Consider the following 56,668-nt stretch of genomic DNA (forward strand, 5'->3'; position numbering starts at 1 on the left):
ACTGAGCGCTCACGATCCCGTGGACTGAGCGCTCATGATCGTCTGGAATCAGTGCTCACGATCGCGTGGATTACGCAACCGTGCCAGTCATAATGGCTCGTATCGTGCCAATCGTAGTGGTCGTCATGGCGGTCCCAATGTCCACTGGGATGATAGTCCCAATGGCCATGATGGCGGCCTCTCCAATGGCCATAGCCCCAACCACCATGATCACCCCAACCGCCATCGCCATAGCCGTCCCAGGCCATAGCCGCAGTTGGGAGAGCCAAAGCAGCGGTCAAAGCCGTAACGAGAGATAGTTTGCGCAACATGCAAATCTCCTTCTGCCCCCAACGATCCATTTCCAGTCGGGGAAGCTGAACCCTCACTGAACGAGCAAGCTGACGATTGCCGTCGCCAAGGCGCGTCATGCGACTCTGGATGTTTCGGTGGGCGTTTTCGTTCTTTACGCTCCACTTGAGCCTGTGCGGCGCAGGTGCAATCTTCTTTTAGGGGTTGCAGGACGCCTGGGGCGTTTTTCATCACTGCTGTTCTCCTGCCCGGGCTGTACTGCCGCAACGGGCTGTACTGCACGGGTAACGCAAAGGGTCGCGTGGTTTCCGAACCGGGAGAACACTTTACGCAGGGGCCGCATCGGCGGCGGTCGTAGTTCCGCTGCGCTGGCTGATCTCGCACGTTGGTTGGCGCGTTGCTGGCCGGGCATTTTTTGCTTGCGATCCCATTCTTTCCGAGATGCCGAAAGCGTCGGCCGTTCGCGTCATTGCGCACGGTTGTCGACGCCCTAATTGTCGGCAAACGATGGGAGCTAAACAACTCCACGGAGGTGCATCATGAACCATAATATTGCTCCGATGGCGGCGACCGCGGTGGCGATCTTCGGCTCGACCGCCCTGGCGCAACAAGCGCCTATGACTCATCCCACCACAATGGCCGCCGGCATGCATGACGCGAAAACGGATGCGGCCACCGCTGTGAAGATGGCGATGCGGAAGCTGTGGGAAGATCACATCACCTATACCCGCGGTTATATCGTCAGCGCCCTGGCCGATCTTCCGGACACCAACGCCGTCGCCACGCGACTCCTCAAGAATCAGGATGACATCGGCGACGCGATTAAGCCTTATTATGGCGAGAACGCAGGAAAGAAATTGTCTACTCTCTTGCGCGACCACATCCTTATCGCAACGGAAGTCGTCAAGGCCGCCAAGACCGGCGACAAGTCGGGGCTGGGCAGTGCGCAGAAGAAGTGGTCGGACAACGGCAAGGACATTGCGGCGTTCTTGAGCGGCGCAAATCCAAACTGGGCCAAGAAAGATGTGGAAGAGATGCTGCAAAAGCATCTGGACTTGACGACAGGAGAGGTGGTCGGCCGACTCAATAAGGATTGGGCAGCTGACATCAAGGCATATGATGACGGTCACGTCCACATGCTGAAATTTGCCGACACGCTCACTGACGGGATCGCCAAGCAATTCCCCGATAAGTTCAAGAAAGAACCGGTCCTGTGATCGTTTAGCGGTTCGAGCTTTTCCCTCTCCCGCCTATCGGGAGAGGGTCGCCGCGCGCGGATCCACCGGCTGCGATGCGCGCAGGCAGCGTAGGCCTATCGCTAGCGCCGCGATTGAAGCCTCCTAATAGCGTTCTTGACCTTCTCCCAATGTCCGGGCGGTCGGTTGCCATCCCACGCGCATCATCGTCATGTTGCCGCAGTCGCGCTTCCAAATAGGCGCTCCCGCCGAAGCGTTCGATCAAAGCGCGCGCGTCGGATTCGACAAGTGGATCTAATTTGCGTCGACGAAGCCATTTGAACATGGAGCAGTTCCGCGTCATCTTCGGCTCCATCTGGCTCCGGAATCATTTCCAAAGCGATGGTCATCTTTACACCTAGCGCTTTCATGAAGAGAGTTGGAAATTAGCATGCTGGCGCGTCCGCTCATCATTGCATTCCGGTAGTGTTCTCTGGCGCCTGCCTCGCCGACATCGTGGGGCGAGCCTCGGTCGTCGACGGCGATGCGATCGAGATCCATGGATAGGCGCATCCGCCTCCATGGGGTCGACGCGCCTGAAAAGGGGCAGCCGTGTTTTGATGCCGCAAACCCGACCTATCGCTGTGGACAAAAAGCTGCGATGGCCTTGGACGAGTTTATCGGACAGTCGCCGGTATCGTGTCGAGAGAGGGACGTTGACCGCTACGGAAGAACCGTCGCGGACTGTAGGGTTCGGGGCGAAGATATTGAGCTCTGGTTGGTCAGAAGCGGCCATGCTTTCGCGTATCGACGCTATTCGTCGGACTACATTGGCGCGGAGCAGGAGGCCGGAACAATCGTCGCGGTATATGGGCAGGACATATGCAGGCGCCTTGGGAATGGCGCAAAGAGCAACGCGACGCCATTCGATAGCTTGGGCTGCGGCTTCACTTCCTCCAGCGCCGCTGCAAGAGAACCTCCCCACCGTGGATTAACGGCGGCGCGTTTTGCCGATGTGGGGAAGCTCGCCGATGCGCGATGCGCAGAAGCTTCGCCAGCTGAAAGATCGGCGTTCGTTCGTCAGATTTACTTTCTCGAGACGTTCGTCTTGTCGAGCGCTGCCCGCAGGGCTACAGCGAGTTTGACTGCGTCATCATGCGCCCAGAAATGCACGTAAAACGTCCGCGGTTCTTCGTTCAGCATGTGATTGTGAATAGCGGCGACTTCTATTCCATTGGCGCGCAGCGCGGTTGTCAGCTCGACGACTTCGCTACCCAGCGCCGCGATATCGCCCGCGATCGCAGCTTTGCCGTCGCCCGTTGGCTGAAAATTGATCACATTCGCTGATCCCATTGACGCAGGCACGACCATGTCACCCTCAGCCACTCTGTCCGCGCGAGGGATGCTGAACTGATAGACGCCGCCATTCACCTTGCCCTTTGTGCCGAGAGCTTCGTCGATCTTGGCGGCGTCGAGATCGAGTGGCGGCAGGTCGCGCGAGAGCGCGGCGCTTGGCGCTGGCGGCGTCTTGGTAAGGGCGAGCGCGGCGCGAATTGTTTCGGCCAATTTGCTCGCCTCGCCATGGCCCGCGACGTGCATGTAGAAAATCGGCGGCGACGCTCGCAGAAGATGATTGTGAAGCGCCGTGACCTGGATACCTCCCCACAGAAGTGTCGTCATGACGGGGTTCGCCTCCGATTCCGTCACGACGAGATCGCCCATGATCGCTGCTTGGCCGTGCGCAGGCCTGAACGCCACCCAGCCGCCGAGCGCAAGGGCGGACTTGATCGTCACGCCATCGACAACGACGTTCAGGTCTGAGCGAGGGAAGTTATAGCGATAAACGCCATCCGCCTGCGCAGACGTTCTGGCGAAAATGGCGTCGACCTGCTTGGCGTCGAATTCGCCGGCCGCTGCCACAGAAGCGAGAAGAGAGCAGCCGAGCGCCGCTACTTTGAGAACTACCTTGATCTGCATGTCACATCCTCCCAGCGATGGATTTTGATTGAGAAGGCGGCCGTCCAAACGCCGAAGGGCTACGCACCGAATAGATAGAGCAGCACGCCCGCCGCCATGCAGGCGGCGAGCGTCTGTAACATCCCGACGTTGAAGCGGAACACTGCGATCATCGCGCCAGCTGTAAGAAGTAGCGCCCAAGGATTGACGCTCGCGAGCATGGGAGCCGCAAATGAAAGCCCAAACCCGTGCACCGCTACGACTTCGCCAAACAGAACATGGATTGCGAACCAGATCGCAAGATTGAGGATAACGCCGACGACTGCCGCCGTGATCGCTACGAGCGCGCCGGCGAGCGCCTTGTCGCCGCGCATCTTCTCGACAAAGGGCGCTCCAAGGAAAATCCACAAGAAGCACGGTGCAAAGGTCACCCATGTCGTAAGCAGCCCGCCGAGCGCGCCGGCGATTGACGGCGGCAATGCGCCTGGTTGGCGATAGGCCGCCAGAAATCCCACGAATTGCAGCACCATAATCAGGGGCCCAGGCGTGGTTTCCGCCATCCCAAGACCATCGAGCATTTCGCGCGACTGCAGCCAATGGAGATTGTCGACCGCCTGCTGCGCCACATAAGCGAGCACCGCATAGGCGCCGCCGAAAGTCACCATGGCCATCTTGCTAAAGAAGACCGCGATCTGGCTAAAGACGTTGGCCGGCCCGAGCAATGCGAGCAAGGCCGCGACGGGCGCAAGCCAGAGAATGAGCCAAATCGCTGCGACCTTTAGCGCGCTCACGGCCGAAGGCGTGGCAAGCGCGGAAAACCCGTCCCCAAACAGACTGCCGCCGTCAGCCGATGCGTTCGCGCCGCCGTGTCCGCCGCCGGCGAATTGTGAGAGCTTCGCCCTACCGCCGAAATATCCAATCAGACCCGCGCTCAGGATGATCAGCGGGAACGAAACGTCGAAAAAGAAAATCCCCACGAAGGCGGCGACGGCGAGCCCTTGCATGATGCGGTTCCTGAGAGCCCGCTTACCGACGCGCAGCACCGCCTGCAGAACGATCGCCAACACGGCGGCCTTCAGTCCGAAGAACGCGGCCGCGACGAAACCGAGCTTGCCAAGGAGCGCATAGATGATGCTTAGCGCCATGATCGCGACAGCGCCCGGCAGGACAAACAACCCTCCCGCCATCACGCCGCCGCGCGTCCCATGCATCAGCCAACCCACGTAAGTAGCGAGTTGCTGCGCCTCAGGGCCAGGAAGGAGCATGCAGTAGTTGAGCGCATGCAGGAAGCGCGTTTCGGAGAGCCAACGCTTCTCTTCAACCAGAACCCTGTGCATCAGCGCGATCTGGCCGGCGGGACCGCCAAAGCTCAGCAGAGCGATACGCGCCCAGACGCCCAACGCCTCCCGCAACGAGACGCCGTGATCCGCCGCCTGAATTTTCGTCGGCGCGTTCATGTGGTTTTCCCGGATTTGGTCGCAGGCCAGTTGTGCGGCTCGTCTGTCGCATCGCGACACCATCGATAGAAGGCGTCATAAAGCGCCAGTCCGGCATCAAGCTGGTCGAGATCGTCGGGATACATGCGCGATAGTCCGAGCGAGGCGGCAAGAAGTCCCGCCGCCTCTGGCGCGAGATCAGGCCGCGCCGTATCCGCGCCGCGCACGATGACCGAGAGCCTTTGCAGCGGCTCCAGGGCGAGCCCCCACTCGTCCAGCATCGTATCGAAGGTGCAGCACTCGCCGCGATGACTCCAGAAGGCGCCATCGATATCGAAGGGAGCGGCGGAAAAACGTTCGGCGACGCCTTGAACCTCCGCCGCCGAGACGAACAGAAAGACGGCGGCCGGATCGACGAAACGACGGATCAGCCAGGGACAGGCGATCCGATCAACCTTTGGGCGCGCGCGCGTGACCCATACGGTGCGCCCCAGTGCGTCGCGCGGCGGCAAATTAGCCTCTGGCACGAGCGGCCCGTTCGATTGCGCCCAGGCGACATGTCCTCCGATCAGCACCTCGGCTGAATCGGCGCCGGCATGCCGCAGCCAGGCGGCGATACCTTCGCCGAGATCGTCGCCTTTCTGATCAATGATGATGGCAGCGCGGCCGGCAATTTCGCCGGCCCATTCGGTAACAGAAGCGTGAGGGCGTCGCGCTGCCCCAGGAACGAAGCGTGGATCGCTTTCCCATTCCCCGTCGGTCCGCACATCGATGAGCGCAGGACAATGTGGAACGCCGATGAGGCGCGCGAGCTTATCGGAAGAGATGGCGTTGATTAACGACATGGCGCGCCCCTGGTGAAAAACCGGACGCGATTCTTGGGCATGTCGCCTCGTGGGGAGATCGCTTCCCCATGCGGTGAAGTTACATCAGACCCTGCCGCTAGTGTCAATAAGGTCTCAATGTCTCGCCGGGCTTGGATCATCGTCGCCGACGTCAGACCTGTTGACGTGCGGACACATTCTGCAACGGATCTTCGGGCGGCCCTGACCGTGGATCTATTGGCGGGGCGTTTTTCGCACCAGATTGACGGCAAGCGCTCATGCAGAGCATGTCGCCTTGACTCATTCTCCAGTTTACCTTTTTATCGGCGGTGATGGTTCCCTTCGGGGATCAAAAGGGAATGCGGTGAGTACGCGCATGCGTGCGATTCCGCGGCTGCCCCCGCAACTGTAAGCGGCGAGCTTTAGGACCAAAAAGCCACTGGGGAACAAACGCTCCCTGGGAAGGCGGTCCAAAGCGATGACCCGTGAGCCAGGAGACCTGCCGTCATTCGTGGTCACGCGCGAAAGCGTCGGGCGGGGTGCACCGAGGCGGTCGAATTCTGTCGCAAGGCGCGTTGAACGCCGATTGACGGCATAGACCTTTCGCAGTGACGGCCCACGTTGCTGCGAGTCCATGCTCACATGTTCCGCCCTTCCGCTATCGGCGTGTCCGCCGGCGTGTTCACTCTTTTTGTCTCCTCCACATCTGCTCTGGCGCAACAGGCCTTGCCTACGATCGATGTTGGCGCGGGCGCCAGGCGCGGCGCAGTTCGCGCCTCCGCGCCTCGCCCCGTGAATCCCGCGCCAGCCCTTTCGCCCGTCGCGGCCGCGACGGCGCTCGTCCAGCAGGTGCGCCCGCCCGAGAAGCCGTTCGCGAAGGCCATTCCCGACAATATTCCAGCCGTCGTCCAGACCATCACCGCGAAGCAAATCACCGAGCAGGTCAACGCCTCCAACGCCGTGGAAACGCTTCGATATCTTCCCAGCATCGAAATCGTCGAAAAATTCCCCGGCGATCGTTTTCAGGACATCCAGGGCCGCACGACCGGGCCCTTCCAGCCCATGCACAATCTGGTTTACGCGGACGGAATCCTGCTGTCGGCTTTGCTCGGCAACAGTTCGTTTACACCGCGATTTCAGATGGTCATGCCGGAAGAGATTAGCCGAGTCGACGTCATCTACGGTCCTTACTCCGCGCTCTATCCCGGCAATGCGATCGGGGGCGTCGTGACCTTCACCACCAAGACGCCCGAAAAATTTGAACTCCACGCCAAGCTGCAAGGGCTTCTTTCGCCCTACGATCAATACGACACGCATCAGACGAATCCCGGTTATACGGGGAGCATTTCGATCGGCGATCGAATCAACGATTTTTCCTGGCGCGCCGGTTACGATCGTCTGCTTACGCACGCTCAGCCGATTTTCTTTTCGAGCGCCGTCACGCCGCGCGCCACAGCGGGAACGCCGGTTTTCGGCGGGTTCTTCGACCGCGACCGCCAAGGCTTACTGCGCGGGGTGTTCGGCGCTGGGCCAATTCAGGTCACCGAGCAAAACACCGGCAAACTGAAACTCGCCTATGATTTCGGGCCGCGCGCCCGCGCATCGTACACCCTCGGCCTGCTGCATCTTGCGGACGATTTTACCGCGCAGAGCTATATCAACAACGTTGCGGGAGTCCCCGTCTTCAATACGCGCAATGGCGTGATCAATTTTCATGGGATCAACTACCCTCTTTCAGGCCTCAATCCAGGCAGCGTTGAGTATTTGCACCTGATGCAAGGAGCCGAGCTGAAGACCGAGACCGGCGGCGTTTTCGACTTCGATATTGTCGGAAGCTCTTATGACATTCTCAGAGACGTGGGCGTCACCGCGCAGAGGTTCGGGGTCAATACGTCAGGCCAGACGCGGGAGATCAGTGGGACCGGCTGGAAAACAATGGATATGCGGGCGATTTGGCGTCCGGAACAGAATGTCCTTGGTCTCCATGAAATCTCTTTCGGGGGCCACTTCGATCAGTATGCTTTAAAGCAATATCAGCAAAATACTCCCGTGTGGTGGTCGTCATGGTCATACGAGCAGGCCTCAAGATCAGTCGGCAAGACACAAACCGAGGGCATCTACGTTCAGGATGTCTGGTCATTGTTTCCAGATTGGAAACTCACCGTCGGGGGGCGCCAAGAGTTTTGGCGCGCCTTCGAGGGCGCCAACGAAAACAAGCTCGGCACAACCAAGAATTATGACGAACGGGTGGCTTCCGCCTTTTCACCCAAGGCCTCACTGGCCTATCAGGCAACGCGCGAATTACTTTTGCGCGCCTCCTACGGCAATGCCCATCGTTTTCCGGGCGTGACCGAATTGTTTCAGCGGATCACCAGCCCGACTGGCATTCTCATCAACAATCCAGACCTAAAGCCCGAGCAAGTCGATTCCTACGAACTCTCGGCCGAATACAACTTTGGCAAGCACGCTGCGCATCTCGCCTTGTTCCACGAGGACAGGTGGGACGCGATCACTTTCCAGACCGATGTCACAGTTGTGCCCAATGTCTCCAGCTCTCAGAACGTACAGAAAATGCGCTTCAATGGCGTCGAAGGCGCCATCGGTTTGAAGGACGTGCTGTTCGATGGCTTCGACATCGACGCAAACGCGACATACATCGATACGCAGATCGTGGCGAATTCCAAGTTCCCTTTGTCTGTAAACAAAGATGTTCCGCTGATGCCGAGATGGCGGGCCAAGATCGTCGGAACCTATCATCCGACCGACACGCTGACCTTATCGGCAGGGCTGAGGTACCGATCGTCATCCTATTTTCAGCTCGATAATTTCGACGTCAATCATGAAACCTGGGGCGGTGCGAGCCGATATCTCATCCTCGACGCCCGAGTCACCTACAAATTCGCGCCGAATTGGACCGGAGTCGTCGGCATCAACAACATCGGCCGTTACAAACAATGGCTCTTTTCCCCTTATCCGCAGCGGACCTTCTTCGCCGAGCTGCGGTACGACTATTGAGCGCAGCAGATGCCCGACGCGGCCTCCATAACGGGAAATCCCCGGAAGGTCCTTCTTCGATGCTGAAGAGTATGGAGAGAACACGATGACCCGAAGCTTCTGGGTGTCGCTGCATCGGTGGGCTGGTCTGAGCATGGCGGGGTTTCTGATCCTCGTCGGACTAACCGGTAGCCTGCTCGCTTTTGGTCACGAGTTGAATCATTGGCTGACGCCAAATCTCTACCCGGGTCCACATGCAGGGATACAACTCGCCCCTGCGGCGCTCCTGCGGAGCGCCGAGGCTCTGGTTCCAGATGCCCTCGCCACCTCTGTCGATCTGAGCGTTGACGGCACGGCGATAATCCGCATGGAGGCGCGACCCGGCGCGCCCGCCTTCGATTTCAATCGACTCCTGCTCGACCCCGTCACCGGCCAGGAATTGGGGCGCTTTGATCGAGACGGGCTGCCGACGACGCTGGCGAACGTTATGCCCTTTATCGACCGCCTGCATTATTCCCTCGCCATGGGCGAAGTAGGCGCGTGGATTCTTGGAATCGTCGCGCTCGTATGGACGATCGATTGCTTCGTTGGCGTTTATCTCACGCTGCCTCTTCCCAGTCCGCCGAATAGGCGCGGCTATCTTTCGCGATGGCGACCCGCTTGGCTGATCAAGTTTCGGAGCTCATTCTATCGCGTCAACTTCGATCTGCATCGCGCCTTCGGACTTTGGCTCTTTGCAATATTGCTGCTCTTCGCCTGGTCCAGCGTCCATTTTAATTTGAACGGCTTCTACACGCGCACGATGCAGCTCGTCTTCGATTATGAGCCGCCTCACTCTGGGACCACAAAGGGCGGCAACCCAGCCGGGGGTCGAGCGCCGGTTGGTTGGGAGGAAGCGCAGGCCATTGGCGAAAGAATCATGGGGGAGCAAGCGCTCGCACATGGCTTTTCGGTCGAGCGACCGATGAGGCTGAGCATCCAGCGCAAAAGCGATCTCTATTTCTACGGCGTACGCTCAAGCCGCGACATCGGCGACAATTCTGGCCGCACGTCGATCGCATTCGACGCCTATTCCAGCGAATTGCGCGCGGTTCGTCTGCCAACTGGCCGGCACGCCGGCAATACGATCACGACCTGGCTCGTGGAACTGCACATGGCCAATGTGTTCGGCCTGCCCTATCGCATTTTCGTTTGCGCGCTCGGCCTCGTCATTGTGATGCTATCCGTCACCGGCGTTTATATCTGGTGGAAGAAATGTGTGGCTCGGCGCGACGCCGCGTCATCGCGGGCGACGATTGACGAAAATCGGATCGGCGCGGCCGTCTTAACCAGCAGCGCTTCGCTCCTTTTTCGTGACGAACGTTCTTCGCCGAACTGCACAACGACGCGCCGACCGCGCTCGGCGTAAGAAGGTCACAAGGTGAGAGACGTGAGGCCTGCAATGAAGAAAGATATGTCAGTCATCACTGAAATGCGGCCACGACGGATCCTGGACGCAGACGGAACGCCGCTCGACATATTTCCCTTGCCGGTGGATGAGAAGAGCCTTGAGGAGCTTTTCCGCGATCTGTTCGAAAATCACTGGCGGGAAATCACTTTCGGCCCTCTCATCCAAGGGGCCGCCTTCGAACTCAAGGCCGACGGGCCGCCGACGCGTATTTCCATGTTCGACGGTTATCTGACGATCACTTTCGGCGTTCCGCATTTTCATATCTGCATCGGCGAGCACAAGGGTCCGCCGCGCGCGCCGACGCCGCCGGAACTCGCCCGCCATCGGCGCACCGCGCGGGCCGAACTTTACCGCCGCTTCGGCCGCACATGCGTTCCGATGTCCTGGGGGTTGCGCTTGTTCAACGGCGCGGGCGATCAGCAGATCACCGTGCTGCTGCCCAATCCCTTCCTCCATCCCGAAAGCGACAGGCGCGTCAAGGAACCAGATTGGTCGCGTCTCTCGCTGTGGGACAAATTGCGAGCGCGATGGCTCGATCTCCACGACCCCGATCCCATGGATCGTTCAGCGGACTGGGGCCGTCCGTCCTGACCGCTTCACGTTCGACCCAGCGGTCGCAGAGACGATCGCCAATGCCCTTTCGTCCTCGCGCGCAACACGAAGGCGAAAAAATCAGCGGGCAAGCGCCGCTCCCCACTGGCTTCACATAGAGGAGACTTGTCATGACAACCGCATCGTTTTTCACCTCATCTCCCCGGCCTCGTTCGCTATGGATTCGCTCGCTGATCGTCGCCAGCGTCCTTTTGAGTCCCGCGTTCCATTGCGGCTTTCCGTTGGCGGCGTTCGCGGCCGTTGCCGCTTTGACTCTCGGTCGGCGTGACGCCCTCCTTCTGAGCGGCAGCGTTTGGCTGGCGAGCCAGACCATCGCCTTCGCGTCCCTACATCACCATATGACCGACGCCGCCCTGGCTTGGAGCGTTGCGATGGGCGTTATCGCCTTGCTTTCTTGCGAAGCTGCCGGGCTAACCGCGCGGCGCATGAAGGGGCTTGTGAGCGTGGCCGCGGCCTTCGTGGCCGCCTTCGTCGTCTACAAGGGCTTGATCTTCGGCTTTGGCGTGGCGATGGTCTCGAGCGTTGGCCATTTCGACTCGCTACTTGCGACGCTCCCGCGAATCTTCCTCATAAACGCCTGCGTTTTCGCTGGCCTCGGGGCGCTGTATGCGTTGGGCTCCGCGGCACGCCGCAATGGCGAAGCGGTTGCGCTCGCTCCGCGTCACGTTTGAATGCGAGCGCAACAGGCGGCGCTGAGCGCCGGGTTGACTAGGGCCGGCGCTCATTGCGCCGGTCTAAGCCGACTTATGGCAAGGACGTAGTCCTCCTTACGCCGCCTCCAAGACTGAGCCGGGCTTGGTCGCCTGACACGACGATAAAGGCCAAAAGTCGTTCCCTGCCCCTGACCACGGACCGACTGGCGCAAGCAGTCGCGCGACCGCCTCGCATGGCGGATAATAGACGGCGCCGCCCATCTCGACGACATCGAGCGGCTCCGCTTGAGTAGGCAGAAATCGTTGGCAGCGAACGCCGAGGTTATTTTTGCGCGTGGGGATGGCGGTCTCCGCATACCGCAATGCCGAAAAATCAAATGGGGATACGTCGAGCGGACACCTGAGGCGACTGAGGCGCTCCGGCGAAGTGACGCCGCGCGCGATTATGCGCGCGGCGTGACGCGCTAGAGCGTCCTGCGTTTGATTGGAATCGATTTGGGGTTCCCCAAATCAGCGGATTTTTGATTCACCATGCTGACTGGGCTGGAGGCCAGCATGGATGGGAAAATCCTATTCGCAGGACTTGCGGGACTAGGTGATGGACGCGTCGAGCGCGAGGGGATCACAAAAAAACGCTGATCGCGCGCGAGCAGGATCGCCCCAACATAAGCCGCCACCGCATGCGATGGCGCAAATATCAGGGGCGGATTGATCCCGCCCGCCTCGTCTTCATCGACCAGACATGGGCCAAGACCAACATGATGCGACGTTGCGGCTGGGCGCAGCGCGGTACGTCAAAGCCGCCGGATATGCGTCAACCTGAACGCAGAAGGCTCTAGTGAAATCTAAAGCTCTGCACGCCCTGATAGGAGCCGCCGGGCGGCGGCGGCGCGCGCAGACCCGAGACGATCGAACGCGCCAACTCGCCGTGACGCGGCGTCGTCGCCGAAATGACGCTGACGCTATCCGTCGCGCCGGAAGCCCCAAGGTGAAAATGCACGACCGCTTTCCCCTCGCCGAGATTGGTCATCCCCGGCGAGCGCGCCCGGATCAACTGTCCGAGCTTGCGCAGATAGGCGCCGTGATCGGCCGTTTGTTTCGCGGTCGGCTTTTCGGCGCGTTTCTCCTTCTTTTCCTCGTGTTTCGCATCCGTCTTCTCTGCTGGCTTAGCTTCGGTCGTCTCCGCGGGTTTCGCTTCAGTTTTTTCTTCGCGCGCCGCTTCCGGCTTGTCGTCCTGCGCCAGCGCCGGCAAGCAGAGTCCGCTGGCGCTGACAAGCACCGCAAGAGTCCATGTCAGTCGAAAAATGTGCGGCATATTCTCCTCCTTTTAAAAAATGCGCGGGCCTTACGCGCATAAATCGTTTGGCGATGGACCGGAAGCCGGAACGCCGCAACGTTCGGTCTCATTTCGGCGTCCCGCGGAACTTGAAAGTTTGTCCCACATCCATCGATCCGCCCGGCGGCGACGGCGCTTCGACGCTCGACAGGATCTTCTTCACCGTTTCTGAAAGCGCTGGACTTGTAGTTTTGTCGATCGTCACCTTGTCGATCTTGCCTTGCGCGTTGACGTGAAAGCTGGCCGTCACTTCGCCGTCGCCGGCAGGACTTTCCGAAGGGGTTTGCTTGGCGATCGCCGTGTAGAGCGCGCCAAGGAACTTGCTCTCCGACATCACCGGAGCGGCGGCTGGCGCGGCTGCGCTCCCCATCGCGGCAGGCGCGGCGGCGTTTGGCGCAGCGGCGCGGGCCGGCGTAGCGCTCTGCGTTGGCGCTGCGGGTCGCGCTGGCGCGGGCGCCAAGGGCGCGGGTTTGGCGTCCTCTGCGTGCGCGCCGCAAGCGGCGAGCGCCGCGGCGATGGTAAGCAATCGCGCGAGCTTCATCAGGCCCCCAATATCCGGAACGATCTCAGGCGGCGGGCGCGAGCGTCCGCCGCCGTTCGCGTCAATGGAAGGCGAAAGCCTGGCTCACGAAGGCCGAGCTGCACATGCCTGGGCCGCGCGCGGAGGACACGATCCGCCGCGCGAGCGCCGCATGCGCCGGAGTCGATCCGGACGCCGAGATGCCCGACAAACCGCCGCCCGGATTGACGTGGAACGTCACGCTCGCATGGCCGGGACCAAGGCTGGTGTTGCCTGGCGTATGCCGGCGAAGCGCTGCGGCGATATGGGCAAGACACGTCGCCTGCGATGCGCCCGAATTCCCGGCCTGTCCCTCAGGCGCGCCGTAGCGTCGACGCGCCTGCGCCTCCTGACGTTGCTGCGCGCGCTGGACCTGTTGCTCCTCGACCTTCTTCTTGACCTTGTCGACGTCTTCCTTCTTGGCCGGCAAGGGCACGGCGTCGGGCGCCATCACCACCGGCGGCGGAAGCGCGATGTCAGGCTCCTCGACCGCTTCGGGCGGCGGCGTGTCGTCGGCCTCGGCGACTTCCTCCTGCTCGAAGAAGTCGCCTTCCGGCACGAGGTCCATGCTGACAGAGTCGAGCGATACGGCCGTTGGCTTCGCCGAATAGGCAAGTATGCCGAAGACCATGACATGCGCCGCGATGACGAGGACGGTCGTCACCGAGCGCAGCCAGGAGGGCTTGACCGGCTCCGGACCCGAAGGCGGGTGGTGGTCGCCCTCTCGCGCCATGCCTTGCGGACTGAGCGCGAGGTCGGTCATTTCAGCGCTCCCGCGGGCGCCGCCGGGGCTTGCGCGGGCAGAGCGCCGGCGGTGGGCGCGGCGCGGCCGGGCGCGCCCTTCGTGGCCGGGCCGGTCTTGCTGCGCGAGTTGGTCATGATCGCGATATGGGTGATGCCGTTCGTCGCAAGCTTATCCATCACCGCGACAACCTCGCCATAGACCGCCTCCGTGTCGCCGCGAATGTGCACGACGCGGGCATGGTCGTCGCCCATCATCACCTTGATGCCGTCGATGAGCGCCTCCGCTGAGAGCTCGTCCGCGCCAAGCGCGATCTTGCCGTCCTTGCCCACTGTCACGACGATCGGGTCTTTTTGGTTGATCGGCATCGCGGCGCTCGCCTGCGGCAAGTTCACCTTGACGCCCTTGGCGAGCAATGGCGCCGTGATCATGAAAATGATCAGCAGCACCAGCATGACGTCGACGAGCGGCGTCACATTGATATCGGCGAGCGGCTGATAAAGGCCTTCGGTTGCGCTCTGGCGCTGGCGTGAGGGCATGCCCATTATGCAGCCTCCCGATCGCGACGCGGACGCGACTGATGGCCGCTGCACATCAGGAGAGACTCGTCTTCGATGTAATGTGCGACCTGCTGGCCGACGCGCGCGAAGGCCGCGCCGATGCGGTTGTAGCCGACTGACGCGGGGATGGCGGCGGCAAGTCCGTAGGCCGTGGCCGCAAGCGCCTCGGCGATGCCGGGCGCGACGACCGCGAGGCTCGTGTCCTGCGACTGAGCGATGCTGGCGAAGCTCGTCATGATTCCCCACACCGTGCCGAACAGGCCGACGAAGGGCGCGACCGACGAGATGACGGCGAGATTCGGCAGGCCGCCTTCCGCCTTGGTCAGGAACTCGCGCGCGGCGCGGCTCATATGGTCGGCGATGCGGGCGCGCTTGTCGCCGATCGTTTCGTCGGGAAGGTCGAGGGCAAAACCTTCGCGGCCGGCTTCTGCGACGGGCGCGAGAACGCCGACGTCTCCGCCCTGACGCGCCGAGCGCGCGGATTTGGCGATGCGGGTGACGGCCACCACGCCTTCGACGATAAGCACCCACGTCCAGATCGACGCGAGCAGCAGCAGCGCCATGACGGCCTTTCCGACAGGACCGGCGTTAAGGAACATGGCGAGAGGGGAAAGCGTGTTGTAATCCATTTTCACTCACTCGTTTCATTAGGACGCTTGTGGCGATCGCGCAGGCGAAGCGTCAGTTTTTGTTTTGTTATGTCTTCGCGAGACGAGAGGCCGCAAAGCGGCGAAAGTCCGCAATCAGACTCCGGCGCCGCGCGCATCGGGAGCCTTGACGGGCAATCCGGAGATCGGAAGGACGGGAGGCGCGCGCGCCATTTGCGGCGCTAAACGACAGGCTTTCTGGCTGGCGCGCCGAGCCTGCATAATAATGAACGGTCGCCGCAGTTTCGGTGGGGGGCCGCGTCAGGACCGCGCTTCGTTCCGGCAGCACGGCCGCGCCAGAATGGGCCGCAAGGCAGCAATCCGGGCATTTATATGCAAGCGTTCCGTCCGGCGCGGGCGCGTTGTCCCTCTGCGGTGACCATTCCGCGGTTCGCTTCACAGACGACGATCGGCAACTTGAATCCATTCGCTCCGTGCGCTCGAATCTCGGGGGCTTCCAATGCGCTGGGCGCAGGATGGCTAGGCTGCGAAAGCGAAAGCTAGCAAGGCTCCGCCCCAAGTCGCCTTGTAGGACAAGCGACACATGAGACACATCCGACTCCAGTTCCCAGCCTGTTTTATTGCTAGCTGGCTCGGCGCGAATTGGCCTAGCTGGCTTGCTGTGTTTCGACGCCTCCATTTGGAGTGTGCTGATGACTCCTAATGGCGTCGAGTTCGTCGATCAACGCCAAATCTAAATATTCACTTTGAAATATTTCCAGGGTCGTCAGTTTGTAAACCTTACAGGTTGCCTTATTGCAAATTACGATGAACACTACTTTGTTGACTCATTGCCTCGAAAGAGAGTCGACGCGATCGTAAGACTCCGCAGTCTTCCGATCGGGCGGTTGCCCTCCAACAAGGACCGGGCGCTCGTTGAAAAGGACCCAGCGCCCGTCGAAAATCGATGCGCGCGTGCTCCTGGGCGCGAAAGAATGATCTTTCATGCGGGCAGCGAGCAACAAACTCACCAGTCATTGCTTCGCCTTGGCGAGGTCGGGCCGCTGACAGAAGGCCATGCGGCTCTTGAGAACTTTCCGCGCGGGCGGCGCCATCAAGCTTCCCCGCGGCTGCCGTTTGTTTCGCCAGATCGCAAAACCAGTGACGAGCAGAGCAAGAGGCGCGAATCCAGATGCGAATACGAGCAGACGACCGGCGAAGCCGAGTGTCGCACCGTTGTGTAACCAGAGCTGTTCGGTGACGTAGCGATCGCCCATCGACATCACGTTGGGCGTGCGGTCATGCACGAGCGCGCCCGTCCACCGGTCGAGCCAGATCGCGCCGCGCGAGCGCAGGGCGGGATCGGCCCCCTGAGGGTGGAACAGCACGCGCCAGGTATTGCGCGCTTCGACCGGAGGGTTTAGCAGCGCGATGTCTAAGCCCGGCTTAGCCGCTCGCGCCAGTTCGACGATCCGGTCCGCTGAGAGCGTCGGCGCCCCCTTCACGGGCGGCGCCGCGACGGTGGGAGAAGGATAGGGTGTTGCCACCGAGAATAGGCTTACGATCGGGCGCACAGCGTTCGGAAAAACGATCCCTACGCCAGTGGCTGCGACCACAATGAGTGCAAGCAGCATCCAAGAACCCGCCGAATTGTGAAGGTCGATCATCAAGCGCTGGGGCGAAACGCCCTTGCGCACCGAGATTGACCGCCAGATGCGGCCCGGCGGCGGCCACCACAAATACAAGCCCGACAGGGCCGAACCGAGAAGCCCGAGCCCCATTACGCCGACGAGTTCCTTGCCCCACCACTCTTGGAGCAAAAGCGTGGAGTGCAGGCGATAGATCGTGAACGCGAACGAGTGTGTGTAGTCGCGTCGCCCCAGCACTCTGCCGGTCGAAGGGTCGACCATCGTAGTCCAGAAGTCCGGATGGTGACCTTTGCCGTTCGAATAAGCATGGATTGCAATCCAAACGGGCCAAGTCCGATCGGGAGCGATGAGTGCCGTGATCGGCGCTGGATCGGCCATTGACGCCGCCTGCATCGCCTCGGCGACCGTGACTCTCCGCTCCGGACCAGTTGGCGCGTAGAGAGCCGGGTTCAAAGCAGCGTCGAACTCACGATAGAAAACGTTGAAGCTGCCAGTGAGACCAATGAGAGTCAGGATCGCGCCGGCAGTCAGCCCAAGCCACCGGTGAACCCACATAAATGCCCTGCGCAGGCGGATCGTCCATGCGGTCGCGGGGCCGGTGGCCAAGGCCCGTTTCCTTTTCAGAAATCGACGCTGGTCGAGACCAGGAACGTGCGCGGGGCACCGGCGGTCAGGAGCCCGCGCCCGGTCGTCGCCCAGAAGTTGGCGTCGAGCAAGTTCTCGACGCTGATGCGCATTGTCACCGGCCGGCCTTCGAGCTCGACGGTATACCTTGCGCCGAGGTCGAGACGCGTCCAGTCCGGAATTTGCTGCGTGTTCGCCTGATCGTAGAACTGTGGCGAAGTATAGATGACCCGGCCTGTTAGCGTCGCCGTCCCAGGAATGAACCAGAATGGCAGGTCATATTCGCCGTAGAAGTTGAGCTGCACGTCCGGGACGCCGGCGGCGGTCTTGCCGTCGTTGACCCCATTGGCTGTCTTGGTCAGGACTCCGTCGAGTAAAGTGACGCCGCCGAGGACGCGCAGCCCGAGCGCGGGCTCGCCAAAGACGTTAAACTCCACGCCACGGTTGCGCTGCTCGCCGTTAACAGAGAAACGCCGTGTCGTGGGATCAGTAAAGCTGCTCGGCTGCGTGATCTGGAAGGCCGCGACGGTCACTCCGAGAGCGTCAAAGAAGTCGTATTTGGCCCCGACCTCGATTTGTCGGGACACGAAGGCCGGAAACGCTTCGCCGGCGTTGACCGCATTTACCGGGGCAATCCCGCCGGAGGTCAGTCCCTCGATATAATTGCCATAGAGCGACAGGCTTTCGATCGGCTTCACCACCAACCCGGCGGCCGGCGAGAAGGCCTGATTATTCGAGCCTCTACTGCGGCCGGTCTTGGGGTCGAAGTTGAGACCCGTATTCGGGTCGAAGTTCTCGACGTCGATCTCTTGCCAGCGTCCGCCCGCCGTCAGGAGCAAACGATCGTTGAAGACGGACAAAGTGTCAGCGATCGCCGCGCCGCGGTTCCTGCGGCTGGCTGTTCGAGGCGCATCATTGCGCAAGCCGAAATCACTTCGCGGCAAGACATAGACGGGAAAAAAGAGGTTCGAGGTGATCGCCTTTCCGACTGCCGTATTGATGATTCCAGTATCCTGCCAGAGGCCGACGGCTGACAATGCGATCTGGTGGTTGATCGGACCGGTTTCGAAGCGAGCGCGCAGTCCCACCTCCGCAGTATTGCTTTGCACGTCCTGCGGAGTCAGAGTGGGCGTCGACCGAAAATCGCCCCGGCCGTTGAAGACCTGAAGCACTCCGCCGAAGAAGTGCTCATCGAAACGAGCGTGGCCGTAGGCGGCATATGCGGTGACGTTTTCGAGAATGTCGTACTCGGCGCGAAAAGCGCCATGCCAGTGATGGGCGTTGTAATATTCCCATGGCTGTTGAGGGTTGATCCGCAAGGAGGGCGATGGCGGAATCGGAAAGCCGGGCAGCACGGTCTTTACGCGCGTCGGCGCATCGAGATCGCGTCCCTGGATTCCGAGGTCAGTGGTAAGACGCAGCCTCTCGCCGCGATAGTCGAGAGCGAGCGCGCCGACGCCGAACTCTTCATTTTGGGAGTTGATGGGGGTTCCGCCATTTCGATAGGCGCCATTGAATCGGACGCCCCATTCGTTGTTGGCGCCGAAGCGGCGACCGACGTCGATATGCGTGCCGGGTTGCCCACGCGAGACGAAGCCTGTCGTGACGCGCGTAATCGGCGCGTCCGTCGCCCGTTTCGGGATGAGGTTGACGGCGCCGCCGACAGTCCCCAGCGGCGGAACGCCATTCAGGAGCGCATTAGGACCCTTTAGAATCTCTACGCGCTCGATTGGCTCGATAGCCGGGCTGCGCCAGTCAACGACGCCATACAGGCCATCGAACGCGAAGTCGCCGGCGAACACGGGGAAGCCTCGGATAAGAAATCCGTCGATTCCGCTATAACGAGGCGAGTTGGTGCGTACCGACGGGTCGTTATCGGCGACATCCGCTACGGTTCGGGCCTGTTGGTCTCGAATGAGCTTGTCCGTATAGCTCGTTATGTTGAAGGGCGTATTGAAGACGCTGCGGTTGCCGAGGAATCCGACACGCGCGCCGCTGGCGACCTGTCCGCCGGCAAAGGGCGCAGGAAGCTGGCCAATGACGCCGGTCGGCGGCGTTCCATTGGCGGGGCTCGGCGCGGGAGTCACAGCCGGCGCGTCGACGCGCTGGACCGGCCGCCGGACGACCGGACGCGCGCCGCCCACATCGATCGTGGGCAATGCCTGCTGGGCGCGAGATGGCGCGACCGGTAAAGCCGTGAAGACAGCGGACATCGTGGCTGCGGTCAATTTTGGAACAACTCCGCGCGGAATCGTGCGACGCATGAAACTTGAGCCCCCAGCCTCTTGTGTTGCTGGCTGGCTCGGCGCGGATCGGCCTGGCTGGCTCGCTGTGTTCGACGCCTCGATTTGAAGCGCGCCTGCGATTCCTACCGGCGTCAACTTGATCGTTCAAGGCCAAAGAAAGAATATTAATTTTGAAATATTTCCAACATAGTCAGTTTGTAAGCCTTCCAGATTGGCTCACTGTAAGTATTCCAACCACGCATAAGTCTTATTGACGAGGAAACCTACTTTGTTGACTCTGAGTTCGAAAGAGAGTCGACACAGATGAGTGGTCACAAAGCCGAACCGCCTTCCGATCGGGGGCTTTCCTCGAACGGGGATCAAGCGCGCGCCGAAATCGACGCGCGCGCGCTCTTGGGCGAGAGGCGCGAAGTGACGATCATTCATGCTGGCGAGCGTTATCGGTTGCGCATCACAGCGAACAACAAACTCATTTTGACAAAGTGAGGATCGCATGAATAATCGACAATAATCGATGCCACGTCCGCAACTCCATCGATGGTCCGGCGTTTTTTTCGCGGCCACGCCGCCGCGATCTGGTCGCGACGCTCGAATTGGCGATTGTCATCGCCAGTGGTCTCACGAACGGTTCATCGGGCCGCGCGGAACAACCCGATCGACAAACGGAACGGCAACCGAACCGCATTGTCGCGATTGGCGGCGCCGTGACTGAGATTCTCTATGCGCTGGGACAGCAGAACCGCATCGCAGCCATCGACGCCACGAGTCAGTTTCCGCCCGAGGCGCTGAAGAAAAAACCGAACGTCGGCTATTTCCGGGCGCTGTCGGCCGAGGGAGTTCTCTCCATATAGCCATCGCTTGTCATCGTGTTCGAAGGCGCCGGGCCGCCCGCGATCAAAGCTCTGAGGGGAAGCCGGCGTTTGGATGGAATCCGTGCCGGACATCCCGACGGCGTCGTCGCCAAGACGGAAACGCCGCGCCGCGTCCTTTTCGAGCTCTCGCTGCAGAACCAACGGCCCGTGATCGGCGGGCGCGGCACTTCCGCCGAAGCGATCATCGAATTGGGGCAGGAGTCAACGCGGCGGGGGCGATCGAGGGTTGCAAGCCGATGGCGGACGAGGCCATCATCGCGGCGGTGCCTGACATGGTCGTGATGATGCGTCGCGACGGCACGGCCTCGGAGGAGATCTTCGCCATGCCGGCCTTCGCGGCGATGCCCGCGGCTAGGAAGCAGGCGCTGCTCGCAATGGACGGACTGTATTTTGTCGGCTTCGGGACACACACGCGCCCGCAGCCGCGCGGGATCTAATGGCCGACGCTCAATCCGGCGGCGAATCTGCCGCGCTTGTCCGCGCAAGAGAGCCGTGCCTCCGTGGCGCGTCCGCTGACCGACGACGATCGCCGCCAGCACCACGATCAGCACCGAGTCGCCGCTCCTCGCACTTCTGATCGAAGGCCGCCGTCGCCAGGCCGTGATCGCGACCGGCCTGCTGGTCGTCCTTTGCGCAGTCTTGTTCGTTCTCGTGCTCGGTTGCGGAGCCGTAACGGTTGCTCCCGCGCGCGTCGTCGAAGTTTTGGTGATGGGGCGCTCGATCCGGGCGCCCGGCTCGCATTCCCTTTTTCCGTCTATGAGGTGGCGCGCATTGGACTCGACTTCATCGCCCGTACCCTGGCGCGGGGAATCAGCAGCCGACACCGGCAATTCCCGAGAGCCGCAGGAGCACCCGTCGGTGGCCTGGGTTCGCCGAGACGAAGTAGGCCGAGGAAACACGCAATCTCGCGCTCATGCGGGAGTAAGCTTTCTCCGTCAGCATCAAGGCTGGCCAGGCTGATCACAGGCTAAACCCGAGGCGGAGCCTCGAGAAGCTCGGCGAGCGGAATAGCAGTCGCTTTGAATGGTGGAAATACATGGCGCGTGGATCTGGGAGGAAATAGCGCTCCCGACATTGCGCGAGCAATCAGCTCCTCCGCTTCGACCTCCATCCCCGCCCGGTGACTTCCGACTCGAACCTCGTCATAGGTGAAGCCGATCACTGGAACGGCGGCAAGCCCTAGATGAATTGCGGCAAGCCGGCGATGGTGGCCATCCATGACGCAAAGGCTTTTCTCCTCTACGCAAATAGGCCGCGTCCATGCCTGCTCGCGGACGAGGAGATCGATGACACTGCGAACACGACCCCTTTCGGTGTGCTCATGAGCCTTTAGATCGAATGGCGAAAGAAGGCGAATACGCCGCTCGTTCATACACTAATCCTTTCGTTTTCCTTGGTAGAAAGCCGGCTCCTATGCTCCCCGACAGGGAGGAATATCCTTTCCGGATGGGCATTGCTCAGGAAGTCATGATGGGAAATGTCCCAGCCATAAGCGCCCGCCAAAAGGAAACAAATGAGGTCTCCGATTCTCAGACTGGAGAAGGGCTCTGAATTCAGCAGCACGTCTTTCGGCGTGCAAAGCTCGCCCGTTACGGTCACCCGGCGGTTTGTATGACCGCGCCTCGACCATGCCCAAGGCCAGCTCTCTTTGCTGACGACGCGGAACGGATGTCTATGCCGCCACGCCGAAGGAAGGCGAAAATGGTGGGCGCCGCCCCGAAGCAGGGCAAAGGCTTCTTCATGGTTGGTTTTGACGTCGATGACTTCGCATACATAAACAGCGCAATAGGCCACCACGATCCGCCCGCATTCAAACTGAATGCGGGGCCCGCCGGGCCCGAGAGCGTTGCTCAAAGCCGCTGCGAGACGATCGACATCGAAAAGGCGGTCTATATTCGCGTAATCGACGCCCCAACCCCCGCCCAGATTTACGATCTCAAGATCCAGCCCATGACGGTCGGCGATAGCCCTTGCCCGGCGCAGTGCTTCCAGGCAGAACACCGAGTGGGCGGTGGCGTCCAAATTGTTCGAGATGGTGTGAAGGTGAAATCCGTCGAAACGCAAATTCGGACAAGTCGCAAGCACGCCCAGAGCTTCGTCGACTTCGGACTCGTCGATGCCGAACTGGGTCGGCTGTCCGCCCATCGTGATCGTCGCGCCGGGAACGGGACCCGCCAGATTGACGCGCAAGAGAACAGGCAATTGCGTATTCCGCACTTTTGCGACTGCATTGGCAAGGTGTAGAAGGTGGATACTTTCGATGTGGACGCGCTCGACTCCGTGATCGATCACTGCATCGAAGTCCGACGCCGTCCGGGCTGGCCCGCCCATGATCACGCGGGCTCCATCCCCCACCGCTTCGCGCACCTTCCGGATTTCCCCGCCTGAGGCGACCTCGAATCCGGCGACGATCGGAGCCAATGTCTTCAGGATCGCCGCATCGCTGTTCGCCTTGACCGCGTAAAAGAAATCGACGCCGGGCGGCAGAACGGAGACGAGCCGGCGCGCATGCCGATCGAGTCGGTCGAGATCATGGATGAAGGCTGACACCGGCTGATCCGGATTGACCAAACGCTCTACGAGCTCGAGCGACGGAATGAATGCGGTCATAACGTCTACTCCGTGGCGCGTCCGAGACTTCGGGCGCGGTAAATTTCCCGCCAGACACGGTCTTTGGCCGAAAGCGCCTGGCGCAAGAGGCCACGATCGTTGGCGGCGATTATTCCCAGCGCGCCGGCCCGAATAAGATCGCCGATGTCCTCATCGCGCCTCGGGATCGCGAAAAAGTAGCGACCGGTTTCACGGGCGATCGCGGCGAGCCGGCGGTTCGCCTCCAGGACGGGCTCCGCAGTGGTCTGCCAAGGGAGGCCGACGGACTGAGAATAGTCGGCGGCCCCGAAAAGCACGCCGTCGAGCCCAGGCAGCGCGGCGATCGCCTCGGCCGCGGCAAGCCCGTCCGGATCTTCGACAAGCGCAATGACGAGCGTTTCACGGTTCAGCTGCTCGAGAAGGGCAGGCAGATCGCAATCGCCGAACCGCCCCAACCGGCCCGCATTGAGACTTCGTTCTCCGAGTGGGGCGTAACGGGCTCGGCGGATCGCTTCTCTTGCATCCTCCACGTTCGAAATGCGCGAGACGACGACGCCTGCCGCTCCAGCGTCGAGAACCTGGAGAATGCGTTCCGACCGCGCCTCGGGAACGCGCACCAGAGCACTGAGGCAGGAGCGATCGGCGGCGGCGATCAGCTCTTCCAGTTCCCTTCCCCCGATCAACGTGTGCTCGAGATCGATTAGAACGAAATCGAATCCGGCCACGGCCGCAATTTCGATAATGCCAGGGGCGGAAAGCGAGAGGAAAAGCCCGCCTGCGGGCTGGCCCTGGTCGAGCAGGCGCCGCAATCGCAATCGCGCAGTCATGACGGAACCCGCATTTCCTCGACGCTAATAAAGCCGGCAAGCGGGTTAGGCGCGCGCCGTCCCTTCAGGACGACGGTTTCCAGACGACGGCGCGCGAGATCCTCGACCGCCACCGTCGGATCGAGGAAGCGGAAAGCTTCTACGCCTGCGCGCGCGACGGCGTTTTCTCGAAGGTAGTTTCGAAGGATATCGGCCGCAAAGAGCCAAAACCGTCGTTCTCCGAAACCGAAATGACGATCGAGGAACCAAGCGAGTTCGGCGAGATTGACCCCGAAAAGGGCGTCGAACATGAAATCGCGCACATCTTCGGGATCGCTCGCCTCCACATAGGAATTAGGATTGACGCGCGCATGATCGGCCGGAGTGGGGACGAGGTCAGGACGCGGCGCATGGAGCTGGCTCGGAATGAAGCGAACGCCGTCGTGAAAATCCTTCAATGCGACTCGTACGGGCCATCCATCCCGGTGGACCAGAATCATGTTCTGCTGATGGCTCTCGATGGCGATCCCGCGCGCCAGAAGGAGGTGAACGACGGGAAGCATCGCAGTACGTAATAAAGCCGACACCCACGCCTCGGCGTCATGTCGCGAAAACCAGCCGGCAATCGCGGGTCGTCCGTCATGATCCACGTGCGTGAGCAACGAGAAAGGAACCGCCTTCTCCCCCTCGGCTAAGAATATTCCGACCGGGTCACGCCAGATTGCCGCGAGCGCGCCGGCGAGACGTCCGAGTGGGTCCGCATCACGGGGCAGCGTGACCGCGCTGCCCATCCGTTCGAGTAGAAAGATCGCGCCCGCCTCCCTCAGAAAACGATCGGACGACGCCACACCCTCGAGCCAAGCGCTGATAACGGGAGCGTTGAGCACAGTGTGCCTTGCAAGTGTGCGGGCGGTCGAAGTATTGCGGACAGATAGCGAGAGCTTCAGTGATGGCGCATGGCGATCGGATGTGTCCGAAAGGCTGCGTATCGATTGTTGTGCCAGGTAATAGCGATCGCTCTCGCCCAGGAATACGATCAGCCCGGCTTTCCTCTGTGGGAGCGTTCCTGGCTCGATGATTCTTTCCCATTGCCAGGGGTGGACTGGGAGCCAGTGATAGATTTGGGGACGTTCGACGGCCGAAGCCAATTTAGCGGTGAATTCTCTTCTGCTGCTTTCGTCGATCGATGCGGCGAGAAGCCCGAGATCTTGGCCACACCCTGTTCCGATCGCGCGGCTCACGACCAGCTCCTCGTGAACCGCCAGCCAGATCGGGCGAATGGCATTCCCGAATTCAGGTCCATAGGACAGGTTCTCTTTCGGAGTAAAGCCAATGCGGGATTTGAAGCAAGGATGATAGCGATGTCCATCGGTCAGCGCGCTTTCGGCTTCCTCGTATGGTAGCAAGGCGAGCTTGCCGCGGTTGGCCGTGCCGAAACAAAGGGCCTGCGCGTGGTTCGACCAAGTCTGGAGGATTTCCTCCGCAAAACGCGCACGAATCTCTGCCGTTCCCGGAAGCCCGGTCAGCAGATCTGTAAGCAGATGCATAGGATTGTCGGCTTCTTCTTCTCCCCCATTGGACGCCCTGCGGACAGATCCTTCGATCACCCGCAGTCGGTTGTAGGCGATCATATGATGGGCGCGCGCCCGATAGCAGAGTGAACCCGGCGCGACTTCCACCACGATCTCAGCTTCTCGCGTGGACTCAGCCCGGATCGAAACCATGCCGTCCGGCAACAGATCTTCGTTTACGAGAGCTGACATCAGTTGGGCTATGACCCGGCGCCCGGCCGCAGCCCAGGCAAGAAGATCGGTCGGAGTGGATAACTGCGCGCCCAGTCCAGCAGTGGGTTTCATCGTGACCGCGCCTTTTCCAATTGGATTTTGACGTTCGCTCGCGACTGAGAACCGGACGAGCGCACAGCCATGAAGGGATTCGCAATCATCACGTAATCCGGGTTCTCGCCGCGGCCGGCGACGCAACTCGATAGGTTCGCCTTGGCCGGGAGAGATGGGGCGGAAAGCAGCTCGTCGATGAGCGTGCGGGCAGCTCCCGCTTCCTTTTCCAAAACACGCCCGCCCGCCTCCCAGAGGCGAGCTTCGTCGACGCCCGATAACTCTGATGCGGCGGACAGCACGTGAGCGAAATGGTTGACGATGACGTAGTAGAGGAAGCGACGCCAAGCGATGTCGCGGTCATAGAACAGGGTGTCATCGAGGTCGGCGATGATTTCCGGATGCGCGCGCCTGAAGCGTTCGCGATCGACCGCCATGCCTTCGAGGTCGCGCACGAAAAGCCGTGCTGGCCAACCGTTCTCGAAAGCGACGAGGCTATTTTGAGCATGCGCCTCGAGACAGATCCCAGTAGTCGCAAACAGACGAATAAGCGGAAGGAGGACAACCGCCGCATATCTTTCGACCCATTCGTGCGCCCTTTGCGGATCATCAAAAATCCGCCCGGCGATGGAGGAAAGATTTGGACGGGCCGTGCGCGGATCCGGTTCCGCAAAACCTGCAATGACGATCGGATCAACCCCATTGGGAAAATCGGCAAAGCGCAGGAGGAAGCCGGTTTCGGCGCAAGTCCGCTGGGCGCCGCCGCCGTCCGGTGACGGACAACGCAAGATTCGTCCGCCTGGCTCTTTCAGAATGGAGAGGCCTGCGCCACGGACCTCCCGTTCCGCTGCTGCGACGGCGCGCGCTCCGGCGATGCTCCGCGCCAACTGCTCCGCTGTATTTACCCGCGAAAAATTCGTGATTCGGGCTTCGAGAGGCAGCTTGACGAAAAGGCCTCGTTCACTGAACCAGACTGTCCTCACGGAAGAAGTAGGAATCGCAACCTCTCCCGAGGGTCCGAGAAGTTGCAATGCTTTTCCAGACGCGAGCCGGCTGCGGAGGTCCGGATGATCCCGCAGCCGCTGCGCTTGCCATGGATGGCAGGGAATGATTGTCCGGCCAGCAACGAGCGCCGCGCTCAGACCCGAGACCTCCGCCAGCAGGGCGTCAGCGCGCGCCATCGATTCCGGTGAGCAGACAAAAGTTTCGACTTGATCCGGCTCGGCCAGGAGCCAGCAGAGACGGAACGCGGCGCCTCGTTCGGGACTGTAGGCTCTGAAATCGGCGGATACAAAACCAGCGACGCTTTTCGCGAGCGGATGAAAAGGGTGACCGAACCAAAGGCTCCGCTCCGCGCGCTCGCCGCTCGAGACAGGCTCCAGTGTTGACTGGAAGGCGGCATGGTCATGGCTGATTTCAATCGACCGTTCGATCCGCTCCAACGCGACTTTTCGCGTATCTGGAGTCGCCTCTTCGATCGAATCGAGCATGATCCCGGCAAGCTCTAATGAGTCGATCCTGCGTATGCTCCCCTTCAACTCGCGAAGGAGCACATTTTCCTCCCAAGCGTGAAATCCGCCTGGCGAACAGCGTTTGCAGACCGCGACGACGGATTGATTCCCGACAGGAATTTCCCATGAGCCGCCACCTGCTTTCGCGGCGATGGTCATCGCGAGCTCAGGATGTTTTTCGCGCAGCCAAGTATTGATCAAGCGGCCGCATGCGAGACGATCCACTGTCGACGCCGTAATTTGATCTGGTTGCGTCATCGATCGCCTCGTGCGTTGAAAAGAACGAGCATGCCGATCGCTGGAAGTCCTGCCGCGGCCAAAAGCGCGCCATCGATTCCGGTGAAAGGAAGGACAGCGCCGCAGAGAGCAGGCCCGACGATTTGACCCAACGTCAACGCGGTGCGGGCAGTAGCAAGCTCCCGGTTGCGGTCGCCGGACCGTCGTACGCCGGCGTAGAGAGCCGGGGTGAGGCCTGAATAGAAAATGCCGTGGGTGACCCGGAGCGTGAATATCGAAGGGGCTGTCACCGCAACGGACAATGCAACGCAAGCTACCGCCGATCCGAACAGCGAGAATGCGATGGAGCGCGCCGCTGCAGCGCCATCGATGACACGGCTCCAGAGCGGCAGGACTACTATAGCTGCAAGCCAGGCGGCAGCATGAAGCGCCCCGATGGCTCCAGCCGTGAAGGTGGCTCCATCCCGTTCCTTGGCCCACTCCGCGAAGAACGGCGTAAAGCCGAACGCACCGGCTGTTCCTAGAGTGGCAGCTATGACGAGCGAGCGATTTCGACGGACGCTTGCGAAAGTGGGGCCCACGCCCTCCGCTTGGCTCTGACGATCATGGCGCAACTCGAAGGTTGAGAGCTGAAAGACCAATGCACTAGCGATAGCGAGAGCAAAAAGTGCGATAGCGGCAGCCGAGAGAAGAACAGGAAGGCGCTGATAGTCGAAGGCCCAGCCCCCGATAATGGGCCCGATTAGGCAGCCGGCGGAAAACGCCTGCTGCAGGGTGATGTATTCACCCTCGGGTTGGCCCCCAACATGATCGACCGCAAGAAGAAGGATGATGCCGCTGCCGGCCGCCCCCTGCAGAGCGCGTCCCAGAGTGAAAACAGCCGCATTGCTGGCAGTGGCCATGGCCAAATAACTGACAGCCGTCAGCGCGCAGGTTGCGAAGAGCAGCAACGAAATCGACCGCTCCTGCGCAAGCCGACCCCAAAACTGCGTCAAGATCATCGCGGTCACCGCAGGCGCTGACGCCGCGATCACCGTCCAAAACGATACTCCAAATGCACTCTCGCGCGCGAGTCGTTGAACATAGAGAGAAAGGAACGGCACGATTGCAAGTGGCGTTGCAGCCGTCAGAAACTGAATGGCGAGGATGGAAGCGCGCCGGCAGCGCTGTCTGGCTACGTTCATTGCTCCTGACCTGAGACCATGAGCGGATTTGCCGCGCGGCCGAGCGCGCTCGGCATCCCCAATCCGAGATGCGGCGTCGCAAGGAGCGGAGTGAGCATTTGTTTAAATGGCCAATCTCGACTGTCGAGAAAAGCCGTCCGCAAGCGGTCACGTGTTTCCGGCGGCGCATCGAGTTTTTCGATTTCGCTGGCGGTCACGTGCCGGAGCAGGGCTTTCGAGTCGCGAAGGCCGAAGTGGCCTGAACGATCGATGGCTTCGCAAATTGAGCGGAGAGCGACATCGAAGAGCAGCGTTTGCGCATAGGCGAACAGACTCTCTGGACAGTCGAGAAGCATTGTCGCCCGGCGCGGATCCTTAATTAGATACGCCGGCGTCTGTAAGCCCGCTCTCCCGAGCCATTCCGGAAGGCAACGTACCGTGTCGTGGTCGCGCAGGACGATTTTAACCGGCCGTCCTCTAGCCAGTTCGATCAAGACATTCTGTCCGTGCATCTCCGGGATGAAGCCGCAATGCAGCGCATCCATGGCGAAGCCGATCAGCAGTCGGAATAGCTCCTCCAGAAAAGTTTCGATCCCTGTTCTGGGTCGCTTTTTTAGCGACAGAGATATCGCGGGAGGCAACCCTGCACGCGGGGCAACAGCGAAGGTAGCCAAAGGAACCAGCACGACGTCCTCCCCTCCGATGGGAAACTCGCGGATCGCACAGCCGAGAAATGCATTTCGAGGCGCGAAAATGTCTCCCGATGATTCGTGGAACGTACAAAATCGTGTTTCGTCGGCAATCTGGACGCGCGCAGCCACGCCTGGCCTGCGCGAACAGGCTTCCTCCAAGAGGGCAGCACCCGTTAAGCCATTGTGCAACGACTGAGCGCTCATGAGCCGCCGCACGCCGAGCGTCGAAATGTCGAGCGGAAGTTTGATGTGCCGATGAGGATTCGAGGAAATAGCAACCGTTCGCAAGGAGGAGGTCGCACAGACAAGCGGGCCGGCAAAATCGAAAATGACAATTTCGCCCGACGCTAATTCCGGGCCGAATTCGCGAGGCACGGCTGTCTCGAGGTGCCAAGGGTGGACTGGAATGGCGACGTGGGTCTCGGCAAGACCGCGCTGTTCCATTTCGTCGTCGATTGAATTTGCCTGGAACGGAGAAAGGATGAATTCGATCGGCTCCTTCTCGGCCATGGCCGGAGACATCAGGAGACGCTCGCGCGAAACCGCGCACCACCTGAGTGCGAAGAATCGTCCGAATTCTGCTCCATAATTCTCGATTTCATCCTTTGCCCAACCTCCCCTGCCCCGCGCGAAGGGATGAAAGGGCCTGTCGCGCCAGGCGGCAAGGCGCTCCCAGATCATACGCTTCTTGTGTTCGAGCGTTCGCTCGCAGTCGTCTTCGAGCAGATCAGCGGCTCCCTCGAAAAGCGCAGAATTCCGAACGCTTTCGTCGAGCTGACGCATCGTACGGTCTAGAGTGGCCACGTCGAGATCAGGCAGTGCGGCGAGGACCCTCCACAGCGCCGTTCTCTCGTCCAAAGAGCGGCGGGATCCCTCCGGCATGACTTCGAAGAGCTCCATGACGCGACGCTCGTTCCGCCAGGCATCCCAGGCCAGGCTTGCCGACATCTCGGCCTCGCCGAGGCGAAAGCGAACGCTAGCGTTCTCTGCACGGCCTTCGGCTAGAATTCGAGATCGAAATCCGCCGAGATCTTCTGTCCACAGAAGCTCCAGAAGTTCATCAAGGACCGTGCTGGTCATGGCGACAATGGGATGATGCATGGGTCACTTTTCAGAACAGATTAAGCATCGTGCCGACGCCATTGGCTTCCGCTCGGCGCAGAATTGCCCGCGCGCAAACGATGTCGTCTATCGCCATTCCCATCGGATTGAGCAGAATGATTTCCTCGTCGCTTTCGCGACCCGACCTGGAGCCGACGACGATCTCGCCGAGCTCGGCGTGAAGTTGCATTCGAGAAAAGGCCCCCTCGTCGACCAGCTGATTGATAATTTTCTTCTCACGATTGCATTGGTCCCAATCGTCGACGACGACTTTGGCTGCCTTGAGGAAAACGTTCTTTTCCACGTCCATTATCGAGACGTTGGCAAGGAAAGCGCCTGGTGAAAGCCATTCGAAAGGAAAATATGGCCGATCCGTCACGGTGCACGTAACCACGACGTCCGCCCCGGCGACAGCCGCATGAGGATCCTCGAAGCCACTCACGCCAGGTTGCGGAAACCTGGCCTCCAACCATCGAGCCATTTCGGCGACAGCCGCAGGTTTGAGGTCGTAGAGTCGAAACCGTCGGACATGCGGAAACTGCTCGCAGAACATCTGTATTTGAGCGCGTCCTATCGGACCGCATCCAATGATCGCAACCTCGTGAAAGCCCTTTTTGGCGAGATGGCGGCAAGCGACTCCGGTCACGGCAGCCGTGCGCAATGCGCTGATCCTCCCCGCCTCGAGGATCGCGATCGGAAAATGAGTGGAAGAGTCATTGAGGATAATGACGGCGCTTGCTCGGTCGAGAGAGCGGGCGGCGGGATTATCGTGCTTCGAACCGATCCATTTAAGTCCGGCGATCGGATCTTTGCCGCCGATCCAGGCAGGCATTGCGATGATGCGATCCGCGATATGACTCGAACGGGGACTACGCAAATAGGGTTTTAGCGGCTGCGCATAGTCGCGGGCGGCATGAAGACGAAAACCATCCTCGACGGCTCGCATGTAAAGATCGGAGTGGTCGCCCCCAACCGACGCGATGTCGCTCCGAGACAAGAAACGCAGTGTTGCTTGAAGATTTGCCGGCGCAGGCTGGACAGGATCCAGAACTTTCATCGATGAGAACCTCGGTTTGAAAACTTAATGCCTTAGTGCGCGCGCTTCAGTCAGGAAGCATTGCGCAGGTGATCCGCCGCTCCCAAGGTCCGGTGCGCGGCCTGAAGAGGAATCTCGACGCGATCACTTTCCGCAAGCCAATCCGGATTGAAAACGCTGTCGAGATAACGTTCGCCGCGGTCCGGCAGTATGGTAACAATGACAGCGTCGCGCGGCAGACGAGGAGCCATCTTTTCGATCGCCGCGATAACTGAGCCAGAGGAGCCGCCTGCCAGCAGACCTTCGTAGCGAACGAGCTGATGGCATCCCAGCACGGACTCCCAATCGGTCACATAAACGATCTCGTCGACCTCGCTGGCATCGAGCTGCTCGGGAATACGGCTCGCGCCGATGCCGGGGAGCCGTCTCTTCGCGCTTGGGCCGCCGAATATGACTGAACCGACGACATCCACTGCAACGACGCGAATATTGGGCCAGGCTTCTCGTAGGCGCCGCGCGACCCCCATGATTGTTCCGCACGTGCTCACTCCAATGAACGCATGGCTCGGCTCAAGCGGCATGTCTCGTACGATTTCCGAGCCGACTCCCTCGTAATGAGCACGTGGATTATCGGGATTGGCGTATTGATTCAGCCAGACGGTACCTGGCAGTTTCTCGAGGAGTTGGCGCACGCGACGAATTCGCGAGTGAAGATAACCGCCCTCTTCATCCTTTTGATCGACGAGCTCGATTTCAGCTCCGTAAGCGGTGATCAAGTCGCGGTTGACCTTCGTAATGTTCGGATCGATGACCGCAGTGAATCTCAGGTTCATTTGTCGCGCGATCATCGCAATAGCAATAGCAAGATTGCCCGATGAACTCTCAATGAGATGACTGTCCCGTGTGATTCTGCCGGCGGCGATGGCTTGCCGGATCATGAGAGACGCCGGGCGATCCTTGATGCTGCCGCCGGGATTGAACATTTCCAGCTTGGCGAACAAGCGCATCGATGAGCCGATGATAGGGAATTCAAGCTCTACTAGCGGAGTATTTCCCACAAACGAAACAAGGCCCGGAATCATGCTAGCCTCCTACAAAAAATCGCGGCCGCCCAGAAAAACCCGCAACAGCAAGAGCGTAAATGCGGCCACCTATTCAGCCTGAGCCGTCGATGCCGACGAACCCATCTAGCGCTCAACGCGCGCGGCTCTGGCGAAGATTCGAACTGACCCGCGACGAAGCTGATGGCAGACCGATGCGAGGTAATCCGAGAAGGATCGCTGCAATCAAAGTCTCTCACGTCATCCATACTTCGCGCGGACGAAGCTCACGAGACGCGCCCTCATTCGAAAGACGCATTGACACGCGAAACTGGTTGGCTTGAATGTTGACCATGTCTGGCAACCCCTTTCCCGAAAAGAGGAAAGAGCAAAGTAATGCCCTCGTCAATACACATTGAAACGATTGGAAGACTTGCAAACAATGATTGGAAGACTTGCAAACTAGCTATTCTGGAACTATTGCAAGGTGCAAGCCTGAACGATGTTCTTAATCGGCGCAATCCTCACCGCCACCTACTTGCAATTCGCAGCGTGGTGGACTGGAACGTTGATCTTCCGCGGGCGCTTTCGCCGTCTTTGGCGCGATGAATGGCAAATTAGGCAAGCCGAACGACCGCCGCTACGGCTCCTGCGCCGCTTCTTCGTGTTTGGTCGCGACATCCGCATGGCCTTGTTTGTCATGATCGCTGGCTTCCTTCAGATGCTTGATTCCTTCGGCTGTATGTGGATTTGCCTTTGCCTTCTCGCCGGCTTCGGCGTGAGCCAGCGCAGCTTCGGCGTGCGTGGCGAGTGTCGGCTCTATTGACGACATTGCGGTTCTCACGTGCTCTCGCGAACATTGCGGCGGGCGGAAAACGGCTCCTGGATCCTCGCAGCGGGTCGGAATCTAGCCCGTCTTATTCGCCCTGCCGACACGCATTTCTGATTTTCTTCGCGACATGATTGCGGACGCAATTCCGCGTTGCGTTATTTCCGCTGGGTCGATCTGCACATCTCGAACGCGCTGGAGTTGGATGGATGGGTGATCTGGGGCGTGCGGACACTGTCTCTGCCCCGTCGTTCACGGTCCCGCTGGCTGCAAGGCGTCGGCCAGATGTCGGAATAACCCTGCCTGAGGACAGGCGGTGGCGAGCGCAAGTTTGATGCGGCTTGCGGTCTCGACGATGCGCGCGCCTATTTTCAGAAGTTTTTCGCGCAAGGTTACAAATTCAGCGACGGCGAGGGGATGGGTTTTGGGGATGGCGTTACGCAATTCGAGCATCAGCCAATAGGCGGCGGTGTGCAGAATGAGGCGTATCTGATTGGCAAGCGGCGACCGACAGGATGTGCGATCCGACGCCAGCTGGCTCTTGTGCAATTTGATTAGATTTTCCATCTGGCCGCGCGCGCAATAGAGCGTGTCGTAGATATGTTCGGCTGAGCCCGTCGTGATGTTGGTGACGACGTAGCGGATATCCAGCCCCAGTTCCGTCGCTTCGATGCGGGCGCAGACGCGACGCTCGCGTCGCCAGGATTTGGCGCCGTAGCTGGTTTGCGCATAGCCGCGCAGGACGAGCATCTGTTTCAACGCACGACGCGTGCGGATATCGTCGGCCTCGACATCGACGGCGGCGGCGAGAATCCTGTTGCCCGACAGCCCGAAGACGTATTCGACGCCGTTGTCCTCGCACCAATCAATCACCTCGCGGCGGCCATAATGGCCGTCGCCCCGGATGGTGATCTTGGTCGTCGGCCAATGTGCGCGGATGCGGCGGACGATTCGGCGCAAATGGCCGCGCACTTCCTCGCCGGACGGTGTCTTGCCTGGCCGCAGAATGATCGCCACGGGGCGTCCGGTCGCGGTGTCGTAAACATGGATCGGAAGAAAGCAACGCTCATCATGATGCGCGTTGAACAGCGACAGCTGTTGATGACCATGCGCGACATCGCAAGTATCGTCGATATCGAGCGTGATGGCTTGTGGCGGCGCGGCGTAACTGGCGCAATAAAGATCGATGAGGACGCCGCTCAGCTTCACGATTTCGCGCAAGGTCGGCGCGTTCTCCCAACGCGACATGGTCGGCTGTGAGCACAGATCGTGTCCCGTATCGGGCAACCGCCCGCAGGCAAGCTTGAACGCTGGATCCTTGCGCAGATGATCGAGGTCGTCCGCGTCCTCATAGCCGCAGGCAATGGCGAGAATGCGCGCGCGAAAGATGCTGTCCAGCGAATGGGTGATCAGCAATGGATTGCGCGGATCGGCGATGACGGCGGCGAGTTTGTCCGCCAGTCCCAGCCGGCGCTCGGCTTGCCCCAGCAACATCACGCCGGCGTCCGAGGTAATGCGTCCGCCGTCGAATGCGGCGGTGATCTTCTTGCGGCCAACGGCTGGAAACGAAAACGGCAGAAGGCTATCTTCAATCATGGCGGGTGTGGCTGTGATGCGATGGCGTGAGGGATCAGCGTAAGCAACTAATCCATACGCTAAATCAACGCCTTACGCCACATCCGCCAGCCCAAAATTACCGCCTCGCTGAATAAGATGGGCTAGCTCCATTTGCTGCCAAGGGTCGCAGAATGGCAAATAGCTTTGGCAAGCCATCTGTTCGTACCTCCCGCAGACCAATGGTCCGACGACGCAAAAGACGATTGTTGAATGTTAACTCTGCAGCATCGCTGCTTCAAATGTTCTCTCCATGACGCAAGAGCGAGCAAAACGATCCGCGCCATCTTTGCAGCCGACGCGACAACCCACCGTGCTTGTATAAACGCACTACAAGAGCAAAATGGGGCTCCAAAAAAGCGAGAGAGCGTCTTGCGTTTCTCGTCGACGCCCGCAGGCTGACGCACGACTTAGAATCGCGCGTTCAGCGTCACATAGGCCGAGCGCGGGGCGCCGGGCATGATGTTGTTGTTGTTGTGCGCCGAGGCGTAGTAGTAGGCGCCGGTGAGGTTCTCGATGTTGAGCTGGCCGGAGATGTTTTCCGTCACCTTCACAAAAAGCGCGCCGTCAACGCGCGCATAACCGGGCACGATCACCCTGTTATCGAGAGACGGATAGAAGCTCGAAGCATAGATCACGCCGGCGCCCAATCCGAGAACGCCGGGCCCCCCGCCAATGAACGAAGACAAATCGTAACGGTTCCAATACGAGAAAGTGTTTCTCGGAACCGACGGATTGAACTTGCCGACATCCGTCAAGAAGGGCTGGCGCGGATTGAGGCCGCGATCGGTCGATACGACGCGCGCGTCCTGATATCCGTATCCAAGCGAGACCTGCCATTGATCGGTCACGTTGCCGACGAGACCGAGTTCGGCGCCCTGCGTGCGCGTATTTGCGAGAACGGAGGTCAGCGCAGTCAGCGTCAACGCCTGGTTCGAACGGTTCAGTTGATAGATCGCGCCAGTGAAGAGCAGCGTCGGCAGGAGCTGCGCCTTGAAGCCGAACTCAACATTTTCAAAGCCCTGCGGCGCCAGGCTCGCGGCCGTCCTCGGCAGCTGATTGAACTGATCGCCCGATTGCGGCAGGAACGAGCGCGAATAGGCTCCGTAGAAAGAGACGATGTCCACGGGTTTGAAAACCAGACCGAATCTTGGCGACCATTTGTTGTCGAGGCGGCTCTGGTTCTCGAGCGTGATCCCGTCATTGAACCTCATGTGGAAGCTGTCGAATCTTACGCCAGCGAGAACATCGAAATATTTGGTTACCTCGATCTGGTCCTGGACATAGGCAGAGCCAATGTCGAGGTTCGTGTTCCAGCGCCGCGTCGCCGTATCAAAGTAGTTGGTGAAGAAGACCGGAGCGTAAACTGTCGGAGCCCAGAACGGAGTCGTGAGCCTTCGCGGCCCGTTGAGGGGGTTGTTGAACCGCGAGATGTCTCTTCCCGTAAAAGACCATTGATTGCCAAATTCCGTCCCCACGAGCAGCGTGTGGCGGATGTCGGGAGTCATAGCGAATTTGTAGGTCAAGTCCGTCTGGTTGAAGATATTGCGTCGCGGCGTCGGCGCGAGGTAACCGTCGAGTCGCGCGACGCCCACCGGCGTCATCGTGATCGGGCTTAGCCCGTTCAGCGCCGGATTGAGTTGTTGCGACAACTGGCCCAGCGTCTGATCCGGGAATGTGTTCTGATACAACTTGTCGTAATTTGCCCAGGCGAGCTGATTACGGATGTTCAACCCGAATTCAGTCGTATGATCAATCACGAGAGCGGCGCGATCCATGTTGGTCCTGGCGTAGTTCACGTCACGCACGGACGGATTGCCGACGCCAAAGAAGGCCGATCGTGGGGTCGGCAATGGATAGCCGGGATAAATGTTCTCGCCGAGGAACTGGAAGCCGCCGAATGACGGCACGCCGCGATCCGCCGTGCGTCGATCGCGGAAATGCTCGTAATTGAACAGCACGAAAGTGTTCTCGAAAGGCTTCCATGACAGCGCCGGATTGACGCCCCAGCGCTCGAGCTTGTCGAAGTCGCGATAACCGTAGGACTGTTCGTAGAGCGCGTTGAGACGCACGGCGAACGTATCGGTGACGGCCCGCCCGAAATCGGCGGTGATACGCTTGCGACCGAAGCTGCCGCCAACGACCCGTAATTCATTTATCGTTTCGCCGTCGGCCTTCTTGGTGACGCGGTTGACGACGCCGCCGCCGCCGCCGCGGCCGAAGATCAGCGCGCTGGGGCCTTTGAGCACTTCGACTGCCTGGATGTTATAGAGATCGCGATAGTATTCCGCGTCGTCGCGGATGCCGTCGATGTAGAAATCCGCACTTGTGGTCTGTCCGCGAATGGTGATCTGATCGCGGTTTCGTTCGCCCTGCTGCACCGTGACGCCGGGAACGTAGGCCAAGGCGTTTTCCAGGGAGAGAGTGTTGCGGTCGTCGAGCTGCTGTCTCGTCAGAACAGTGACCGACTGCGGTATGTCGAGTATCGGCGTGTTGGTCTTCGTCGCCGTCGACATTCTCCCTGCGAAATAGCCATGAACATCGGTCGGGTTGCGGCCGACATTGGCGACGGCTGCGGCGAAGGCCGGGCTACCGGCTCCGGTCGAGGTCGGACCGGCAACCCCGGCCGAAGCAGGCGATCCAGTAACGACCGCTGAAGGCACCGGCGCGAGACGCGCGCTGCGCCGCGCCCCTCCGACGTCGATCGTGGGCAAGCGTTGCGCGCCGCTCGCGCGCCCTTGAGAGGCGACGGATTTCGGCTTCGATTGGGCGACAGGGCGCGGTTTCTCAGGTGGGGCGTCGACCCTTACCGCCGGCAACGGGGCGGACTGGGTTTGTGCGAGAGCAGGAGCGCTGACGGGCGTCAGCGCCGCGGCGAGACCCAGCGCGGCGACCGAAACGCCTGTCATCCGGTCGAACGCCGCGGGGAGAGAAGCGAAGCGCGTCAGTCGAGGAAGCGATTGTTTCCGAGTCATGTCTGCCTTCTCGCCATTTATGCGCCAGGAGAAGGTCAGATAAGTTTTCTCTTTGAAAGCGGTCAATTAGGAGAGAGGCTAGTCTGGAACGGTTCCGACGAATATTTTTGATTTGTGACGAAGTGTTGCTGAAGTGCATCACAATTGGAACATTTCCAGCTTTCGAATAGTGGCACACGTCAATGCCGCACCACAATCGGCGGCTTGAAGCGGGAGTCGGCACGACTTCAGCGGCGCGCTTGAACATCATCGCGCATGAACGCGTAGACGAGCGCGCGCCTCTGCAACGCAGATCCTCCAACGTGACGGCATGGCTTGCAAAAGCATAAAGCCGAAGCTTGTGGCCGCTTTCGCGAGCGGATTTGCCGAAGGAGCTCTTTGATCAGTGATCCCGTAATATCTCCCGGAGTATTTCCTCGAAAAAGTAGGCTAGTATCTCCAAATCGACGGAGACGAGCCGTGCTTGCGAATTTCGACAGCCTCTACAGCCTCTTTGAAGCCTTCCCGGATGAGCAGTCCTGCATCGACCACCTGCGGGCGATCCGCTGGCGCGATGGCGAGTTTTGCCCTTACTGCGGCGGCGCGAAAATCTACCATTTCAGCGACCGCAAAACGCATAAGTGCGGAGAGTGCGGAGAGCGCTTTTCGATCAAAGTCGGCACGATCTTCGAAAACACCAAACTGCCGCTGCGCAAGTGGTTCGCCGCTATTTGGATGATCACCAATCATCCGAAAGGCATTGCGTCTGTCACGCTCGCCAAGGATCTGAAAATCACGCAAAAGTCGGCGTGGTTTATGCTGCATCGCCTCCGCCATGCAGCCCGCACGCCTTCGTTCAATGCGCCACTTAAGGGCGATGTTGAAGCCGACACTACGTTTGTCGGCGGCAAGGAAAAGAACAAGCACGCCAAGGGCGGCAAACAGGGCGGCGCCGGCAAGGCCGAGCTACGCGCCGAGCACGTCGCCGATCACAAGGCGAAGACGCTTCAGGGGAAGGTCCGCCAGAATGTCGCCAAATGCTCGGCGGTTCTGGCTGACGAAGCCATGGCTTTTGTCGGACTCGACAAGGATTTCACCCACCTCGCCGTCAATCACTCGGCTGGCGAATATGTGCGCCTCGGCGGCTTCGTTCATACGAACAACATTGAAGGCGTCTGGGCGCTCCTTAAGCGCCAGATCGTCGGCATTCATCATTGGGTATCGCCGAAGCATCTTCAGCGCTATGTGGACGAGATGACATGGCGTTATAACCGCCGCGACATGAAACCGTCGCCACGCATGAATGACATTTTCGCCTGCGTCGAGGGGCGGCTGCGCTAACGCGAGTTGATCGCATGACAGAGAAGGGGCGGAAGCAAGAACCGCCGCTCACGCTCGACGTGAGCTTTGGAGAGGCCATGACTCGTTTTGTCGCGGTCAAGCCAAAAGAAGTGGAGGAAAGTATAGAGCGATCAAAAACGAAAAAGCCGCCGCAGGACGATCCCCCGCGACGGCCAAACGCTCTAAGCGCCGGTTAGGTAAGGCTTAGTTGCGGCAGCGCGAATGGGCGCAGACATGCTCAAGGCGGCCGAAGCGGCGCGTTGCCGTAGTCCTCCGGCTCTTCGCCCGTGGCGATGCGCATGACTTTGACGGCACGGGCTATGGCGTCGGCGGGACGCTTCTCGCCTTTAGGTCCTGTTGGTATCTTCGTCTTTTTTCTCAGTGGCGCAGGAAAGGTCTCCACACGGGAGATCATCAAAATCCGGCTTGTATCCTTTGTCACGATATTCCTGCTCAGAGATTTCAAACCCCAACGTCCCGGATTCGATCAAAGCAGTATTTGGCTTTCCCCTTACGCCTTCCGTCCGATAAACGCCGCGCGGTTCCTCTGCCACCTTATCGCTCCAGTGCTTTTGCGAAGCATAACATGGGAACTGGCAATGGCGCGAAGCCGCGTCAAGGGCCTCAAATTTCAAACTGAGACACTACCCTGCGTTCTCCTCTTCTGGGTGCTGAATCTTCTGCCTCGCCCCAGTCGTAACCGGGTAGCAGAAATCAAGTACCGCTCCGAACGTGTGCCCAAAGACGCTCGGTGACACTCCCTCGTTGACGTGGGCTTAACCAGCGAAGCCTTGATGGAGCGCCGTCTCGCGGAAATCCCATCTTCCGAATGGGGCGAACTTTCCTGCGACATAACCCCACGCGAATATGTTCTCGACTATCTCGCCCATTCCTTCCCGACCCAGCTCTTCGAAGTCTATTCCGACGAGAATGGCGATCTTCACTCGCGCCCAGTCGTCGACGAACACGGCAATCCCGTCCAGTCGCGCGAGGCTATGGAGTGCCGGGATCGACTGATCGAGCATCTCGCCGCCCTTCCCGCCGTTCAGGGGGCGCTGGATCAGATCGTTCAGCGCTTATCGCTGCCGTCACCGACAATAAGGGCGAGATCAGGGGAATTCATCGGACATTGTGGGTACTGAGTTCTTGACCGCCTCCCAAGCGCTCTGGCTCGCTTCCTCGAACTTCTTGCGCGACGTTTCCAAAGCTGCACTCAACGCGGCCCAAGACTCGTTTCCTGCCCGCTTTAGTTCCTCGAAGCGCGCCTTGGCCTCGGTCTTATCGGCCTGCAATTGCGCAATCGCCTTGTCGACTTTTGCCCTATTTCGGCTCCAACCTCGGCTGCAGCACTTTGAAGTTTCTCGATGGCCTCGCCCCAAGCTTTCGCTTGAGCAGCGGCGATATCAGCAAACGTCGTGCGCTTCTGATCGATGTCCTTGCCCACCGTTTCCACGTAGGTCTTCAGCTCCGCGTCGAAGCTTGCCCACTGCTTTTCCAATTGCGTCTTCGAAGCCTGCAATGCTGCTTCGCCCGCCTTGAGGTGTGCCTTGACCTCGGCCTCGAAGTCCCCACCCCGCTTCTTCAGCTCGGCGTTTAGGTGGGTCGCCTTGCCCCTAGCGTCGGCCTCAAGCTCGCTCGCCTTCGTCTCAATGGACGCCAACGCGGCATCCATCTCCTCGAGCCGTTGCTTCGTCCAGGTCACATACGCATGTATTTGCTGAATTCATCAAGCGAATAGGGCTGATAGTTTGAAAATGATTCTCAAATAAGCTGCAGCAACTTGCGTGAAAGAGCGCATTCTTACATTTGAGTGCAACGTGACAGCGCCCGCGGCCTCGCAGCGGCCATGAGTCGGCAATTCGTTGAAATGACAGGGGCAGGCGTAGCCGCAATTGCAATTGACGAACTCGCGCGCCTGAATTTCCCAAGGGATCATCGGTTCGTCCTCCCAATCCTACCTAATTGCAACTTGAAGGTCCGATCTACTGAATTAAGGCCTGATGATTGTCGATCTAGCAAGTGACCTTAATCCGTCGGGCGCGACTCCCGACTGTGCGGCGACGAGGCCGCTAGCTGACTTGCCTCGCGGTGAACGTCCGCTTCTGGCGGATATCGTTGAAAAAGTCATCGGTCTGCAGAGAACTTGACCACGGCATGATCATCCAAACATAAATCCACCGGGTCAATTCTCAGTGAAAAAACCGGGTCAGTTCCTCGCGGAAAACAACACTGTCCTTCACGGCACAATCGCAAACGGTCTAGCGGCGGCGCATCCGGTTCGCGCGCTTTACACGACTGCCGCGATTATCGTAGCGCCCGCCGCGCCGAGGATGACCACGAGCCAAGGCGGCGTCCGCCAGAACACGAGCAGAAAGAACGCGAGAACGCCTAGCCCGAAATCCGCCGGCCCAAAGATCGCGCTCGTCCAAACAGGGCGATAGAGCGCCCCCAGCAGAATGCCGACAACCGCCGCGTTGATCCCTTTGAGCGCCGACTGTACGCCCGAGCGATGACGCAAAGCGTCCCAAAAGGGCAGAGCGCCGATGAGGAGAAGAAAGGACGGCAGAAAGATCGCAGCGAGGCAGACGAGGCCGCCTGTCCAGCCGTTCGGTTCAGCGTTCATCGCGGCGCCGAGATAGGCCGCAAACGTAAACAGCGGCCCGGGAACGGCTTGCGCTGCGCCGTAGCCGGCAAGAAACGAGTCGTTATCGATCCAGCCACGCGGCACGACGGCTTGCTGCAACAGCGGCAGCACGACATGCCCGCCGCCAAAAACGAGTGAGCCGGATCGATAAAAGCTACTGATGAGCTCGACCGCATGATCGGCCGTCGCGTTGGCGAGTACGGGGAGCCCGAAAAGCAAGCAGCGTAAGTGAAGTGATAGCCATTACTCGACTGATAGGAATCGCAAGCGGCGTTGTCGCAGCTTTGTTTCCGTCTGAAAGAAAGAGCCAGCCGATCACGCCGCCTGCCACAATCGCCCCAATCTGACCGCTGGTGGAGGGGACCGCCAAAGTCAGCAGCGTCGCCGCCACCGCGATGGTCGCCCGCTCCCGATCAGGACAAAGGTTTCGCGCCATTCCCCACATCGCTTGCGCGACGACCGCAACAGCGACGATCTTGAGTCCGTGCAGCCAAGCGACATGCGATAGGTCGCCGAGGCGCCCGATTCCATAGGCGAAGCCGATCAACGCAAGCGCCGAAGGCATGGTGAACCCGACCCAAGCCGCGAATCCGCCGGCAAGGCCGGCGCGCAACGTGCCGATGATGATGCCGACTTGACTGCTCGCGGGGCCGGGAAGGAATTGGCAGAGCGCGACAATGTCGCTGTAACCCGCTTCATCGAGCCACTTGCGGCGCTCGACGAATTCGGAGCGGAAATATCCGAGATGCGCAATCGGCCCGCCAAAAGTCGTCAGGCCAAGCCGCAGAAATACCCAAAGCACTTCCAGAAAAGCGTGACGCCCTTTGTAGCGCGCCGCCTCAATATCGGCGGTCATCAGGCATCACCCCTTGGGTGGCGGAGAAGGGGTGAACTGAGCAATGTCGGCGATCCCGAGCGCTTCCTCGATGCGCGCGATCTGCGCGACGGCATCGTCGAAGCCGTCCTTGCCGAATTGCTTGTGCTCGATCTCCTCGAAGAGTTCGCCCATCTCTTCGAGTTGATGCGCCGAGAGGACGTTTTTCCAAGCTGGAAAAATGACGGTGTCCTCGCGCGCTGCGTGATGCGCATACATCATTTCAACCCCATCCAGGGCGCGCGCCAGCAGCTCAGCGTCGCCGGTTCCTATCGCGCCTTTCGAGGTCAAGGTGAGGACGTAATCGGTGATTTCGCGACCGCGTTGATGCTGAGCGACAAGGATATCGACATAACCCACCGCCTGGCCGTGGGTCTTCTTGACCAATGGGAAAATGTGCGTCTCTTCGAGTTGTCTCTCATGATAATCTTCGCCGAAGGCGCGAAACATCGTCGCGGTTCGGCGGAGAAGCTCGGGATCGAGACTTGCCGGATTGGCGCGAAGTTTGGCGGCCATGTTGCGGTAGACGAGAATTGCGCGGCGGATGACGCCATGCTCGCGCATGAGGTCCTCGACCGCTCCAACTTCTTTTTCGTTCATTTCTTCCCTCCGTTTATCACGCTTCGCCGCCGCCGGAGCACTCTTCGAGTTGGCGCCGGATAGCATCAGCACTGCGCCGGTCGCGACGAGGAGATGGCGGCGAGTGTTGCGAAAGGCGATCATGGGCGTCTCCTTCTAAGCTTCGGCGGCTCGTCGTCTTCGAACAGCTCGCCGAACAATTCCCGCACCTTCTGTTTCGCTTCGGCGAGTGCTCGGCGCCCTGCTGGCGTCGCTCGATAAAAACGGCGCGCCGTGCTGCCGCTTCGTTTTTCGGTCGAGGTCAGACAGCCTTTCTCTTCGAGCCCATGCAGGACCGGATACAGCGTGCCGGGGCTGATTTTGTAGCCGTGCCGCTCCAGTTCCTCGATCATGGCGAGGCCGTAGATCGGCTCTTTCGCCGCATGGTGAAGAACGTGGAGCCGGATCAGCCCAGCATAGAGATACTTGTCCTGCATCGACCCAGATGATAGTCGTATTGCGTTATCGGAATACGATAACGATAGCGCGACGCTAGCCCGTGTCAATGCTTTTCAGAGGGCAAAGCCCTCAAGGGGGAGCGCTCCATAACGACATGTGCAACACTTTCGAGGGCTCGCCATGGCTTTCTTGACCGCGCGGCGAATCTTTTCGGGGCTCTCTCGAAACACATTCCTTTTGGCCCTCGCCAGCTTGTTCGCCGACATTTCGACGGAGATGCTCTATCCCATTTTGCCGGTCTTTTTGACGCAGACACTGCACGCGACCGGTAGCGTCGTCGGCCTTGTCGAGGGTTTAGCCCAAGCCGCGCAAAACGTTGTCCAAGGCTTCTCTGGCGCGCTATCGGACAAGCTGCAAGAAAGAAAACCGATTGCGCTCCTTGGTTACTTCATGGCCGCGCTCGGCAAGCCGCTGATGGGTGTCGCTACGGTGTGGCCAGCTGTATTTGGCGCGCGCTGCCTCGACCGGCTGGGTTCCGGCATTCGCTCCGCGCCGCGCGACGCGCTAATTGCGTCTTCGGTCGACGATGAGAACCGAGGTAGAGCCTTTGGCCTCGAAGGCATCGGCGACAATGCAGGGGCGTTCTTGGGGCCGATCTTGGCCGCCTTTCTCCTCTATTCCCTGCATGTTGATATGCGCACGATTTTCTATGTGGCGCTCATTCCCGGACTTCTCGCCTTTCTTATGGTTCTGTTGGTGACGGCGCAGCCCGCCGCCGCCGCCGCGAAATCGAAAATCGACGCCAGTATTTGGCAGTTCCCCAAGCGCTACTGGGCCTATTTGCTGGTCACCGGCTTGTTCAATCTCGGCAATTCCAGTAACTCCTTTCTCATCCTCCGCACGCAGGATTTCGGTGTGTCGCTCGAAAGCACCATCCTCATTTATGCCGGGTTCAATCTGATCGCCGCGCTGATTTCCTATCCGGCGGGGGCTCTTTCCGACCGCTTTGGCAGAAAGAATGTCCTGCTTGCCTCTTTCATCATTTTTGGAGTCGCTTACCTCGGTTTTGCTTTAGCGACCGGCATCCTGATGATCGCGGGATTGTTCGTTTTCTACGGGCTTTACGAGGGTATCTTCCGCTCCGTGGGCAAAGCGTTCGCGTCTGACTTCGTCCCTGAGCATCTGCGGGCCGGAGGCATTGGCTGGTTCAGCACGACCGTAGGCCTTCTGCAACTTGTCGCCAGCATTGTTGCGGGGTTGCTTTGGGACAAGGTGGGCCACTCCGCTGTGTTTTATTATGGGGTTGGCTCCGCCGTCCTCGGCAGCCTCGCCCTTTTCTTGCTGGTTCCGTCGCAGCGGGCGCGAATCCCAACCGAGTAAACCGGGTCGCGAAGGTCAGGTTAGAATCTGTGGAAGCCTTTAGCGGCGCGCATCAGGAGCATCTGCTTTCTTCGAACTCAGATATTGATGGCCTAACAGCGCGGTGATGAAGTCGCTGTTTGATCAATCGGCCTCGGGCGCGGCGACGATGGCGAGTAAGGCCATTTCGCCGTCGATCTCGGCGACTATGACAATGGCCATCGCGACATTGGTCTGAATGACGAGCAAAAGTGCGTTTTTGGCGCTTGCGGCCTCTCTTGGAGTGCCGGCTCCGAACAGCGCGCGCATTAAAATGCCTAGATTGTAGCCCGCGACATGAACAAGATAGCGCTTGTGAACGTTTTCCAAGAGGACCGTCAAATTAAGCTGACCTTGAGGTGAGAAGTTCGCGCTGACTCTGCGCTCACAGGCGACGCGCCAAGATCGAGCGAAGCGCAAGCGTCTACGACGACTATTTTGCGGGCCGCCGACACGCCCTCAGATTGCTTGTTTCGCGGAACCAACTTCAACCCCTGGAACCATCGTCGAGATAGGCGGGGACGATCGCTGCGATTGGCTGCGGCGCGACTCCAAGTCCTTCCAACGTCGTTCCCGTGACTTTCGCTTCCTCCGAAACGACGTTGTCGCGGCGGAGCAATTCGACCTGATCAGTCGTCATGGAGAGCATTTTCGGGAACAGTCCGAGGGACAACTTACCCGCGATTTGCGTAACGCTCGCCATGAGCTTTCCGGTCTCGAAGCCGAGCGAGATGATATAGCGACGGCGCCTTGTAACATCACAGACATACTGAACCAGTTCGCGAAACGTCTTCACCTCGGGTCCACCCAGTTCGTAGGTTGCTCCAGGCGTCGCCTTTCCATCCAAGGCGAGAGCTATCGCCTGTGCGATGTCGTCCACGAAAACAGGTTGGAATCGCGTGCTTGCGCCGACCAAAGGCAGGATCGGCATAAGGCGCGCCATGGCCGCGAAACGGTTGAAGAAATCGTCCTCGGGGCAGAATACGATCGATGGACGAAAGATAATGGCTTGCGGCACAAGTTCATGTACCGCCGCCTCACCCTCGGCCTTGCTGCGCGCGTAACCGGAAGGAGAGTTCTTACGTGCGCCAATCGCCGATATGTGAACGAAGCGCGTTATGCCTGCTTCTTTGACTGCTTTGGCGACGGCGCGCGCCCCCCGCGACTGAATATCGGCGAATGTCTGATCGTCACTTTCGGTCAGGATGCCGACGAGATTGACTGCGGCGTCGGCGCCCTCGAGCGCGGCGGCGATCGTTTGCGCATCACGCAAATTAGCCTGAATTAGCTCGATCTGGCCTGGCTTCCCGTCCGACTGCAGATGAACGGCGAGTTCGGGCCGCCGGCATGCGATCTTGACGCGCCAACCGTTGTGGATCAGCGCCCGGACGACATGTCGTCCGATAAAGCCGGATCCGCCAAACACGGTCACCAGTCCCTTTCGCGTTTGATTATCATTCATCATGAGCCTCGCAATTGCGATGGAAGCAGGCGTCGTGTAAGAACCCAAATCGCTGCTCGAGGCGATTGCGCCCGATAGCGAACCTCTTATTCGCCTGCGTGGCCGTCACAATGTCAGATAGGGGAGCGGTGGCGCGCGTCGTGGTCCCTTGAGGTTCTAGTGAGCCTGCTTTGTCAAAAACGCGAGATCAATCGCGTCCGCCAAGCCGGCGTTGAGAACTTCGATGGACGCCTTCTTCGCATTTGCCGACATGTCGTACTTGCTACGATGCGCTTTCATGTGGATGCTCGTTGGCGCTCTTACCTCATAAAGCTAAGCTCGCAGACGCGAAGCGCAAGCTGCTCGATGCCACTCATGACCACGCGCCGCACCATCTCCGAGTTCGACGCTTGCAAATCGCCTGGTCTAGAGACGGTCAGGCGGAGGCAAGCAATAGACTGGTCTCGCTTCTCGCGACTCCCTCGATTGTCCTGACGCTCGAAAGCAGCCGATCGAATTCCACCAAGTTTGCGACCTCGATTTCCGCGATCAGATCGAAAGCGGCATCGGTGCTGTGATGCGCATGAATCTGCGGCAGTTCGTGGAGCGTTTGTCGCGCCATCATGCCGAGCGCCAGTTTAGTCAGAGTGCTCACCGCTACTCTCTCCTAACGCGGACAGGAAAGTGATTGGATGGTGACGCACTCCTGCAGGTCAGAAGCTCCCTCGGCCGAATACGCTGGCGGCCTGAGAATAGGCTGATCAATGACCGGAGAAAACGGAGACGTCCCCAGGCTTTCGCAGCATCTTGTTGACCTCGCCCTGATGCAGCTCTTCTGTGTAGATCATCGTGCGCGCATATTCTTCCAACATCACCGACACACCTTCCACTTCCTTGAGTAGGTCACGGTAAAGCTGCAGCGCAGCTCCTTCGTGATCCAGGGACTCGCGCAGGATATCGCCGATATCATGTTTGTGGGTTTCCAACAGCGGGCCAATTGCAAGCGATGGATGCCCGCCGAAGTGGGTGATCAACTCGCCAGCCTTGTGTGCATGAGCGAGAGATTCGTCTGCTTGTCCCCGCAACCAGGAAATGATGGGAAGCCGATTGTAGCCGAACACCATGAGGGAATAGTGCGTATAGCGCACCACTCCGGCCAGCTCACTTTCCATGATATGGTTGAGCATGGCGATGACCTTATCGTTTCCTTTCAACGCATTTTCTTTCTTGATCATGCCTCTCTCCTGATTTTAAAATCGCGAGGTATGCCGCCTGAGGTTACTCACTATGGCTGACCCCTTAACGAAACGAACCGGGGGCTCCGCTCGAAGAGCAGCTTAGCACCGACCTACCGATTCCTGCGAGCCTAGGCGCAGCGAATAGCTTGCAGCAAATGGGCCGCGGCACACCACAAGTTTCCATCGGTCTTGTTCGCAGCGCCTGCGCGAGAGCCGATAGGCGCGACTGAGCCAGGGGGGCGCGCCGCTTCGCCCCCTCGTTATGGCGACCTCACCGCATCGCCAATCGTGGCGCTTTGCAGCGCGCCGCTGGTGCGGGTCGCCTCTTGCGTTCCAGTTGGTCGGAGGCCCGATAACGGTCGCGAAAGGTTCCGGGCCGACTTGACGTGATTGAGAATAAGGTCGCCCGCGGTTGGCCCGGTTAGTCTGAAATTAGGTAGCCTTGACGCAGGCTTCGCATCTTAAAGTTAGCTCCTATATGTTTGTTTGGCGGGAAACAGAGGATTGGTCACGCGAGCGATTCTAAGGCTCACGATACCGACGGCGGATGGTAACCGCGCGAGAAAAGACGGGCCCAATGCGGAAGTTGAGCTACTGCCTGTCGCGAATTCCGAATATCCCCAAAAAGGGTCTAAGCACCGCAATGCAGGCAATGTGATGAGCAAAATAGAGAAATTGCTTCGAGATATCCATACGCTCAGAGAGTCGATCCAAATCGACTGGGACGAACTTTATTCAAATCCCCTCAGGGAGGAGGAGAGGAGAGAGATCCGCACCCATTTAGAGCTATGCCAAACCGAGCTAAAGTTCCTCATTGAACGACTGAGAGCATTTGAAGACGGTCCTTCAAATTAGGACACTACCCCAAGCGCGGATGTAGCGACGGACGTTATTGCATTGAAGTCGCGGTGGCGCTGCGAAGCAAGTTAATCCCCGAGCCCCAATACCACTGCATCGTCTTCTTTTGAAGTGGTCTTGTTCACCAGCACCGACAACTCATCGAATCGCTCCGTCAGCGATTCAAATTGTTGTCGAGTGTAATCGACCAAGACATTTGCAAAATCAGTCGGCGACTTCGCTGCCGACAAATCGCCTGCGAATTTAGAGACCGAATTGATATTGGCGGAGCCGACGGCTCACCGACCTCCCCTATCCCCTTCCGTCTCTACCCTGCGCTCCGGCCGCTGCGGCCATCAGCGCAGCGATTGGTCGACACAAGCCGCGCGCGCTTCGGGCGAGATCGCACGGAGGTGGAGGAGAAGATTCGGCGGTTTCTTGTCGGGTGACGCTCCACGGTTCATTCCACATACGTCTGCTATCCCCTGCTATATTTCTCGTAGACACCATCGGCATTTGTCCAGTTGATCGCGGCCATCACCGTCTTGACGTAATCGCCGGCCTTCGCGCCGAAATCCATCTGATAGGCATGTTCGAACATGTCGAGGACGAGTACTGGATCGCCACCCGCGATAGATTGTGTGTGATCATTCGCCCACGAATTGACCAGCCGCTTACCGTGCTTGTCATATGCCAGAATGACCCAGCCGGAGCCGCCGCCAAGCGCCTTGCCCATGCCAACGAATTCCGCGCGCCAGCGATCAAAGGAGCCAAAATCGCGCTCGATCGCTTCGTTGAGTGGCGCGCTCGGTTTTTTGCCCTCGCCCAAGCCCGCGAAATAAACTTCATGCAGGATCATCGAATTCGTGGCGATGAGTTCCTCGCGCTTTAGACCGTTGACTAGGAATCCCGGCGCTTTTTCAAAATCGAGACCCGCCAATTGCTCGGCGATTGAGTTCAAACGTTTGACCGCCCCGACGTAATTGTTCTCATAATGCGAGACGAGAATTTTCTCTGACAGGCCTCTGATGCTCTTGGGATCGAACGGCAAGGGCTTGGCGGTATGGACAACGCTTTTTCGGGTCGTGGCGGGCTTGTCCTCGGCTTTCGCTGCGTTCGCGCCGAACGCCGCGCTCGCTGTGGCAGCGGCCGCGATGAAATGTCTGCGATCGAGATCATGTGTCACGTTCAGTCTCCTTTCACTTGATGACACTGCCTATCGGTGCATCGCTCAGGCGCTCGCCTTTGCTAGCGAACGATTGATGATCGGCGCTCAGCGTTTGTCCGGCGGCCTGCGAGGCGCCGGCAAGGTACAGCAAGACGCCAGCTATCGAGCAAAAGGCCAGTGTGCGCGGCACGCCTAGGTCGAGGTGGAAAATGGCGAGTGCGGCGCTAAACGTGAGAAGCAGCGCCCACGGATCGACACTCGATAGAATGGGCGCCTCGAACGAGAATCCATAACCTCGTACCGCCACAGCCTCTCGAAACATGGCATGGATTGCAAACCAAATCGCCAAGTTTAGGATGACGCCGACAACCGCCGCCGTGATGGCCACGAGCGCTCCGGCGAGCGCCTTGTCGCCGCGCATTTTTTCGACGAAGGGCGCGCCGAGGAAAATCCACAAGAAGCATGGCGTGAAGGTCACCCATGTCGTCAGCAATCCGCCGAGCACGCCGGCGGCGAGCGGCGGCAATGCGCCCGGTTGGCGGTAGGCCGCCAGAAATCCAACGAATTGCAGCACCATGACCAGTGGCCCGGGCGTGGTTTCCGCCATGCCGAGACCGTCGAGCATTTCGCGCGATTGCAGCCAGTGGAAATTCTCGACGGCCTGTTGCGCGACATAGGCGAGCACCGCATAGGCGCCGCCGAAAGTCACCATCGCCATCTTGCTGAAGAAAATAGCAATCTGACTGAAGACATCGGCGTGCCCGAGTGACAGGAGCAGTGCGGCGACAGGCGCGAGCCAGAGAACGAGCCAGATCGCCGCAACCTTCAGCGCGCTTGCGACCGAAGATGTGGCGTGAATGGGAAGTTCATCTCCGAGCAGGCTGTCGCCATCAGCAGCGCTCTTCGCGCTTCCATGTCCGCCGCCGGCGAATTCAGAGAGCTTCGCTTTCCCTCCAAAGTAGCCGATCACGCCAGCGGCGAAGACGATGAGCGGAAAGGAGACATCAAAGAAGAAGATTGCGACGAATGCTGCGGCGGCGATGCCCTGCATCACGCGGTTCTTCAGTGCCCGCTTCCCCACTCGGAAAACCGCCTGGACGACAATAGCGAGCACGGCGGCTTTCAGGCCAAAGAATGCTGCCGCGACGAAGCCGACCTTGCCGAACAGCGCATAGACGATGCTCAACGCCATAATCGCCGCCACGCCGGGCAGGATGAATAGCCCTCCCGCCATAACGCCGCCGCGCGTCCCATGCATCAACCAGCCGACATAGGTGGCGAGTTGCTGGGCCTCTGGGCCAGGCAGCAACATGCAGTAGTTGAGCGCATGCAGAAAGCGACTTTCGGACAGCCATCGCTTTTCCTCGACGAGAACCCTGTGCATCAGCGCAATTTGGCCGGCGGGGCCGCCAAAGCTCAGCAGAGCGATGCGCGCCCAGACGCCCAATGCCTCGCGCAACGAGACGCCGTGATCCGCCGCCTGAATTTTCGTCGGCGCGTTCATGGGGTTTTCCCGGATTTGGTCGCCGGCCAGTTGTGTGGCTCATCTGTCGCATCGCGACACCATCGATAAAAGGCGTCATAGAGCGCCAATCCGGTTTCGAGCTGTTCGAGATCGTCGGGATACATGCGCGATAGGCCAAGCGAAGCGGCAAGGAGCCCCGCTGCCTCTGGCGCGAGGTCAAGCCGCGCCGTATCCGCGCCGCGCACGATGATGGCAAGCCTTTGCAACGGCTCCTGCGCAAGCCCCCACTCGTCCAGCATCGTATCGAAAGTGCAGCGCTCGCCACGATGGCTCCAGAAGGCGCCTTCGATATCGAAGGGAGCAGCAGAAAATCGTTCGGCGACGCCTTGAACCTCCGCCGCCGAGACGAACAAAAAGACGGCGGCCGGATCGACGAAACGACGGATCAGCCAGGGACAAGCGATGCGATCAACCTTTGGGCGCGCGCGGGTAACCCAAACGGTGCGCCCCAACGCGTCGCGCGTCGGCAGTTTAGCCGCCGGCACGAGCGGCCCATTCGATTGCGCCCAGGCGACATGGCCTCCGATCAACACATCGGCGGAGTCGACGCCAGCGTGTCGCAGCCACGCAGCGACGCCTTCGCCGAGATCGTCGCCTTTCTGGTCAATGACGACGGCAGCGCGGCCGGCGAATTCGCTGGCCCATTCGGCAACGGAAGCGTGAGGGCGTCGCACTGCGCCGGGAACGAAGCGTGGATCGCTTTCCCATTCCCCGTCAGTCCGCACATCGATGAGGGCGGGACAATGCGGGACGCCGATGAGGCGCGCGAGCTTATCGTGAGAGATGGCGTTGATTGACGACATGATGCGCCCTTGGTGAAAAACCGGACGCGATTCTTGGGCATGTCGCCTCGTGGGGAGATCGCTTCCCCATGCGGCGAGGTTACATCAAACCTACCCACGACTGTCAATAAGGTCTCGCCAAGAACGAATATCGTGCCCGACACACGAGAGACTGACCCTTTGCGAGACGGTGCATTTTCCAGCAGAGCGTCCTGGCGACGGCATGTGCGATCGCCTTGAGCAACCGGCCTGAAAGCTCGCTCAACGTTTTACGGCGACGCCCTCGGGCGCCTTGGGAACGGAAACTGTCTTGACCGCCTCGTCCGTCTCCGTATCGATGATCGAGACGCTGTTGGCGCCGGTGTTGGTAATCAAGAGCCAGCGCCCGTCCCCCGCGAAGCCGACACCGTGACTACCGGCATCCGGCGCGATCGAAATCGTCTTGACGATCCGGTTCGCCGCGAGATCGATCTTCTGCACCGTGCCAGCGCCGTCATTTGCGACATAAGCGTATGATTGATTTGGCGCGACCGTGACCTGAACGGGACCGGCGTCCGTGGCTATGTCGGTAAGGCGTTTGTGGGTTTGGCCGTCAATGACGGCGACATGATTGGCATTGTGACATGCGACATAGATGCGCTTGCCGTCCTTAGTCGCGCCCGCGCCCAAGGGACCCGCCCCGACCGGGACCGTGGCCAATGTCTTGCGCGTCGAACGCGAGAGGACGCTCACGTCGCCGCCGCCGTAATTCGACACGAACAGCTTATCGCCCGAGACGAGGGCGAAATGGGGCATCGATCCGACTTTGACGACGCCCATTGAAGCCGCCGCCTGGGCGTCGAAAATCTCCACCCTGTCGTCGAATTCATTGGTGACGTAAGCCTCGCGGCCGTCCGGACTGAAATAGGTATGGCGCGGCCCTTTCCCTGTCGAAACGGTTTTGACGACACTGTTCGATTGCGTGTCGATGATCGACACGGTTCCGGCGTTGTTGTTGGTCACCCATGCCTGCTTTTGATCGGGGCGAAGCGCGATGTTGTGGTTGTGGATACCTACCGGGATTACTCGTTCCGCCGAGCCCGCGGCGAGGTCGATCGCCGTGACGACGCCGCCAAACCAGGAGGTGACATAGGCCGTTCCTTTCAAGGATGCGGGAGCTTGCGCCAACGCTGGCGACGCGCCGCAAGAGGCGAGAAGGATGAACACGGGTATCGCATTATTTAGGAAGGTCGCGCGGGTCATGGGCATTCCTCCTTCTCAGAGTGCGTGACGAAGCGGGAATTGTGATCGGAAGATCGACAAGGCAATCGCCCGGAAAGGCGATGAGGTGCCGGCCGAGAAATTTCTGGCAGCGCGGCAGGCGGCAAGGATCAGGCTCTCGAAGAAGCATCTCCGCCGGGCGCATTCGCGAGGAAAGATTGATGCATATAAGGACATGCCGCGTCCCTCGCTTTGAAAAGCTGGACGCGATTCTTGGGCATGTCGCCTCGTGGGGAGATCGCTTCCCCATCTGAAAAACTTACACCGAAAGGCCCCCCACGAGTCAACGTAACTGTAAAACAAAAAGCGGCGGAAGCCTGCGTTTCCCGTTTGTGAACGTTCCAGGCCGGGATTTGCAACGCCACCGCGCTCAAGTAGTCGGACATGCCCCGCCAAAGCTCGGCACGCCGCGCTGTAGCCTGTCGCATTGAGCGCGGCAGATGCCCGACGCGGCCTCCATAACGGGAAATCCCCGGAAGATCCTTCTTCAACGCTGAAGAGTGTGGAGAGAACACGACGACCCGAAGCTTCTGGGTGTGGCTGCATCGCTGGGCTGGTCCGAGCATGGCGGAATTTTTGATCCTCGTCGGACTAACCGGTAGGGGCAACGCACATGCCTGTCGCGATAGCATGCAAAACGCTATTTGGATTGAGGGCGAATAATTTCACCGCAGGCCTCCCGGTCGACGCGCATTCTTACGAGAAACGCAGCGCTGCATTGCCGCGTTCGTACGACTTCGGAATTAATCCGACTCTTCGTCGATGTCCTCCACGAGTTCAGTCACGTCCTTATCTCTAAGGTCCAACATGCCGTCCAGCTTAATTTCATTGGCGGAGCACTGCAGCAGTCCGGCATCTTCGAGCTTTTCGATGTCGGGCAAGTCACGCAAACTTGCGAGTCCAAAAACTTCTAGAAATTTCTTCGTCGTGACATAGGCGTAAGGTGCGCCCGGTTGCGGCGCGCGTGGGCCTGCGGCGATGAGGTCGAGATCTTTCAACCGACCGATGACGTCGCGGCTGATTTCCCTGCCCGCGAGGTGCGACAGCTCCGCGCGCGTCGCCGGTTGCAGATAGGCGATCGCCGTCACGGTGAGGAGTTCCGTCGGCGTCAACGCCGGCGGCCCGGCGGCGCGGGCGTCGTTGTTCAAGACGCGAATGGCGTCGGCGTAGCGCGCCTTGGTGCGCAGCTGCCAGCCGCCGGCGACGTGGACGAGTTCATAGGGTCTCGCACGCAAATCGTCGCGAATGTCCGAAATCAGGTCGTCGAGATTGCAGGCGCGCCCGACAAGTCTGGCCAGCGCCTGACGCGTCACTGGCGACGGCGAGGCGAAAATCGCCGCTTCGACGCGTCCCATCCACTCGCGCCAGCGCATGACCTGCGGCAAATCGGACAGGTCGGCGTCGAACAGCAGGTCGGCACCCTGCCCTGACGCGCGACGGCCGGGCCGGTTGCGCGTCTCTGTGGACGCTTCGCTGTCAGCGTGCGCCGTCTTCATCGACCGCATGTCGACGTCCTTCTCATCACAGTCCGTAGAGTCGAAAATTGGCACGCCCGGAGAGTTCGCGCACGGCGCCGAGCGCAACCAGTCGATCGAACAGACGCCGCGCGGCGCGATCGGAAAGGCCCGCCGCCTTGGCCGCCCGCGCCGGCGAAACGCAATCATCGGCAAGCAGCAGTTCGACGACGCGCAAAGCCTTTTTGGCGCGCAATTTTGGCGCGACGCTCAACAGTATATTGGAACGCCGCGACAGTTCTGCCGCCAGCGCGTAAGCCTCTTGCGCCGCGCGCGCCGCAGCGCACGCGACGCTCGAAGACCAATCGGGATCACTCGGACGTGGTCGGCGTCCGGTCGCCGTGCGCATCGATGGATGTGCGATCGTCGTCGCCAACAGCGGCAGTGGCGCTTCCCATCGCAGACGTTGCGCCAATACGAGATCAGCGAGCCACAACGCAAACATTTCCGCGTCGATTTGCGGCGCATCGTCAAGGATGTGCAGAGCTGCGGTGCTCACACGCGTCGCAGCATTGAGCGGATTTTCAACCGTCGAAGCCTCTCCTACGAGCGCGGCAAGCGCCGAACCATCGATGTCCGGCGGCAGGTCGAGACATTCGGCGGCGGCGCGCATCAACGGCGCGTCAAGCCGCGCCGGACGCGTCGCGAAGAGACGCCACAGGCGATGCAGGCGTCCGCCCGGCGTCGGTGCGGCGTCAAAGCCGGCGAGATGCTCGGCGTCGCGCAGCGCCGCTTCGTCTTCACGCAGCCGCGCCATCGCGGCGCAAGTGGCGGCGGCGCGCAAGGCGAGACGCTGACGCAACGCGCCGGCAAAGGGCGGCTCGGCGCTGCTCTTGCCGGCGCTCGAAACATCGGCGCCGGAGTGCAGAATGTGATCGAGGAACGCGAGCGCTGCTCCGGCGCAATAGTGTGTGTTGGGCGCGTCATGGGCCGCGCCGCCGCCGGCTTTCGCCCAATGCGGAAAAGCCTGGATTTCTAATGATTTTGACGGTGTTGCCGCCTCCTCGCTGCGGGTTGGCGCGCGCCGTTTCTTCGTCGCGCGCGACGAAGATTCAGCATCAAAACATCCGTGCGAATCGATTTGCGGCATGGGTGAATCGTAGCGGCGGAATGAGTCCGGCGGCAAGTCGACGCGGCGTTTTGTCAGCTCTTTTTCTGCAAAATCCGCCGCGCTTGTCGTCTCTCTTACATGTCCGATAATGTGCGCTTATCGGACATGATTCGAGACCCCAACAATGCCGGGCGTGTCGCTCGCTTTTAATCGCTGGACAGCGTTCCGAGGCGTCGGATTTTTCGCCTCCGTTCACCCTCTATTCCTGGACGCTCACCCTTAATCGCTGGACGGCGCGCCCCGCCCGGAGAGAACGCTTCGCGCATGAGGCGGCCCAGGAGCCGCTCGCGCGCGGTTGCGGCGCTCGGCCGGCTCCGCCATTCGGGACTCGCCAGAATGTTCTCGGCCAGCGACGCATAGGCGCTCGCGGAGCGCGTCGAAATGGCGGTCCGAGACGCCAATTGCGCGGGCCGAGACCGCGTCCACGTCTTCAATTGCTCGATCTCAAATCGCGGAGCTCCGAAAACCTCGCGCGCGCCGGCGCGATCAAGGAGCTGCGCCACGGCGATCCAGGTCGTAAGGCGCCAGTCGCGCGACGCGCTTGA

Annotated in this window: 50 protein-coding genes, 3 pseudogenes and 1 riboswitch; of the genes and pseudogenes, 15 read left to right on the forward strand and 38 right to left on the reverse strand. The window is 60.0% G+C overall.

The genetic code is table 11. From position 1 onward, the window contains the following. Positions 1-830: 830 nt before the first annotated feature. Both HUN39_RS15330 and HUN39_RS19325 read left to right on the forward strand, forming a co-directional pair. A complete protein-coding gene (locus HUN39_RS15330) occupies positions 831-1,508 on the forward strand; it encodes an acetylglutamate kinase (RefSeq protein ID WP_210267003.1) in 678 nt (225 codons plus the stop codon). Positions 1,509-2,025: 517 nt separating this feature from the next. Next, positions 2,026-2,643, forward strand: coding sequence for a thermonuclease family protein (locus HUN39_RS19325; protein ID WP_232366131.1), 618 nt, complete (start codon positions 2,026-2,028; stop codon positions 2,641-2,643). Here HUN39_RS19325 and HUN39_RS15340 read toward each other — a convergent pair. From HUN39_RS15340 to HUN39_RS15350, 3 genes are read right to left on the reverse strand one after another with little or no spacing between them, the layout of a single operon-like run. Then, a complete protein-coding gene (locus tag HUN39_RS15340; RefSeq protein ID WP_175095358.1) occupies positions 2,553-3,443 on the reverse strand; it encodes a DUF1259 domain-containing protein in 891 nt (296 codons plus the stop codon). The genes HUN39_RS19325 and HUN39_RS15340 overlap by 91 nt on opposite strands. A gap of 59 nt (positions 3,444-3,502) precedes the next feature. Next, entirely contained in the window at positions 3,503-4,879 is a 1,377-nt protein-coding gene (gene chrA / locus HUN39_RS15345) for a chromate efflux transporter (RefSeq protein WP_175095359.1), read from the reverse strand. Beyond that, positions 4,876-5,703 carry a chromate resistance protein ChrB domain-containing protein gene (locus tag HUN39_RS15350; RefSeq protein WP_175095360.1) on the reverse strand — a complete coding sequence of 276 codons (828 nt, stop codon included), beginning with the start codon at positions 5,701-5,703 and terminating at the stop codon, positions 4,876-4,878. The genes chrA (HUN39_RS15345) and HUN39_RS15350 overlap by 4 nt, the downstream gene beginning before the upstream one ends. Before the next feature lie 295 nt (positions 5,704-5,998). After that, positions 5,999-6,203, forward strand: a riboswitch (cobalamin riboswitch). A 271-nt stretch (positions 6,204-6,474) separates the two neighbouring features. Between HUN39_RS15350 and HUN39_RS15355 the strand changes: the two genes are divergently transcribed. From HUN39_RS15355 to HUN39_RS15375, 5 genes and pseudogenes are all read left to right on the forward strand, one after another. Further along, the gene (locus tag HUN39_RS15355; protein ID WP_175095361.1) at positions 6,475-8,697 is read left to right on the forward strand and encodes a TonB-dependent receptor; all 2,223 of its coding nucleotides are present in this window, start codon (positions 6,475-6,477) and stop codon (positions 8,695-8,697) included. 85 nt (positions 8,698-8,782) lie between these two features. Continuing rightward, positions 8,783-10,084: a PepSY-associated TM helix domain-containing protein gene (locus tag HUN39_RS15360; RefSeq protein WP_175095362.1), complete on the forward strand. Its 1,302-nt coding sequence runs from the start codon at positions 8,783-8,785 to the stop codon at positions 10,082-10,084. Between the two features lie 45 nt (positions 10,085-10,129). Beyond that, the gene (locus tag HUN39_RS15365; RefSeq protein WP_175095363.1) at positions 10,130-10,717 is read left to right on the forward strand and encodes a DUF7676 family protein; all 588 of its coding nucleotides are present in this window, start codon (positions 10,130-10,132) and stop codon (positions 10,715-10,717) included. Positions 10,718-10,848: 131 nt separating this feature from the next. Further along, positions 10,849-11,409: a hypothetical protein gene (locus HUN39_RS15370; RefSeq protein ID WP_175095364.1), complete on the forward strand. Its 561-nt coding sequence runs from the start codon at positions 10,849-10,851 to the stop codon at positions 11,407-11,409. Between the two features lie 608 nt (positions 11,410-12,017). Then, positions 12,018-12,182, forward strand: a pseudogene (locus HUN39_RS15375) (IS630 family transposase); the annotation flags it as partial. Positions 12,183-12,226: 44 nt separating this feature from the next. On the opposite strand, the gene HUN39_RS15380 reads toward HUN39_RS15375, so the two are convergent. From HUN39_RS15380 to HUN39_RS15410, 7 genes are all read right to left on the reverse strand, one after another. Beyond that, positions 12,227-12,706 carry a hypothetical protein gene (locus HUN39_RS15380; protein WP_175095365.1) on the reverse strand — a complete coding sequence of 160 codons (480 nt, stop codon included), beginning with the start codon at positions 12,704-12,706 and terminating at the stop codon, positions 12,227-12,229. 88 nt (positions 12,707-12,794) lie between these two features. Further along, positions 12,795-13,268, reverse strand: coding sequence for an energy transducer TonB family protein (locus tag HUN39_RS15385; RefSeq protein ID WP_175095366.1), 474 nt, complete (start codon positions 13,266-13,268; stop codon positions 12,795-12,797). A 61-nt stretch (positions 13,269-13,329) separates the two neighbouring features. Then, on the reverse strand, positions 13,330-14,049 hold the full coding sequence (locus HUN39_RS15390; RefSeq protein ID WP_175095367.1) for an energy transducer TonB: 720 nt from the start codon (positions 14,047-14,049) through the stop codon (positions 13,330-13,332). Beyond that, positions 14,046-14,573: an ExbD/TolR family protein gene (locus tag HUN39_RS15395; protein WP_175095368.1), complete on the reverse strand. Its 528-nt coding sequence runs from the start codon at positions 14,571-14,573 to the stop codon at positions 14,046-14,048. The genes HUN39_RS15390 and HUN39_RS15395 overlap by 4 nt, the downstream gene beginning before the upstream one ends. Further along, positions 14,573-15,217: a MotA/TolQ/ExbB proton channel family protein gene (locus HUN39_RS15400; protein WP_175095369.1), complete on the reverse strand. Its 645-nt coding sequence runs from the start codon at positions 15,215-15,217 to the stop codon at positions 14,573-14,575. Before HUN39_RS15400 ends, HUN39_RS15395 begins: the two co-directional genes overlap by 1 nt. 992 nt (positions 15,218-16,209) lie before the next feature. Beyond that, the gene (locus HUN39_RS15405; protein WP_232366133.1) at positions 16,210-17,430 is read right to left on the reverse strand and encodes a PepSY-associated TM helix domain-containing protein; all 1,221 of its coding nucleotides are present in this window, start codon (positions 17,428-17,430) and stop codon (positions 16,210-16,212) included. Positions 17,431-17,444: 14 nt separating this feature from the next. Continuing rightward, positions 17,445-19,676, reverse strand: a complete 2,232-nt coding sequence (locus HUN39_RS15410; protein WP_232366134.1) for a TonB-dependent receptor — start codon at positions 19,674-19,676, stop codon at positions 17,445-17,447. 321 nt (positions 19,677-19,997) lie between these two features. Here HUN39_RS15410 and hemP point away from each other — a divergent pair, with 321 nt between their 5' ends. The 3 genes from hemP (at position 19,998) to HUN39_RS15425 (ending at position 21,003) form a co-directional block, all read left to right on the forward strand. Beyond that, positions 19,998-20,180 carry a hemin uptake protein HemP gene (gene hemP, locus HUN39_RS15415; protein WP_175095371.1) on the forward strand — a complete coding sequence of 61 codons (183 nt, stop codon included), beginning with the start codon at positions 19,998-20,000 and terminating at the stop codon, positions 20,178-20,180. Between the two features lie 107 nt (positions 20,181-20,287). Continuing rightward, positions 20,288-20,545, forward strand: coding sequence for an ABC transporter substrate-binding protein (locus tag HUN39_RS15420; protein WP_175095372.1), 258 nt, complete (start codon positions 20,288-20,290; stop codon positions 20,543-20,545). 257 nt (positions 20,546-20,802) lie between these two features. After that, the gene (locus tag HUN39_RS15425) at positions 20,803-21,003 is read left to right on the forward strand and encodes a hypothetical protein (protein WP_175095373.1); all 201 of its coding nucleotides are present in this window, start codon (positions 20,803-20,805) and stop codon (positions 21,001-21,003) included. 931 nt (positions 21,004-21,934) lie between these two features. On the opposite strand, the gene HUN39_RS15435 is transcribed toward HUN39_RS15425, so the two are convergent. The 6 genes from HUN39_RS15435 to HUN39_RS15460 form a co-directional block, all read right to left on the reverse strand. Continuing rightward, positions 21,935-23,176, reverse strand: a complete 1,242-nt coding sequence (locus HUN39_RS15435; RefSeq protein WP_175095375.1) for a type III PLP-dependent enzyme — start codon at positions 23,174-23,176, stop codon at positions 21,935-21,937. A 5-nt stretch (positions 23,177-23,181) separates the two neighbouring features. Then, positions 23,182-23,982 (reverse strand): HpcH/HpaI aldolase family protein, encoded by an 801-nt coding sequence (locus HUN39_RS15440; RefSeq protein WP_175095376.1) that lies wholly within the window; start codon positions 23,980-23,982, stop codon positions 23,182-23,184. Continuing rightward, positions 23,979-25,592: an IucA/IucC family protein gene (locus HUN39_RS15445; protein WP_175095377.1), complete on the reverse strand. Its 1,614-nt coding sequence runs from the start codon at positions 25,590-25,592 to the stop codon at positions 23,979-23,981. Before HUN39_RS15445 ends, HUN39_RS15440 begins: the two co-directional genes overlap by 4 nt. 221 nt (positions 25,593-25,813) lie before the next feature. Continuing rightward, positions 25,814-27,532 (reverse strand): IucA/IucC family protein, encoded by a 1,719-nt coding sequence (locus HUN39_RS15450; RefSeq protein WP_210267004.1) that lies wholly within the window; start codon positions 27,530-27,532, stop codon positions 25,814-25,816. Positions 27,533-27,561: 29 nt separating this feature from the next. Then, positions 27,562-28,728 (reverse strand): MFS transporter, encoded by a 1,167-nt coding sequence (locus HUN39_RS15455; RefSeq protein WP_210267005.1) that lies wholly within the window; start codon positions 28,726-28,728, stop codon positions 27,562-27,564. After that, positions 28,725-30,080: an IucA/IucC family protein gene (locus HUN39_RS15460; RefSeq protein ID WP_232366142.1), complete on the reverse strand. Its 1,356-nt coding sequence runs from the start codon at positions 30,078-30,080 to the stop codon at positions 28,725-28,727. The genes HUN39_RS15455 and HUN39_RS15460 overlap by 4 nt, the downstream gene beginning before the upstream one ends. On the opposite strand from HUN39_RS15460, the gene HUN39_RS19330 reads away from it, so the two are divergent. Continuing rightward, positions 30,036-30,194, forward strand: a complete 159-nt coding sequence (locus HUN39_RS19330; protein ID WP_232366145.1) for a hypothetical protein — start codon at positions 30,036-30,038, stop codon at positions 30,192-30,194. The two genes, HUN39_RS15460 and HUN39_RS19330, sit on opposite strands and share 45 nt — an antisense overlap. A 316-nt stretch (positions 30,195-30,510) precedes the next feature. Here HUN39_RS19330 and sbnB read toward each other — a convergent pair whose 3' ends face one another. The 5 genes from sbnB to HUN39_RS15485 form a co-directional block, all read right to left on the reverse strand. After that, complete coding sequence (gene sbnB, locus HUN39_RS15465) at positions 30,511-31,557, reverse strand: 2,3-diaminopropionate biosynthesis protein SbnB (RefSeq protein WP_175095381.1); 1,047 nt, start codon at positions 31,555-31,557, stop codon at positions 30,511-30,513. A 50-nt stretch (positions 31,558-31,607) separates the two neighbouring features. Continuing rightward, on the reverse strand, positions 31,608-32,618 hold the full coding sequence (gene sbnA, locus HUN39_RS15470; RefSeq protein ID WP_175095382.1) for a 2,3-diaminopropionate biosynthesis protein SbnA: 1,011 nt from the start codon (positions 32,616-32,618) through the stop codon (positions 31,608-31,610). A gap of 598 nt (positions 32,619-33,216) precedes the next feature. Next, positions 33,217-33,408: a small metal-binding protein SmbP gene (smbP, locus tag HUN39_RS15475; RefSeq protein ID WP_175095383.1), complete on the reverse strand. Its 192-nt coding sequence runs from the start codon at positions 33,406-33,408 to the stop codon at positions 33,217-33,219. A gap of 249 nt (positions 33,409-33,657) precedes the next feature. Next, the gene (locus tag HUN39_RS15480; RefSeq protein WP_175095384.1) at positions 33,658-35,001 is read right to left on the reverse strand and encodes an IS1380 family transposase; all 1,344 of its coding nucleotides are present in this window, start codon (positions 34,999-35,001) and stop codon (positions 33,658-33,660) included. Between the two features lie 428 nt (positions 35,002-35,429). Further along, on the reverse strand, positions 35,430-37,994 hold the full coding sequence (locus tag HUN39_RS15485) for a TonB-dependent receptor (protein ID WP_232366136.1): 2,565 nt from the start codon (positions 37,992-37,994) through the stop codon (positions 35,430-35,432). 459 nt (positions 37,995-38,453) lie between these two features. On the opposite strand from HUN39_RS15485, the gene HUN39_RS15490 reads away from it, so the two are divergent. The 3 genes and pseudogenes from HUN39_RS15490 to HUN39_RS15500 all read left to right on the forward strand — a co-directional run. Further along, positions 38,454-39,314: an IS1595 family transposase gene (locus HUN39_RS15490; RefSeq protein ID WP_175095385.1), complete on the forward strand. Its 861-nt coding sequence runs from the start codon at positions 38,454-38,456 to the stop codon at positions 39,312-39,314. Positions 39,315-39,613: 299 nt separating this feature from the next. Further along, a complete protein-coding gene (locus HUN39_RS15495) occupies positions 39,614-40,069 on the forward strand; it encodes a hypothetical protein (protein WP_175095386.1) in 456 nt (151 codons plus the stop codon). A gap of 24 nt (positions 40,070-40,093) precedes the next feature. Continuing rightward, positions 40,094-40,390, forward strand: a pseudogene (locus HUN39_RS15500) (hypothetical protein); the annotation flags it as partial. A gap of 170 nt (positions 40,391-40,560) precedes the next feature. Here the strand turns inward: HUN39_RS15500 and HUN39_RS15505 are convergent. The 5 genes and pseudogenes from HUN39_RS15505 to HUN39_RS15525 all read right to left on the reverse strand — a co-directional run bounded on the left by HUN39_RS15505 (position 40,561) and on the right by HUN39_RS15525 (position 43,887). Further along, positions 40,561-41,016, reverse strand: a complete 456-nt coding sequence (locus HUN39_RS15505) for a hypothetical protein (RefSeq protein WP_232366138.1) — start codon at positions 41,014-41,016, stop codon at positions 40,561-40,563. Positions 41,017-41,040: 24 nt separating this feature from the next. Next, the gene (locus HUN39_RS15510) at positions 41,041-41,250 is read right to left on the reverse strand and encodes a DUF1326 domain-containing protein (RefSeq protein ID WP_175095387.1); all 210 of its coding nucleotides are present in this window, start codon (positions 41,248-41,250) and stop codon (positions 41,041-41,043) included. Positions 41,251-41,601: 351 nt separating this feature from the next. Beyond that, positions 41,602-42,814, reverse strand: a pseudogene (gene chrA / locus HUN39_RS15515) (chromate efflux transporter). Between the two features lie 6 nt (positions 42,815-42,820). Next, positions 42,821-43,432: a hemerythrin domain-containing protein gene (locus tag HUN39_RS15520; protein WP_210267007.1), complete on the reverse strand. Its 612-nt coding sequence runs from the start codon at positions 43,430-43,432 to the stop codon at positions 42,821-42,823. Between the two features lie 119 nt (positions 43,433-43,551). Continuing rightward, positions 43,552-43,887 carry a PadR family transcriptional regulator gene (locus HUN39_RS15525; protein ID WP_175095389.1) on the reverse strand — a complete coding sequence of 112 codons (336 nt, stop codon included), beginning with the start codon at positions 43,885-43,887 and terminating at the stop codon, positions 43,552-43,554. 142 nt (positions 43,888-44,029) lie between these two features. Between HUN39_RS15525 and HUN39_RS15530 the strand changes: the two genes are divergently transcribed. Next, on the forward strand, positions 44,030-45,229 hold the full coding sequence (locus HUN39_RS15530; RefSeq protein WP_175095390.1) for an MFS transporter: 1,200 nt from the start codon (positions 44,030-44,032) through the stop codon (positions 45,227-45,229). 123 nt (positions 45,230-45,352) lie between these two features. On the opposite strand, the gene HUN39_RS15535 is transcribed toward HUN39_RS15530, so the two are convergent. The 12 genes from HUN39_RS15535 to HUN39_RS19025 all read right to left on the reverse strand — a co-directional run. Further along, positions 45,353-45,517, reverse strand: coding sequence for a hypothetical protein (locus HUN39_RS15535; RefSeq protein ID WP_175095357.1), 165 nt, complete (start codon positions 45,515-45,517; stop codon positions 45,353-45,355). A 217-nt stretch (positions 45,518-45,734) separates the two neighbouring features. After that, the gene (locus tag HUN39_RS15540) at positions 45,735-46,709 is read right to left on the reverse strand and encodes a complex I NDUFA9 subunit family protein (RefSeq protein ID WP_232366140.1); all 975 of its coding nucleotides are present in this window, start codon (positions 46,707-46,709) and stop codon (positions 45,735-45,737) included. 415 nt (positions 46,710-47,124) lie between these two features. Continuing rightward, entirely contained in the window at positions 47,125-47,343 is a 219-nt protein-coding gene (locus HUN39_RS15545) for an Lrp/AsnC ligand binding domain-containing protein (protein WP_332310775.1), read from the reverse strand. Between the two features lie 106 nt (positions 47,344-47,449). Next, positions 47,450-47,923: a ferritin-like domain-containing protein gene (locus HUN39_RS15550; protein WP_175095392.1), complete on the reverse strand. Its 474-nt coding sequence runs from the start codon at positions 47,921-47,923 to the stop codon at positions 47,450-47,452. Positions 47,924-48,852: 929 nt separating this feature from the next. Beyond that, entirely contained in the window at positions 48,853-49,044 is a 192-nt protein-coding gene (locus HUN39_RS19700; RefSeq protein ID WP_408631415.1) for a phasin family protein, read from the reverse strand. A gap of 197 nt (positions 49,045-49,241) precedes the next feature. Further along, positions 49,242-49,949, reverse strand: coding sequence for a superoxide dismutase (locus HUN39_RS15560; RefSeq protein WP_175095394.1), 708 nt, complete (start codon positions 49,947-49,949; stop codon positions 49,242-49,244). 13 nt (positions 49,950-49,962) lie between these two features. Next, on the reverse strand, positions 49,963-51,435 hold the full coding sequence (chrA, locus tag HUN39_RS15565) for a chromate efflux transporter (RefSeq protein WP_175095395.1): 1,473 nt from the start codon (positions 51,433-51,435) through the stop codon (positions 49,963-49,965). Further along, positions 51,432-52,259: a chromate resistance protein ChrB domain-containing protein gene (locus HUN39_RS15570; protein ID WP_175095396.1), complete on the reverse strand. Its 828-nt coding sequence runs from the start codon at positions 52,257-52,259 to the stop codon at positions 51,432-51,434. The genes chrA (HUN39_RS15565) and HUN39_RS15570 overlap by 4 nt, the downstream gene beginning before the upstream one ends. 240 nt (positions 52,260-52,499) lie before the next feature. Continuing rightward, on the reverse strand, positions 52,500-53,480 hold the full coding sequence (locus tag HUN39_RS15575; RefSeq protein ID WP_175095397.1) for a YVTN family beta-propeller repeat protein: 981 nt from the start codon (positions 53,478-53,480) through the stop codon (positions 52,500-52,502). 761 nt (positions 53,481-54,241) lie between these two features. Next, on the reverse strand, positions 54,242-54,994 hold the full coding sequence (gene scpB, locus HUN39_RS15580) for an SMC-Scp complex subunit ScpB (protein WP_408631416.1): 753 nt from the start codon (positions 54,992-54,994) through the stop codon (positions 54,242-54,244). Between the two features lie 25 nt (positions 54,995-55,019). Then, the gene (locus tag HUN39_RS15585; RefSeq protein WP_175095399.1) at positions 55,020-56,102 is read right to left on the reverse strand and encodes a DUF1403 family protein; all 1,083 of its coding nucleotides are present in this window, start codon (positions 56,100-56,102) and stop codon (positions 55,020-55,022) included. 167 nt (positions 56,103-56,269) lie between these two features. Further along, a partial coding sequence (locus tag HUN39_RS19025) for a hypothetical protein (RefSeq protein WP_210267008.1) occupies positions 56,270-56,668 on the reverse strand: 399 nt, incomplete at its 5' end.

Origin of the sequence: Methylocystis silviterrae (genome assembly GCF_013350005.1) — a bacterium.
GTDB lineage: Bacteria > Pseudomonadota > Alphaproteobacteria > Rhizobiales > Beijerinckiaceae > Methylocystis > Methylocystis silviterrae.

What these genes read in the sequence shown, in the direction of transcription:
- HUN39_RS15330 (WP_210267003.1), top strand. Translation starts at nt 831, where the DNA reads ATGAACCATAATATTGCTCCGATGGCGGCGACCGCGGTGGCGATCTTC.
- HUN39_RS19325 (WP_232366131.1), top strand. Translation starts at nt 2,026, where the DNA reads ATGGATAGGCGCATCCGCCTCCATGGGGTCGACGCGCCTGAAAAGGGG.
- HUN39_RS15340 (WP_175095358.1), bottom strand. Translation starts at nt 3,443, where the DNA reads ATGCAGATCAAGGTAGTTCTCAAAGTAGCGGCGCTCGGCTGCTCTCTT.
- chrA (WP_175095359.1), bottom strand. Translation starts at nt 4,879, where the DNA reads ATGAACGCGCCGACGAAAATTCAGGCGGCGGATCACGGCGTCTCGTTG.
- HUN39_RS15350 (WP_175095360.1), bottom strand. Translation starts at nt 5,703, where the DNA reads ATGTCGTTAATCAACGCCATCTCTTCCGATAAGCTCGCGCGCCTCATC.
- HUN39_RS15360 (WP_175095362.1), top strand. Translation starts at nt 8,783, where the DNA reads ATGACCCGAAGCTTCTGGGTGTCGCTGCATCGGTGGGCTGGTCTGAGC.
- HUN39_RS15365 (WP_175095363.1), top strand. Translation starts at nt 10,130, where the DNA reads ATGTCAGTCATCACTGAAATGCGGCCACGACGGATCCTGGACGCAGAC.
- HUN39_RS15370 (WP_175095364.1), top strand. Translation starts at nt 10,849, where the DNA reads ATGACAACCGCATCGTTTTTCACCTCATCTCCCCGGCCTCGTTCGCTA.
- HUN39_RS15380 (WP_175095365.1), bottom strand. Translation starts at nt 12,706, where the DNA reads ATGCCGCACATTTTTCGACTGACATGGACTCTTGCGGTGCTTGTCAGC.
- HUN39_RS15385 (WP_175095366.1), bottom strand. Translation starts at nt 13,268, where the DNA reads ATGAAGCTCGCGCGATTGCTTACCATCGCCGCGGCGCTCGCCGCTTGC.
- HUN39_RS15390 (WP_175095367.1), bottom strand. Translation starts at nt 14,049, where the DNA reads ATGACCGACCTCGCGCTCAGTCCGCAAGGCATGGCGCGAGAGGGCGAC.
- HUN39_RS15395 (WP_175095368.1), bottom strand. Translation starts at nt 14,573, where the DNA reads ATGGGCATGCCCTCACGCCAGCGCCAGAGCGCAACCGAAGGCCTTTAT.
- HUN39_RS15400 (WP_175095369.1), bottom strand. Translation starts at nt 15,217, where the DNA reads ATGGATTACAACACGCTTTCCCCTCTCGCCATGTTCCTTAACGCCGGT.
- hemP (WP_175095371.1), top strand. Translation starts at nt 19,998, where the DNA reads ATGAGTGGTCACAAAGCCGAACCGCCTTCCGATCGGGGGCTTTCCTCG.
- HUN39_RS15425 (WP_175095373.1), top strand. Translation starts at nt 20,803, where the DNA reads ATGGCGGACGAGGCCATCATCGCGGCGGTGCCTGACATGGTCGTGATG.
- HUN39_RS15435 (WP_175095375.1), bottom strand. Translation starts at nt 23,176, where the DNA reads ATGACCGCATTCATTCCGTCGCTCGAGCTCGTAGAGCGTTTGGTCAAT.
- HUN39_RS15440 (WP_175095376.1), bottom strand. Translation starts at nt 23,982, where the DNA reads ATGACTGCGCGATTGCGATTGCGGCGCCTGCTCGACCAGGGCCAGCCC.
- HUN39_RS15445 (WP_175095377.1), bottom strand. Translation starts at nt 25,592, where the DNA reads ATGATCGCCTACAACCGACTGCGGGTGATCGAAGGATCTGTCCGCAGG.
- HUN39_RS15455 (WP_210267005.1), bottom strand. Translation starts at nt 28,728, where the DNA reads ATGAACGTAGCCAGACAGCGCTGCCGGCGCGCTTCCATCCTCGCCATT.
- HUN39_RS19330 (WP_232366145.1), top strand. Translation starts at nt 30,036, where the DNA reads ATGAAAGGGCCTGTCGCGCCAGGCGGCAAGGCGCTCCCAGATCATACG.
- HUN39_RS15460 (WP_232366142.1), bottom strand. Translation starts at nt 30,080, where the DNA reads ATGATCTGGGAGCGCCTTGCCGCCTGGCGCGACAGGCCCTTTCATCCC.
- sbnB (WP_175095381.1), bottom strand. Translation starts at nt 31,557, where the DNA reads ATGAAAGTTCTGGATCCTGTCCAGCCTGCGCCGGCAAATCTTCAAGCA.
- sbnA (WP_175095382.1), bottom strand. Translation starts at nt 32,618, where the DNA reads ATGATTCCGGGCCTTGTTTCGTTTGTGGGAAATACTCCGCTAGTAGAG.
- smbP (WP_175095383.1), bottom strand. Translation starts at nt 33,408, where the DNA reads ATGTCGTCAATAGAGCCGACACTCGCCACGCACGCCGAAGCTGCGCTG.
- HUN39_RS15480 (WP_175095384.1), bottom strand. Translation starts at nt 35,001, where the DNA reads ATGATTGAAGATAGCCTTCTGCCGTTTTCGTTTCCAGCCGTTGGCCGC.
- HUN39_RS15485 (WP_232366136.1), bottom strand. Translation starts at nt 37,994, where the DNA reads ATGACTCGGAAACAATCGCTTCCTCGACTGACGCGCTTCGCTTCTCTC.
- HUN39_RS15495 (WP_175095386.1), top strand. Translation starts at nt 39,614, where the DNA reads ATGACTTTGACGGCACGGGCTATGGCGTCGGCGGGACGCTTCTCGCCT.
- HUN39_RS15510 (WP_175095387.1), bottom strand. Translation starts at nt 41,250, where the DNA reads ATGATCCCTTGGGAAATTCAGGCGCGCGAGTTCGTCAATTGCAATTGC.
- HUN39_RS15520 (WP_210267007.1), bottom strand. Translation starts at nt 43,432, where the DNA reads ATGAACGAAAAAGAAGTTGGAGCGGTCGAGGACCTCATGCGCGAGCAT.
- HUN39_RS15525 (WP_175095389.1), bottom strand. Translation starts at nt 43,887, where the DNA reads ATGCAGGACAAGTATCTCTATGCTGGGCTGATCCGGCTCCACGTTCTT.
- HUN39_RS15530 (WP_175095390.1), top strand. Translation starts at nt 44,030, where the DNA reads ATGGCTTTCTTGACCGCGCGGCGAATCTTTTCGGGGCTCTCTCGAAAC.
- HUN39_RS15535 (WP_175095357.1), bottom strand. Translation starts at nt 45,517, where the DNA reads ATGCGCGCGCTGTTCGGAGCCGGCACTCCAAGAGAGGCCGCAAGCGCC.
- HUN39_RS15540 (WP_232366140.1), bottom strand. Translation starts at nt 46,709, where the DNA reads ATGAATGATAATCAAACGCGAAAGGGACTGGTGACCGTGTTTGGCGGA.
- HUN39_RS15550 (WP_175095392.1), bottom strand. Translation starts at nt 47,923, where the DNA reads ATGATCAAGAAAGAAAATGCGTTGAAAGGAAACGATAAGGTCATCGCC.
- chrA (WP_175095395.1), bottom strand. Translation starts at nt 51,435, where the DNA reads ATGAACGCGCCGACGAAAATTCAGGCGGCGGATCACGGCGTCTCGTTG.
- HUN39_RS15570 (WP_175095396.1), bottom strand. Translation starts at nt 52,259, where the DNA reads ATGTCGTCAATCAACGCCATCTCTCACGATAAGCTCGCGCGCCTCATC.
- HUN39_RS15575 (WP_175095397.1), bottom strand. Translation starts at nt 53,480, where the DNA reads ATGACCCGCGCGACCTTCCTAAATAATGCGATACCCGTGTTCATCCTT.
- scpB (WP_408631416.1), bottom strand. Translation starts at nt 54,994, where the DNA reads ATGAAGACGGCGCACGCTGACAGCGAAGCGTCCACAGAGACGCGCAAC.
- HUN39_RS15585 (WP_175095399.1), bottom strand. Translation starts at nt 56,102, where the DNA reads ATGCCGCAAATCGATTCGCACGGATGTTTTGATGCTGAATCTTCGTCG.